Here is a 57,671-nt window from a genome sequence, read left to right on the forward strand (position 1 = left end):
TCCGTCAACGTACCCAATCTGCGTCATATCATATATGTAGCCGTTGCGGGCCTGATCCTGATTGCGGCAGTTGTGATATGGCTGATTCGTCGTCATCGCTCCAAAAAGGACTCTAAAAGAAAGCTGCTCCTCCGAAACCTGAATCCTGAACAGTTAAAAAAATCGTTGCCTAATTTCTGGTGGGGGGATCTGACATTGATCCTCTTCATCCTTGCCAAACCAGCGGTATCGGTTACGTGCCACCCAGTTATAGACTGCATTGCGTATAAAGCGGGGAACGAGGATAAAGACATAGGCCAGCGGATATGGAAAACGCAGATGTCTGGCAATCCGCAAAGCCGCGGTTGACCTTGTGTAATACATACCGTCTTCGATCAGTACGAATGTATCCAACTGATCCGTTGACAATCCTCCTGCACGCAGAAGCTTCTGTCCCTGCTCGGATTGCAGGGAAGCAAAATGAAACGTCCCCTTCGGATCACGCTTAATAATGAAGCGGGCCGCTCCTTGACAAAAATGGCATACCCCATCCACCAACACAATCGAATGATCAGACTGCTTCATACATGCATTTCACCTCCGGGAAATAAACAACAGAATACAATCAACAGTATGAGTATAAACAAAAAAACGCCGAAATCATCCGACGCTTGTTTAACAATGTATAGGCTTTTACCTGTTTTGAGAACTAGCTCAATGCTTTCTCAAACAGCTGTTTCGAATTAATTTGCTCTAAAAACTCATCATGGAACATATCCATACACTTGCAGATAAAATCCTTATGGCATACCGGGCAAGGCGTCGTTAGCAATCGACTGATATTCGTCAAGGTCCACTCCGGATTACGTTGAGAAAAAACGCGGCACTCCGTTCCATCGGCCAAACTCATTTTAAACTCATAAAGCCCTTCTTTTTCGTTGCTGCCAGCCAGCGTGAAATTAACAATATTCGGTCTGTAAGACATCATATCACCCGTATTTTTCAAATTTGTTTCGTACCTGATGACCAGAATCACCTAAGCCATCTTAATGAATTTTGGCGATGATGTCAAATAGTCTCGGATCTCCGCGAATCAAGGTCTATATGCAAAAGCCGCCGATGAATCGGCGGCAGGAACGTAGAGATTATGTGCTTCGCGATCAAATGACGTTCAGCTCGACGTCAATGTTGCCACGAGTCGCCTTGGAATACGGACAAAAATCATGCGCTTGACGTGCCAAATCTTCGGCCTGAGAACGTTCAATACCCGGTATTTTCACGTCTAGACGCACCGCCAATTGGAAGCCGCCATCGCTCGGGTCCTTACCGATGGACACGTGGCTGGTGACCTCAACATTATCCACTTTTACCTTGGCTTTGCGGGCTACATTAGCCAATGCACTCTCATAACAGGCGCCATAGCCTGCCGCAAACAATTGCTCGGGATTCGTGGCCTCTCCACCTGCACCACCCAATTCCTTCGGTGTACTGAGCTTATGCTTCAAAACTCCGTCCGATGAAGCGACAGAACCGTCTCTTCCGCCATGTACCGTTGCTGATGCTGTGTATAATGCTTCCATGATTTCATCTCTCCTTCTTTACATGGTTTACATTCGCTGGGATCATCGCCATGTTAATGATGATTTCCTTCTCGTATGTACTTTAAACAAACCACACAAAATGAATCACTGGAGAGCGCGGATTTATAATATGACCGACAACCTGTCGTGGGCTAAAATAAGATTAACTTGCTTAACCGCACAAAAGTTGCACTGGACAAAAACTATTGTGGGTGTACAATAGGGATAAAGCAATAGTTATGTCACTAATAATATATTCCAACATGGATAAAGAAGGTGAAGCGTATGAGAAATACAAAAGGGAACCTGGCGGAAATCGCTTCACTATCGGAAGTGAATCGCTCCTTGAACGTCCCGAAGGACGGCACGTGGTTTCGAAAATTCCTCGCCTTTGCCGGACCCGGCTATATGGTCGCTGTCGGCTATATGGACCCCGGCAACTGGGCTACAGACATTGCAGGCGGATCGCAATTTGGCTATACACTGCTCAGTGTCATTCTGATCTCCAATCTGATGGCCATCCTGCTACAAGCCTTATCCGGCAAACTCGGCATTGCCACAGGCAAAGATCTGGCTCAGATGTGCCGCGAAGCCTATAGTCGCCCAGTGGCGATCGGCTTGTGGCTTTTATGCGAAATCGCCATTGCAGCCATGGATCTGGCCGAGGTCATCGGTTCAGCCATTGCACTCAAGCTGCTGTTCGGTATACCACTATTGTACGGTGTCCTGATTACCGCATTTGATGTCATGCTTATTTTATTACTGCAAAATAAAGGTTTTCGTGCTTTGGAAACGCTGGTCATTGTACTGATGGTGACGATTGCCGGCTGCTTTGGCATCAATCTCATTTTGGCTAAGCCGGAATGGAGCAGCGTGATGGGTGGCTTTGTACCGGACTCACAAATTTTGACCAACCCAAGCATGTTGTATATCGCCATCGGTATTATGGGCGCTACCGTGATGCCTCACAACCTGTACCTGCATTCGTCCATCGTACAAACTCGTAAATTCGAGCAGACGTCAGCAGGCAAACGAGAGGCTATCAAATTCGCAACATGGGATTCGAGTATAGCGCTCATGTTCGCCCTGTTTATCAATGCCGCGATTCTGATCGTCGCCGCAGCCGTGTTCCATACCGCAGGAAAAACCGATGTGGCGGAAATCAGCGATGCTTTCTATCTGCTGTCGCCATTACTCGGAACCACGCTCGCCAGTATCCTGTTCGGGGTGGCGCTGCTCGCTTCCGGTCAGAATTCAACCGTAACCGGTACCTTAGCCGGGCAAATCGTCATGGAGGGCTTTCTCAGCCTTCGTCTCGCGCCTTGGCTGCGCCGTCTGGTAACCAGACTCATCGCTATCATTCCAGCGGTGATCGTCACAGCAATCGCGGGGGAAAAAGGGGCCGAAGAATTGCTCGTGCTAAGTCAGGTCATTCTGTCCATCCAGCTTCCCTTTGCCATCATCCCGTTGCTGATCTTCACCAGCGACAAAAAGCGTATGGGTGAGTTTGCGAACAAAACATGGCAAAAAGTATTAGCCTGGATCGTGACCGCTGTCATCATTATCTTGAATGTGGTGCTCATCGTACAAATGATTTCAGGTCATTGAGAGGCAAACAACACTTTAAAATCAAGAAAAAGGTATCCCCTTGGCTTATTGCAACCCGGGATACCTTTTTTTAATTACCCTAATCCATCGTCCAACTTACCGCTTGTCAGGCTGTGCCTGCGTTTGCGCTTCAAGCGCGAGGTTCAGCTTGAGCACGTTCACACGTGGTTCACCGAACACCCCGGCACTGCGGCCTTCGGTCTGCTCCTGCACCAGTGCTTTCAGTTTATCCTGCGCAATACCCGTCAAGCCGCTAATACGCGGAATTTGAACCCGTGCCGCCTGTGGCGAGATATGCGGGTCCAGGCCGGAGCCGGAGTTCGTAATCAGGTCCACCGGAACCTGACTGATCGGTACATCCGGATTATTTTTCTGCCAACCTGCTATCGAATCCTTAACCCTCTGTATCAAGGCCAGATTGGACGGTGCGTAGTTACTGGAGCCTGAACCAGCCCCATTATAATCAATGCTTGATACCCGCCCCTGAAAAAACGCCGGATTGGCAAAGGACTGCCCGATCAGCTCGGAGCCGACTACCTGACCCTCTGCATTACGAAGCATACTGCCATTCGCCTGCTGCGGAAACAATACCTGTGCCACGCCCGTGCTAACCAGCGGGTAAGCGAGGCCACACAGGAGGATCATCAGCACCGAGGTACGCAAGGCCACTCCTATAATGGTGCCTCCCCGCATCTCTTCTCTCTCCGGCTGTCCATTCGGCACAGCATCCGTCTCTGGACGCTTGTTATTACCCTGCCCGGCAGACCCGGCCTTTTCGTGTGCAGCAAATCTGCGTCCGGACATCATCCGATAAAAGCCACTCATGTTGCTCACCCTTTCTGCTTCCATTCAGTATCCGAAATGCACACCTTCACAGGTTGCGTTAAATCCACAAATGCACCAGCAAATCAATGGCTTTAATGCCGACAAACGGCACCACCATACCACCCAAACCGTAAATCAGCAAATTCCGTCCCAGCAGACGATCCGAACTCATGGGCTTATACTTCACGCCCTTCATGGCCAGCGGGATCAGAAGCGGAATAATAACAGCATTGAAGATCAGCGCCGACAAAATAGCAGACAGCGGAGAGCCAAGCCCCATCACGTTTAATGCGCTCATTTGCGGAATCGCCAGCATGAACATCGCCGGAATAATGGCAAAATATTTGGCAACATCGTTCGCGATGCTGAATGTTGTCAAAGCACCGCGTGTCATAAGCAACTGCTTGCCAATAGCGACCACCTCAATAATTTTGGACGGATCGGAATCCAGGTCTACCATATTGGCGGCTTCCTTGGCTGCGACCGTACCACTGTTCATGGCCAGCCCGACGTCAGCCTGCGCCAGCGCAGGAGCATCATTCGTACCGTCTCCGGTCATGGCAACAAGCTTGCCCAGCTCCTGCTCACGGCGGATGACTGCGATTTTGTCCTCCGGCTTGCTTTCAGCCACAAAATCATCCACACCCGCTTCCCGTGCAATTGTCGCGGCTGTCAGCGGATTATCCCCGGTACACATGATCGTGCGGATGCCCATTTCCCGGAGCTGATCAAACCGCTCCTTCATGCCCGGCTTCACCGTGTCCTTCAAATAAATAATGCCATATATCCGATCATCCAGCGCGACAGCCAGCGGCGTACCTCCTTCAGAGGCCACCTGATTCGCTTTTTCCTCCAGATCGGCTGGAACGCTGCCGTTTTGCGATAGTACCCACTGCCGGACAGAGTCCACCGCGCCCTTACGTACCTTTTGTCCATCAGCCAGATCCAGACCGCTCATCCGGGTTTCCGCCTTGAACTCGATAAAGGTCCCGCCTGCTGCCAAGGATTCATCCAGCGTGTGCTCCTGCTTACGCATCAACTCCAGAACTGAGCGCCCCTCAGGCGTCTCATCCTTCATCGAACTCATCGCAGCCCACTTCACTAACTCTGTCTCCTCTACGCCGCCTACAGGCACGAATTGGCTCGCCATCCGGTTACCGAAGGTGATTGTCCCTGTTTTGTCCAAAATCATCGTGTTGATGTCCCCGCATGCTTCTACTGCCTTGCCTGACATGGCCAGCACGTTAAACTGGGTGACCCGGTCCATACCGGCAATCCCGATGGCTGACAACAGTCCTCCAATCGTTGTAGGAATCAGGCAGACCAGCAACGAGATCAGCACGGGAACAGGCAGGTCAATGTTAAAATGACGGGCAATCGGTGCCAGCGTCACCACCACGATCAGAAAAATAATCGTCAAGCTGATCAACAGGGTATTCAGCGCAATTTCGTTCGGCGTCTTTTGCCGCTGTGCGCCTTCCACGAGCGAAATCATTTTATCAATGAACGTCTCACCCGGCTCTGTCGTAATCCGCACCTTAATTCGGTCACTGACCACGCGCGTCCCGCCGGTTACCGAGCAAAAATCACCACCTGATTCCTTGATCACTGGAGCCGATTCTCCCGTAATCGCCGATTCATCCACTGAGGCAAGACCTTCAATCACCTCACCATCACTCGGAATCATCTCGCCCTGGGACACCATCACAATGTCACCTTTGCGCAGCTCGGTCGAGCTGACCACCTGAATCTCATCCCCGACAAGCTTGTTGGCTTGTGTGTCCTGCTTGGATTTTTTCAAAGAGGCAGCCTGCGCCTTACCCCGCCCCTCTGCGAGCGCTTCGGCAAAGTTAGCAAAAAGCAACGTGAACAACAGGATGATAAAAACAGCCAGATTAAAGCCCATTTCGTTGCCAGTTCCAAAATAACCGGGAAACAGCAGCATGAGCAGCACGACCAATGTGCCGATCTCCACGACGAACATGACAGGATTTTTCATCATGATCATCGGATTTAATTTCATAAAGCTATCCTTGATCGCATGCTTCAAGATGCTTTTGTCCAGCATGCGTTTGCGTTGTTCCTTCATGATCAAGCACCCCGTTCATCCATTCTCATTTTCTTCTTCCTGTTCATCTTCTTCACATGGTCAGAAATTCAGCCACAGGCCCCAATACGATTACGGGCAAAAAGGTCAACGCGCCGATCAACAGCACAACCCCGATTAAAATCGCCCCAAACAGCTTGTTGTCCGTGCGAAGTGTGCCCGTCGTCACGGGAGTCGGTGCTTTGGCATTCAATGAAGCCGCTACAGCTAACAGTGCAACTATAGATACATATCGTCCGAAGAACATAACAATCCCTGTTGTCGTGTTCCAAAATACGTTGTTATCCGTAAGACCTTCAAATCCCGAACCGTTATTAGCCGCAGATGAAGCATATTCATATAGCACCTGAGTCAATCCGTGATATCCGGGGTTTGTAACCGCATCGTACCCCCAATGACTCATAAAAGCGAGCGCAGTCGGCACCAAAATGAGAAACGGATGTACCAAAATGGCAATCGCGATCAGCTTCATTTCCTTACCTTCAATTTTCCTGCCCATAAATTCCGGGGTCCTGCCGACCATCAATCCACATATAAACACACCCAGAATCGCGTACATCAGCATATTCATCAGCCCGACGCCCTTACCGCCGAAAATGACGTTCAGCATCATTTCACCCAAAGCAGCCATACCGCCCAGCGGGGTCAGCGTATCGTGCATATTATTCACCGAGCCAGTGGTTGCCGCCGTCGTTACAGCCGTGAACAACACCGATTGTCCAATGCCGAAGCGAACCTCTTTCCCTTCCATGCTTCCCTGAGAAGCATCCACACCCAGTGCATGAATCAACGGATTGCCCGTTTTCTCTGACACATACGTAATGGATAGGAAGACGAGGAACAATACCATCATGGAGCTAAAAATAATCCAGCCCTGCTTGCGATTACGGGCGAACAGTCCAAAGGTATACGGCAGCGAAGCCGGCATCACCCACATCGCCAAAATTTCCAGCACATTCGTCCAGGGATTTGGATTTTCAAAAGGATGCGCCGAGTTGGCCCCATAGAAACCGCCCCCGTTCGTGCCCAAATGCTTGATCGATTCCATCGAAGCAACGGGTCCCAAAGCAATCTGCTGCTGTGTTCCGCTCAGCGTTGTAATATCCGCCGTAGACTGAAGCGTCTGCGGTACCTTCAGTCCGACCAGCACCAGCGTAAGTACAAAGGCCAATGGAAGAAAAATCCGTATAATCGCTTTGATAAAATCCTGAAAAAAGTTGCCCATCCCTTCACCGCGCCGCGTCAATCCTCTCATAAAAGCCGCAGCAACCGAAAAACCGGAAGCAGCCGAAGTGAACATCATCATCGTAACGAACGCCATCTGCGTCAAATACGTAAGTCCGCTTTCTCCGCTATAATGCTGGAGATTCGTATTGGTCATAAAGCTGATCACTGTATTAAAAGCAAGTGACGCTTCCATATTGCCATTTCCAGCCGGATTAACGGGAAGCAGTCCCTGCAAGCGCAGCAGCACATAGCTGATCGCCACAAGCACGACATTCGTAGCAATGAAGCTCATAACGTACGTGGTCCAACGCATGCTCTCCAGCTTTTTCAATCCTATAACCTTATAAATCAGCTTCTCCGTTCCGCCAAACACCCGATCTGTCCGATTCGGTTCATTTGAGAATACATGATATATATAGGTGCCCACTGGTTTCACCAAAAGCAGCAATATCACAATCACAATTCCAATTTGCAGCAGCTCCATCATCTATTCCCTCCTTCAAAATGCTCCTGCGTTTGGAACAACAGACGGGTTCATAGCACCAGGCGAGTGCACACGTTTGCGAAAACCCGCTGCCTCTGATGTCTCATCCACGATCTGCTGTCCCCCGCCCGCTTGATCCTGTTCACCTGATTAGAACTTTTCAGGATTCAGGAGTGCGTAGATTAAATACACAAACACAATCGCCGTAAGCGTAAGCACAACCATCATCCTTTTCGCCCTCCTTTGGAGGTCTGCGCATCACACCAGCGTACAAACAGCAGTATCACTCCATAACTCACAGCCATCACGAGCAGCATGTATATATCCATCATGTTCATACCCTCCCGTATCGGTCCTCAGATCGTCATTCTTACATCCTCGTAAAATCACCATACAATGAATTCGAAAATATTAATTTATATTATCCATACCGTAAGCGACTATCCGTTCAACAGGAAACCCACCTCTCCATTCAAAGTGTAGATCACATGGTCTGCTCCCAAACCTCGATAAATCCCTTGAGGATTACAGCCTTGTGTAATGACATAGACCGAATCTGATGTCAGCGGCCGGCATATTTGCAGAAAACGGCACGTCAGATTCAAGCTGTTCTCAAACAAATACACGCAGCCAATTTCTTTTTTGGGAAAATTCCATTTTCCTGCTTGCATCGTATTGATGCGCACAATATGCTCCACACCCATTTTTTTGAGCTGTCGTTCCTCCTGAGCGCTATTCGTCAGAACCGCAAACGCCAGTTTTTTGTACATAAGCAATTTCACAAAATTTCTGCCCGATTCATTCGGTGCAGTGACAATGATTAGCCGACCTTCCATCAGTAGCTCCTCTCCCGGTATAAAAAGACAACAAAAAGAAGCCGAAGGAAAAAGGCTTCCTCCGGCTTCTTACGTAACCATGATAAAATAAACCATGGTTGCACACGGCGGTTTGTTGCCTCTCCCTGTACGCTTACGAGGTTAGCTGTCGGATTCGGACGTGAGAGTCGCCCTATTTCTGGCACTTGGCCGGAAAATTCACCCCATGAGACACACGGCCCTCTAAAAGCCGCATAGATCTCGTTTGGTTCCCCCGCTTTTGCAACTGCAAAATTCAGCGCTATAGACAATTCGTTGCTGCTTCATTCACTTAATTTGAAATTACGTCTTGAATCATACACCCGCGCAAGGAACACTGTAAAGCTCACCTGCAGGGTTATAAATCGGTCTTTGGAGCAAAGAAGATGAATAACAGCGCTTACAACTGTAATATACTTCTCCCAGCTCCTTCAAGCTCGGTTTTTCATCCCTTTTCGAAAATGACGGGCATGTCAATATTGGCGTATGGAGAGCTTTTTTGTCCCTTTTTTGTAAAAGAGAAAGAAAAACTGCTGTATGCACCTGATAAACGCCGATTGAGCCTGTTTTTACGATGAGAAACACCGCAATTCGCCCCATTTGCAGTGCCATTTGCCGTTTTGAACAAAATACGATTTTACAGTTTCAGACAGTGCAATACATCTATTATAGACTTGCAACCCCTCGTTAAATTGCTTACAATTTAATTGTAAAATAGTAAATTAGGAGAGATACCATGACCGTTTATGAATATGATGCACAAACCCTGCAAGGGAAAGTGATTCCGTTGTCCACATACGAAGGAAAAGTTCTGCTTATCGTGAATACAGCCAGCAAATGCGGGCTAACCCCTCAATACAAGGCGCTACAAGAGCTATATGACCAGTACCATGAGCAGGGGCTTGAAATCCTGGGGTTCCCCAGCAACCAGTTTGCCAAGCAAGAGCCGGGTTCCAGCGAGGACATTTCGGAGTTTTGCCAGATTAACTATGGAGTTACGTTCCCGATGTTTGCCAAAACAGATGTCAATGGCGATCAGGCACACCCTTTATTCCGCTACCTCACCCGGACAGCTCCGGGCGTACTAGGCTCCAAAGCGATCAAATGGAATTTTACTAAATTTTTAATTACACGCGAAGGTAACGTATTTAAGCGCTACGCCCCACAGACAACTCCGGATAAACTGGCGGGGGATATCGAGAAGCTCTTGTAGCAAAGCTTACAAGCCACTTCATCACTGTTCACAAGCAGCCGAACCAGGCGGCTGCTCCTGTGGCTAGGAAAAAAGGGATATAACAAAAAAGCATCCCTTCACGTCAAAAACGTGTCAGGATGCTTTTTTAACTGTGTCTTGCATGTAATGCGGTCGAGAGGACTCGAACCTCCACGGGCGTACGCCCACTACCCCCTCAAGATAGCGTGTCTGCCATTCCACCACGACCGCAAATTCTAATGTTTTGAGGCAACAGATTTATTATACTCCCTTGTATTCTATTTGTAAACATAAATACAATAATTATTTTTAAAGTCATATAATATAACATATAAAAGCTATAAAATATTTAATTTGACATACAAGCATCTTGAGTGTAAATATATATTACATAATATCACTAAAATTTTTCTTAATCTGATTTTTAAAGTCACTTAATATAACATAAAAAACTATACTCTAAGGAGGCGAACCGCTTTGCAAAAAGGCAATCGTTTGCTGAACTACGCATTGCTGTTGGACCCTTCCCTGCCTGTCGGTGGCTTCACTCGTTCCTACGGGCTAAAGGAGCTGTTTCGAAATGGTCGTTTAACCTGTCTGCAAGACCTGGAACACTATGCACGCACCGATCTGCATCCTCAATTCACATCCCTCGATGGCATGGCTATCAAAAGCCTTTATATCGCTGTTCAGCAAAATGATGGTTGGCGTATCGCTCTTATTGATAAAATGCTGCACACCCAGCGTTCTTCCCTACAGCACATGAAAGAGTCACGCCTATCCGGCCAACGCCTGCTCAAGCTCGCTAAGGCTTTGTACCCTTGGCTTGAATTCGACCAGCTCGAAGCTATACTTAACCAATACAATGCGATTGGCACACTCGCAACCGTTCATACCTGGATTAACGTTTCTCTTGGAAATGATGTAGAGCAAACCATTCACGGCTACCTTGCCGCGGCAGTGTCCTTCTGTGTCGAAGATGCTTCCAAACTACTCCATCCTCCTTATGAGGAAAAAAATCCTGTTATTCAACGAATGACCAACGAGCTTCTAGACGCATGGAAACAATTCAACACCCCTGAGACTGAGCCAACCGCATTTCAGCGTCGCCTTCTGCAAAGACACTGGTCCAACTCCTACATTACGCAGCCACCCTATATGAGCAGCAACCACTAGCGCGGGTAAGATTCGACTAATTCCTTCGTCTGTCCCCATTATACGCCTCCAGCATCCCCCTGATGCCTGTTTTCACCCTTCCAGCACAACACCAAAAGCACTTCCACCACTTTTTTCAGTGGCAGAGTGCTTTTTTTATCCAGATTACAACTGACATTTCTCACATTTACAGGCTCCGGATGGATTATTCAAACCATTTATCACTTAAATAAGTAATAAATTTATCTCAATTACGTATTTTAGATTGTAAAAACACGTATAAACGTGTATCATAGTTTTAGATGGTTAATTCTAACATGTTTACTGATGATTATTATAACACACCAATTATTCCGCAAGAATCCGTAAGGGGCGATTTCACTTGAACAACAAAATGCCTGTCACCTCCTTAGGGTGGGCCATCAAACAAAGGCTTGTCGAACTTCGACTGGATCAGAAAACATTTTGTGAAACGCATAACATCCCGCCTTCACGCTTGTCCAATCTGATTCACGGCACCCGCAAAGCACAAAGGTACAGAAAACAAGTTGCTGCAATCCTCAACATCGACGATAACGATTATAAGGAGGCATCACCACTCTGAAACCAACGATGTGAGCGTCCCCCAAGCATGCGGCATGCTATAACATCGGCAACCCAAATAAACTCGTCAATCGAACCCGTCGGTCCGTTTTACGGGTTTTCAACCTGAGTGATCTTTAGCGAGAAGATCATTCAGGCTGTGTTTTGTCATTCTCACCTTTTTGCTTACGATATTTCGCAAATTCCACATATTCTAATATGAAATCCTGTTCTTCTGTATCCAGATCCTCTGCCTGGCAATTCAATGGCCCCATCACTCCAAAAAAATAAGCAGCCTTCTGCTCCTGAAGTACGCCTTCACCCGGCTTGACGCCTTTCATTAACCAATCCAGCGATACATTAAAAAAGTCCGAAATCTGGATTAAATGCATCGTTCCCGGTGTTGTTTTGCCTCTTCTCCAGTCTCCAAGATTCCCCGAGCTGATTTTGAGCTTTTCACAAAACGCCTTCTTTGTCATTCCCCGATCCTTAATCAAGGATTCAATCCGCTGATAAATCGTTTGGTCTCCCAAAATTATCCCCTCCGACACCCTAACTTTTCTTGAACTATTCCCAAAATTTCAACCTTCATTGCAACCATACTTATTCGGTAATCATCACTTTAATATTCTGCACCCGTTTATTCTGCCGTTGAATCTTCCTGTTTTTTCTCTTTACGGAAGCGAGTAAATTCAATATACTCAAGTATAAATTCCTTTTCTGTTTCGCTAAGCTGTTCCCCCTGGCAATTCAGTTGCCTATCTGCATCAAAAAAATAAGGGTCTGTCGATTCCTTCAGCACCTCACTCTGAACATTCCGCCCCAACATGATCCAGTCCAGACTGGCATCAAAAAACGAAGCGATTTCAATGAGCTTATTCGTGCCCGGTGTCGTCTTGCCTCTCTTCCAATCACCAAAATTTCCTGTACTGATACCCAACTGCTCGCAGAATGCCTTTTTTGTCATTCCCCGCTCCTTGATAAGCTCCTCAATTCGTTGGTAAATAGATTGCATAGAAGTTCCTTCCTCCCTAGCAGGCTCTCAAATAACGATATCATGTTTCCTGTTTTCATTTCAAAGATCACGTATGTTAAAATTGCCGAATTATGTATGTTGGTTTTCATTATACCACAATATGCAACAAAAACCGCCTGTTTTCCGAAGAAAACGGCGGCCTTCCGTCAGTTCGCCTACATCAATTACGGAGCAACGTTGTCGATTTTAAGGAAAATCTGCTTTAATTCGTTCAAAGTTTCACTCAGGTGCAATAAATCCTCTTCCGACAGAAGCACCAGTCTTTCTTGAATTTTACCGGAAAAGGTATTGAATACCTGCTCACAAAAAGCATCGCCCTCTTGTGTAATCGCCACATTCACGACTCTGCGATCCGAGTCACACGACTGGCGATCGGCCAACCCATGCTCCACCAGCTTGTCCAAAAGAGGTGTCATGTTCGGACGCGAGACATTAAGCTGTTTGGATAGATCAGATACCGTAGACAAGCGCACCTCCCGCAGAAGCATTAATACCTGAAAGTTATTAGGCGACAAATGTAAAGGAATATCAAGCGTGCCGAAGGTAAAAAATTTCTTCTTCACAATCGGAAACAAACCCAAAATATTTTCTGATATATCTCCCAACAGTTGAGTGTCCATATTTTTCACCGTCACTTCATCAGTTTATACTTATCATTCTATAACATTATGGCGTTATATTATACTATGGAATCATTATTTTATAATTATGACTACTTTATTGTATCATTACACAAACAAAAAAAGCCTCTACCGTGAGAGACCTTTCCGTTCATTCCATTGATGCGGTCGAGAGGACTCGAACCTCCACGAGCGTACGCTCACTACCCCCTCAAGATAGCGTGTCTGCCATTCCACCACGACCGCATAATAAAATATAAATGGTGAGCCATGAAGGACTCGAACCTTCGACACCCTGATTAAAAGTCAGGTGCTCTACCAACTGAGCTAATGGCTCATGCTGTTCATCCAAGATGTCCGCCATCAGACTTCAGGAATTTCCCTTAAGCATGTAACATGTAGTCCATAAAGACAACAATGACCCGTAGGGGAATCGAACCCCTGTTACCTCCGTGAAAGGGAGGTGTCTTAACCGCTTGACCAACGGGCCGTATTTTTATACACCAACTTGGCGACAAGAAAGAGTATATCAAATAGAAGAATGAATGACAATACTTATTTTGAAAAATTTAAAATAAGTTGTTTACCGAGAATTAAAACGCATTTTCACTTACGAAAATTTGCTTTATTCACGTTATTAGAAGCATAAAAAGAGATTATATTGCAAAATAACTTAACTTTACTTATAATCACTTACAGAATACCGAAATCATTTTGAACAGAGGAGCTTTTTATGTATCAAGAAGAGCGGATGCTAAAAATTGTTGATTACCTACAGCTTCACAAGCGTATTTCGGTGGATGATATTTGCGAATTTTTTAATGTATCACGAGATACGGCCCGCAGGGATCTGGTAAAGCTAGAGGAACACCAGAAAATTATTCGAACCCGTGGCGGTGCCCTTCTACCCACACTGGATCACGAATTAACCAGAAACTATAAAGAGAGACTACTCACTGTATCCGAGGAAAAGCAAGTCATTGGACAAATAGCTGCCAGTATGGTTCGAGACGGAGATCGCATCATTCTCGATTCCTCCACCACTGTACAGGCATGTGCAGAAAGGCTCCATGTAAAGGAGTGCTCGGTCATTACCAATTCGATTAATCAGGCTGATGTTCTTTCCGAAAAGGACGGCGTTTCGATTCATCTACTCGGCGGACGCTTGCAAAAGGAGCACCGTTTTGTCTACGGGTCTTCCGCCATCGCTACCCTGTCCCGCTATTTTGTAGACAAAGCTTTTGTTGGGATCGGGGGCATTTCTGTCCATGGATTGAGCATTAATCATGAAGAGGATGGTATGCTCAAGCACCAAATGATGAAACAGGCCGATCAGGTGATCATTCTTGCGGATCACTCCAAATTTGGTAAAAACCTTCCTTACCGCTTTGCCGATTTATACGAGGTGGATATCGTTATCACCGACTGTTTGCCGGACCCGGCCATGCTGGATGTTTTTCGCCGTCATGATGTTGAAATTATTGTTCCGTAATGTGGAAGAAGTATGAGACATATAGAAGAAGACAGGAGATGGAGAAATGAAACTGTTTGCGATTGATTTGGATGGAACACTGCTAAACGAGGAAGCAAAAATAAGCAAGGTGAACGCAGACGCGATCCGTAAGGCACAGCAGCAAGGCGTTCAGGTGACCATTGCCACGGGCAGAGCCGCTTATGATGCCTGGATCAAGCTGGAGGAAGCAGAACTCGTGACTCCCGTCATCGGAGCAAATGGTGCGACCGTACACGATGCACATCGTCGCCAGCTAACCTCTACACCGATGGACCGGAGTGAGACGTTTGAAGTGCTGAGCTGGTTACGCGAAAACGATTTTTATTATGAGGTCATGACAGACCGTGCTATTTATTCTCCACAAAACGGACATCAGCTACTGGCTGTTGAAATGGATCGCCTGTTAAGCGCCAATCCGGATATTTCGCTGGATGCTTTGTTACATGCAGCCGAGAAACAATATGAACAGACCGGGCATACCCGTATCCCCTCGTATGAAGACATTCCGCTGGATGTAGAGATTTATAACGTGCTGTGCTTCTCCTTTGATCAAGCCAAATTGAACCGGGGGCGCGAGCGTTATCGGGAATTCCCCGGCCTGAATATGGTCATTTCCTCGGACCGTAACTTTGAAGTGGAGCATAGGGATGCCTCCAAAGGAAACGCACTGCGTTATCTTGCAGATCATCTGGGTATTTCCATGGAGGAAGTCGCAGCGGTAGGAGACAGCTATAACGATATTTCGATGCTGACGATGGCAGGTAAAGGCATCGCTATGGGCAATGCAAAAGACGACATCAAGGCCGTCTGCTCTGAAGTTACCCTGACCAATGTAAAGAATGGCGTAGCTCATACTCTTCTAAATATACTGGATAGACTCCCGAAGCCGACCTTGTAAACTGAAAATCCACAGGCTTTCATAGACAAAAAAAGGACGCTCGCAAGCATCATTTCGATGCATACGAGCGTCCTTTTTCTGATCTGAAAAATCAACGGAGAGAGAGGGATTCGAACCCTCGCACCGCTTTCGCAGTCTAACCCCTTAGCAGAGGGTCCCCTTATAGCCACTTGGGTACCTCTCCATGGCTCCCCGAACAGGACTCGAACCTGTGACAACTCGATTAACAGTCGAGTGCTCTACCAACTGAGCTATCAGGGAACATTGCTGTAAATTATCATACAGTACGTTTAATTTACCATGATTCATGGGGCGCCGTCAAGTGCCAGCAGATGAAGTTTGCCTCCGCATTTACCGCAGCGGTAACGCTGGGGGTTCATTTTACGTTTCCGCAAGTATTCCTGACTACAAGAGGCACACACCAGCTTGTAGCGATAGGGCTGCGGCTTTCGTTCCGCTCTCCCCAGCAGAGTTTGGCAATGCCTGCTCCCTCCTACACGGGCCAGCCATGCTTTAAAATCCGCATCTCGGTGCTGGTAACCCATCCCGCGCAAATGCAAATGATAATGGCACAACTCATGCTTAATAATTTTTTCCACCTCAGACCGTCCGTAGGCTGCAAGTTGATGCGGATTAATTTCAATATGATGGCTTTTCATAAAATATCGACCGCCTGTGGAAGACAGACGCGAATTAAAGCTGGCACGATGGCGAAACGGTACGCCAAAACTCTCCATTGAAATATGCTCCACCCATTCCTGAAGCTCTTCATCACTCATGGAATGGTTCATCGAATTGCTAAGGGACTTGGACTCCATCCTTACACGTTCTCCTCCTTTGCTCCATACTTCCAAGCATATTACAAAACAACGTCCAAAGTCTAACCCTCAATTGATAAGCCATCCAATTGATAAGCACACTTTAGGCACCCACCCCATATGCTAAACATACAGAAGTAACGCAGAGGAGGAGATTGGCTTGCCTCAATGGCTCAGCAACCAGCTTATGCGGGCCTTTTACAAAAAGGACCGGCGCCAGATCAAACTGTTGAATGATTGTTGGTTTTTTTATCATAAAGCACCAGGCGTAGAGTTTGATGCCAACAATGGGTAGAAGTTCAGGGCAGTAAAAAATGAAAGCCGGAGTCTCCGAAGTGGTTCGGAGATTCCGGCTTTTGTTATACCCTAATAAAGCGGTTATACGGATTTGTAGAGTATTATGCCTGCGATTGCGCTTCTGCCGGAGCTTTCATCGTCAGACCGACCCTGCCTTTTTTTAAGTCTACATTCAGCACCCACACGGTTACGTTATCACCAACGGATACGACATCCATCGGATGCTTGACGAAGCCGTTGCGCAGCTGCGAAATATGAACCAATCCATCACTCTTGATGCCGATATCGACGAACGCACCGAAATCAATTACATTGCGGACGGTTCCCTGAAGCTCCATGCCCGGTGCCAGATCCTCGATCTTGAGCACATCCTTGCGGAATACAGGCAACGGCAGCTCGTCACGCGGGTCACGGCCCGGACGCTGGAGGCTGTCCAGAATATCCTTCATTGTCGGCACGCCGACTTCCAGCTTCGCGGCCAGTTCGTCAATGTTGGACACGTTCAGCGCTTCCGTCGCAGCCTTGGTGCCCAGATCGTGGGCGCTGATGCCCAGTTCAGCCAACAGGCGGTCTACGACAGCATACGATTCAGGGTGAATCGGCGTGCGATCCAGCGGATTTTCTCCACCCGGTATACGGATAAAACCAACCGATTGCTCGTAGGTTTTCGCGCCAAGACGCGGTACCTTTTGCAACTGACGACGGTTGTTGAATTTGCCGTTTTCCTCACGGTATTTCACGATATTTTTGGCAATTGTCGCGTTAATGCCCGCTACATAGGACAGCAATGCCGAGGAAGCGGTATTTACATCCACACCGACATGGTTAACTGCCGATTCTACAACATCCTTCAAGCTTTCATCCAGATGCTTCTGTGACACATCATGCTGATACTGGCCTACACCAATGGCCTTCGGCTCAATCTTGACCAGCTCGGCCAGCGGGTCCTGCACACGACGTGCAATGGATGCCGCGCTGCGCTCAGCCACGTCCAGATCCGGGAACTCCTCCTGCGCCAGCTTGGAGGCGGAATAAACGCTCGCGCCTGCCTCATTGACGATCAGGTACGCCAAGCTGCTGTCGCCAATATCTGCGATGACTTCAGCCACGAATTGCTCTGTTTCACGCGAAGCCGTTCCGTTACCGATGACGATCAGCTCAATATTGTATTGGGCAATGAGCTGCTTGAATTTCTCGGCAGCTTCACGCTTTTTGTTGTTCGGCGGTGTCGGATACGTCACCGCGACTTCCAGCAGCTTGCCCGTATCATCTACTACCGCCAGTTTGCAGCCTGTCCGAAACGCCGGATCGACACCGAGCACACGGCGGCCCTTGATCGGGGCCTGTAACAGCAGGCTCCGCAAATTGCCCGCAAAGATAGAGATGGCCTGCCGCTCGCCCTTCTCTGTCATTTCAGCGCGCACCTCACGCTCAATAGAGGGTGCGATGAGCCTTTTATACGCATCCTCAATGACGTTGCGCAGCAGCTCTTCCACGGCGGATGAGCCTTTAATCACTTGACCTGCGACGTAATTGTGAATCGAATCAGGCGCTACCTCCAGTCCGACCTTGAGAATGCCCTCACGCTCTCCGCGATTAATCGCCAAAATACGATGAGGCGGCATTTTCTTAGCCAGCTCACGATAGCTGTAGTAGTTCTCGTAGACAGACTCTTGCTCTGCGTCCTTCGCTTCGGAGGTTAGCATGCCATGATCCAGTGTATATCGACGCACCCATTGGCGAATACCCGCGTCGTCCGCTATATTTTCCGCTAAAATGTCCAAAGCTCCTTGAATAGCCGCCTCGGCACTGTCCACTCCCAATTCCGCATTCACATAGGACTCAGCTTCCTTCAGAGCATCGCCCTGCTTCGGCTGGCTCCAGATCCAGATGGACAGCGGCTCCAGCCCCCGTTCCTTCGCCACACTCGCGCGGGTTTTGCGCTTTTGCCGATATGGACGGTACAGATCCTCCACTTCCTGAAGCTTAACCGCAGAAGTGATGGCAGCCTGAAGGTCTTCTGTCAGCTTGCCCTGCTCATCAATAATGCGAATGACCTCTACCTTACGGTCCTCCAAATTACGTAAATACAGCACACGATCCTCAATTTCACGCAGCTGATTTTCATCCAGTTCCCCTGTCATTTCCTTACGGTATCGCGCGATAAAAGGAATCGTATTCCCTTCATCCAGCAAACTGATCGTCGTCCGGATTTGCTTGAGTGCCAGCGACAGCTCTCTCGCCACTTGTTTGACAATCCGCTCCTGGCGATCTGCTTCGTTCGGCTCCTGCCGGATTTCCGTTTTCGTTTCCTCGTTAGACAAAGCTATCCCTTCTTCCTTACAACTCTTGTCTTTCATCATGTCTTTCATTATCACAAAAAAAGAATCAAAGCGCCAGCACGTAACGATGAAGCCAGGCCCAGCCTACATTTTTCATCGGACACGCAAAAGGACAGCGCCCACGCGCTGCCCTTTTCCCGTTTCACTCGTCGTTACAAAATGCTAAAAATCAATCAAACCGAGACTGATTTGTAGCGAATCGCTCACTTTGCGCATGGTTTCTTCATCCAAATGGGTGATTTTGTCGGTAAGCCTTTGCTTGTCGATCGTCCGAATTTGCTCCAGAAGAACGACAGAATCGCGATCAAAGCCATGCGTCGCCGCGTCGATTTCCACGTGTGTGGGCAGCTTCGCCTTCTGAATCTGGGCGGTGATGGCTGCCACGATCACGGTGGGACTGAACCGGTTGCCGATATCATTTTGAATGATCAGCACAGGTCTGACGCCACCTTGCTCGGAACCGACTACGGGTGAAAGGTCTGCAAAAAAAACGTCGCCGCGCTTTACGATCAATATGGATTACACCCCGCTAACTGTACGGCCCAAGGTGCTGTTTGCATCTTCCTCCGCATGAAAGGCTTCGGAGGCCATGGTCAAGTTAATTTTAGCCATCTCCATATAACCACGCTGCATAGCTTCACGAATGTAACGTTTTTTTCGTTCGCCTACATACAGCTTCATGGCCTGCCTGATAAATTCACTGCGGTTGGAATTTTCCATAGCTACGATCCCGTCCACTTCCTGCAAGAGATGATCCGGCAAACTGATCATTATTCTTTTGGTGTTCTGCAAATTGGCCAACTTCTCTTCCACCCCCAAAACCTTGTCGCCATTGTACCATTATAACGTTATTCCCGGTAATTTATTCAAACGGAATACAAGAGAATATATATGATATTCATATATCATCTATGCTGCATTCCATTATAAACTACACAGTTCGTTTTCGTACAGGCGTTTGATCCCCGAAATACAAGTGTCAGCGGAGCCTGATGCGTCGATTTGACAGTTACAGCGCTCTTTTCTTTCCTTTGTACATATTTCGGGACGTTCTGCGAAAACTCCTGCTTTTAACCGGTAATTTGCGTCATGAAATTAATCCCAGCGGGTTGGAAGAAGCGAATTCACTCGAACGACAGGAATATCTCCCCGTGTATATACACGCGGTACCCTGTGTGCGATCATGCAGATCACCTCATAGTGGATCGTACCAAGCTTGGATGCCAGCTCATCCGCCGCGATAGTTTCGCCGGACTGCTGGCCGATGAGAACAACCTCTTCGCCGGTTTGGATTTCTTCCGCATCTTCTGCGAAAGATTGTAAGGATACCATACACTGGTCCATGCAAATCGTACCGAGTACCGGGACGCGGCGACCGCGTACCAACACTTCGATCTTCCCACTCAGCATGCGGGAGTATCCATCCGCATAGCCGATTGGCAGTGTACCGATCCGTTCTTCACTTGAGGTCACATACCGGGTGCCATAGCTAACTCCCCAGCCGGGAGGAAGCGTCTTGGTATAAACCACCGCCGTCTTCAATGACAATACAGGCAGCAGTTCAATGGCTTGCCGGTTAACCTCATCAGACGGATACAGACCGTATATACTGATGCCAATCCGCACCATATTGGGGGAAAGGGAAGGGGTATCAATGGTGGCGGCGCTGTTGCCCGTATGTATAATGGGAATGGTGATACCTTGTTCCCTTAGCGCTTCCGCCACGCCCCGAAACCGATCATATTGTAGCAGTGTATAGCTTTTGTCTTCTTCATCCGCGCGGGCAAAATGGGTGTACATGCCTTCCAGCAGTACTTGCTCTAATTCGTGAGTCTGCCGGACAAAAGTCACAGCCTCTTCTCCAGGCAGCAAACCCAGTCTTCCCATGCCGCTGTCTATTTTGATGTGCACCTTCAGCTTGCGTTCGTTTCCTTGTCGGTCCAGTCTGCGGATACCCTCCAGCACTTCCTCACTGAACACAGTCAATGAGATATCATGCTCCCAAGCCATTTGTACAGCTTCCGGTGAGGTATAGCCGAGTACAAGAATCGGTAGCTGAACCCCCGCATGACGAAGCTCCAACGCTTCATCCAGAAAAGCGACGCTCAAATAATCCGCACCAAGGCGTTCCAATTCCTTTGAAATTTCCACGGCACCGTGTCCATAGGCATTGGCCTTGACACAAGCCAGCAACAGCTTATCCGCTGGCAATGCCCTGCGAAAAGCCTCATAGTTGGCGCCAAGGTGATCCAGGTTGATTTCGGCCCGGGTCGATCTGTATTGTGCTTGCAAAATCCAGTCACCTTCTTCAATTGTTAGCCTGTAACATACCTTTTACCATTCGGAATGTGGCAAAGTCCTTACTTCCAAAGGTTAATGGTAATGTTCTGAAACGTGGCTGTCAATGGCAGATGGCGTTTGCCAGCATCCTCCACAAAGAACATGACTCCCAAGCGAGCGGTGCACACCTCTAGACCTCGAATGAACAAAAGACGGATACGGGCGGAAGCAGAGTAAAATACACTCTAAACCGTCTGCATCCGTCTATAAAGTTTTATTTACCCGATTGATCCTGTATAGAAGCGGCAATTTGTATCATTTCGCTCACGGGCAGGTCAGCACTGGTAATACGGAACTCTATGCCGTCATTCATCCAGGTCATCGTCTGCTGCTCGCTACCCGTCAGAACGGCAAAGCTTCCTCCAATATCGACCAGTTCACCCGCAGCCAGCGATACGGCCCGATCTTTCGGACGCGCCTCCACTATCGTATAGTTATACGTCCCACTATACCGTAGCATCACCGCATGTGTACCATTGTCCTCCAGCTCCGGCGTATCCTTAATCTGTACCCCGGCTGGCGTATAGGACGGTTCAATCAAGCCGAACTCACCCATCACAGCTTCAGCAGCATCCGTGCCTGCCGATGTCTCTGTTGCTGCATCAGATGCACCCGGAGTCTGCTGTTGCGCCTCTGTATTGCTCGCTGTATCCGGCTTGGCCTCCGTATCCGTGCTACCCGTCGCGTCCGCGCTATCCGGTTTTGACGTATCGCCTGTGGCAGCTCCATCCATCGACGCTTCTCCTGACGGCTGCTGTGCCTTCTCTCCTGCTGTTCCCTGCACTTGTCCTTGCTCGCCCGAGATTACGCCAGTCGTGCCATCAATCGTACCTGTAGGATCTAGTTGCCCGCTGGAATCCACTGCTCCGGCTGAAGGCGTTCCTTCATTTCCCTTACCTGTTTTTCCAGAAGCCATATTGCGCTCCATATCAAAAGAGTCCTTGTCGAACTTCGTATCAAACGCAAATTGATCGAATTTCAGATCCACAACTACCTTCGCATTCGCATCAGATACCTGTACCTGAGTGGGTGCATAGTTATTTTTGGACAGCCATATTTTTTGCCTTACCAGCGCGTGGCTGTTGTAGTTTGCCGCTACATCGAACACATAGGATTTATCGTCCGAAGCCAGCTGACGTGAAGCATCGCCGATAATGCTGCGAACCAGAGTTTCATACAAATATACCTGGCCCTGATTGTTCGGCCAATCGCTTTTAAAGCGGAAGCTCTTATTCAGACTGGGCGTCAATACGAATACACCCTCATCATTGCGTAACACGATCTGAGTAACATCCTTTTTCTCATTCGTCATGGCAATTCGGTAATAGGAAGGCTTGCGGTAGGAAATGTCCACCTTGTACTCCTGCGGCGTGTCGCCGGTATGCAGCGTCATCAAAGCTGTACCGTGGTAGCTGTTCAGGTCGCTCACCACGTCACTCAAATCTTTAACCACATCATCCGCGCTCTTCTTGCCGCACCCGGCCAGCAGCAGCGTTACACACATGACCATGGCAAGCATCCATGAAATCCGGCGCATATCATCAACCCCTTCAGCACATGTTTTAAATGAATTAGTACATGTCTATGAAGGACTTGTTCGATTTATGCAGACTGGCATGACAAGCTTGAGAGCTTGGATGGCGATTTGTATTGCTACAAAAGCTTGTGAACACTAATGATAAATTCATACCAAAAATACGTAATCGTACCCACAGACTATGCTATAGAAAAGCCTAGTAAAACATATGTAAAAAACAATCCCATTACAAAACCTCTTTCATTAATAATGTATAAAAATACATTGTATACTATGGAAAATAAAAATCGATACATTTTGCCTACTTTTTGCGCACGAAAAAAAGCCGTTCCCTACACGGTAAAAATCCGCACAGGAAGCAGCTTTGAAATTACTTTGAAGGCTGTGTTCTCTAATCACATTACACGGTAAAACGCACATCTGCCTTATGACTCGTGCCAAACTCTTGCATCTTCCCTTTGACCACAGCAGTAATCGCTGCTGTACCCGGTGTGAGAATGGTCTTCGGGTCATAGACATGGGAATCACTCGTTAATGCGTTACGAACGGCCTCAGCCCAAGCCTGAATGCATTCGGTATTGACGTTGATTTTGGCGTGGCCCAATTCAATCGCCTTGGTAATCTGATGCTCAGGGATGCCGGAACCGCCATGCAGTACAAGCGGGATGCCCGTCAATTCCGAAATATGCTTCATTTCAGCAAAGCCCAGCTTGGGCTCTCCCTGATACGGCCCGTGAACCGAGCCAAGGGCAGCCGCCAATGCGTCGATTCCGGTTTCCTGCACCATACGTGAGCATTCCTGCGCATCTGCATACCGGATTCCACCTACCAGCCCGTCTTCCATGCCTCCGACCGTACCGACCTCTGCTTCCACAGAGACTCCATAGGAACGCGCATAATCTACGACTTGCCGGGTCATCGCTATATTGACGTCAATCGGATCATGAGAACCGTCAATCATCACCGAGCTGAACCCGGCCTCAATCGCTCGCTTGCAGTTCTCTACTGTCCTGCCATGATCCAAATGAAGCGCCACCGGAACGGTAATTGACATTTCCTCCATTAAGGCACTGACCATTACCACAATTGTCCGATAGCCTCCCAAATATTCTACCAGCCTGTCGGAAGCAGCCACAATGACGGGGGCATGTTCTTCCTCGGCTGCCTGTAAAATCGCTTTAGCCCATTGTAAACCGTTTAAATTGTACTGTCCCACCGCATATTTCTCGTCTTTGGCTTTGAGCAGCATCTCTTTCATAGACACGAATGGCAACGGCATAGTGGCCCTCCTTTCCGAGTATCTCTATTTCCAGATCATCTGACCGATTATCTGACTTCCTGCCGAATCTCATAAACGCCGGACACCGCCTGAATGGTTGTCTCTTTGGCCGTCCGGATGGCTTCCTCTGCATCCAGCTCATAATATTCAGGCCGGAATAGCTCCACCGATACAACGTCCGAGAAGCCAATTCCTTTTAAAGTGGACAAAATGCTTTCCAAATCAATGGCGCCAAGTCCCGGCCATACCCGGTCCTCATCGGTCAGAAAACCAATTGGGAAATCCTCGGTGTCGTCAATGTGTAAAATAAATATTTTCGAGCCGTCCGCCTTTTGCAAATCCTCCAAACGTGAACCCATCGCATGGAAATGGAAACAATCCAGCACCAGCCCGACATTAGCCCGATCCACCGCCTCGACAATATCGTAAGCCTGACCAAATGTATTGACTGTACATTGCGGATGCCCCACAAACTCGACCGCTATACGGATGCCGTAAGGCTCAGCTAAATCCGACAGCTCTTTCAAAACAGACACAGCGCTTTGACGAATATCCTCTTTGCGTATTTTTTCTTCTGTCACCAGCGGAACGGCAACGATGTATTGAATCCCCAGTTTTTGGCCTGTAACGAGCATTTCTTTAAATTCACGAATAATTTCCTGATATGCGGCTTCGTCACGATTGTTGAAAAAGACTAACGCGTTGAACGCCAACGGCTTAATATGATGAGTGTTGAAATACGCTACCAAATCGTCAATCGTATGATCCTGCAAGTATTCCGGCAATTTATCCATTGTGCGAATTTCAATGTAGTCGTAGCCGTGCTGCTCACAAAGCTGCAAATCCTTCACTAGATTGGAATTTCGCAGGGTCGTCGCCTGATTAAAACATAGCTTCATCGTCTGCACCTCTCTCCTGTTATGAGGAAACACCGTAGTCGCAGCTCGAACGGGTCTGCCCAAGGCGTTTCGTAAAATATCTTCAAGTTCCGGTTATTGCCTTGATCATTTCGTCGGTGACGCAAGTCCCAAACCATCTTTGATTTTGTTCAGCATAAAGGTGCTGGATTCATCTGCCTTTTCCATCCAGGCAAATACGGAGTTGGTGGCAATTCCGTCGAATTTCATCTCTTTTAACTTACGGAAGATAGTGTCAAAATCCACTTCTCCCTCGCCAATGTTCAAATGCTGATGTACCGTCGCTTCGACGCCGGGAGGGTTGACGATATAACGCAGGCCGTCAGCGGCTTTGTGGTTAAATGTATCTGCAAACAGTACATGCGTCAGGCGGTCGCCTGCATAGTCGAACATGGGCGCAATATCGCCAATCCCATCATCATAGAAAAAGGTATGCGCCGTGGAATACACCAGGTTAATCCAAGGTTTGTCGAGCGCCCGAATCATATCCACTGCGCCCTGATTGGTTTCGATAAAATCATACGGATGCGCTTGCAGATTCAATTTCACGCCTTCCCTCTCAAAACCGGAAGCAGCTCATCCATGGATTTGATAAACTTTTCCTCGCAAATATCCGCGTTAAACTTGGAACCGTTAAATTCACTGTTCATCAGGTCCACATCCAGCTCCACCGCGATTTCAATGGCACGCTTCCAGTTCCGCACGGCGGCCTCGCGGCGATCTTCGTCCGGTCCGGCCCAATAATATAGCGGTAGCAACGATGAAATTTTCACTCCCGCGTCATTTAGCCACTTTTTCAGGTTTTTAATCTGAGCCTTATCGACCTTAGGATATTTGTAAAATGGACAGAAGTCCTCACGAGGTGACAATTCAATGTAGTCATAGCCCAATTGCGCCGTTTTATCTACCATTTCTTTCAACGGGATATTTTTGTACAGGGTTGGGTCCAACGCTAATTTCATGTTTCATTCCTCCATTTTTTGTGATGATTTTTTAGCCTTACATCAAAAGCTGTGCTAGACCAGCATATGAGCATCTAAGGCGCTACGGGGTCGGATGAAGTCACACACAAATTTTTGTTATAAGTCTTTTGTTGTGATTATTGATGAACGACATTTTGGTAGAAGGCTGGCTTATCTCCGATTGTAACCGCTTCCTTAACTCCGCTTGCTTGTGCCTTCACACACGCATCGGCTGTCACTGCGGCAATGTAGCCGTCCCATGAGGTTGGGCCTTTCGGTTCGCCTGTTGCCTTGATCGAATCAATGAAATCCTGCAACTCCCGGTCATAGGCATCTATAAAGCGTTGCTTCCAATCCATCAGCAAATCCACGCCCAGTTGAGCTTCCTTGCGGTACACAATGCCCGGCACCTCTGGCAGCTTCGCTACACCCTCTTCACCAATAATCTCGCATTGGATGTCATAGCCGTATTTGCAATTCACGAACACCTCGGCTTGAATAGCGATCCCGCCTTTGGTTTCCAGCATAATAATTTGAGGGTCCTTCAAATGGCTTGATGCATGGCGCGTTTTCTTAGGATATACGACCTGTACGGAGGTATAATCATCATCGACGAGCCAGTGCAGCACATCTATTTCGTGAATCAGCGTATCGGTAATCGCCATGTCAGTCGTGTAGTTGTCGTCTACTTCCGGATTTCGGTGTGCTGCGCGGATTATGAGCGGTTCCCCGATAAAACGATTGTCAATCGCTTGCTTCAATTGCTCGTAGCCCCGGTCATATCGGCGCATAAAGCCCACTTGAACCAGTCGCTTGCCATGCTTGATCTCTGCTTCCACGATGCTTTTGCAGCCTTCGGCTGTCGTAGCCAGGGGCTTTTCACAAAAAACGTATTTTCCTGCCGCAATCCCCGCCAGCACGCTCGCTTCATGTGCAGGTCCCCAGCTCGTAATAACGATCGCGTCGACATTGGGCGCAGCAACCAGTGATTTATCATCCGGGTACACGACGGCATCCAACTTGAATTGCTCAACCGCGCTTTTGGCCGCTTCCGGGTTCACGTCTGTGACCGCTACAATTTTACCGCCGGACAGGTTGTTGGTAATTCGTCTGATATGCTCACGTCCGATAGCTCCTGTTCCAATAACTCCAATATTTAATGTCATGATGTTGCTCCTCCTCTAATTCATCTGTACGATTATTTCATTTGTACGATCTCTTCAAGATGCTTGCCAGCAACGGGCTGTTTGCCGTGATTACGGAAATTATGCTCAACTTGCTCCAATGTAAGCCCTTTCGTTTCTGGCAGGAATTTTTTGACGAACAGGATGGCGAGAATGCCAAGTACGACGAAAATGTAAAATGTAGTGGACAATCCCAATCCGCCGAGCAATACCGGGAACAACAAACCGATAATGAAGTTCACAATCCACAGGAAGAAAACGGTTAGTCCCATACCAAAGCCACGCAAACGAAGCGGGAATATTTCCGACAGCATCAGCCAGGTGACCGGAGAAATGGCTCCCTGTTGGAAAGCAAGGAACGTGACGGTCAATGCCAATACTACATAAGGCAGAGCAGGTGATCCTGCTAATGTGCTGGAGAAAATGGAAATGAGCAGCAGCGCCGAGGTGGTCCCGATCAGCCCCGTCATGAGCATTGGACGACGGCCCACTTTACCGAGTAGCCATATCCCTACAAAGGTCGCCAGTACGGAAATCGCACCGTTAGCAATGTTGCCTATCAGAGCGGCTTGGGTTGCAAACCCCGCATTTTTTAATATTTCGGTGCCGTAATACATGATGGAGTTCACGCCTGTAATCTGCTGAACCACCGCGATACCGATACCGATAAGCAAAATACGACGTACCCAGGGAACTGCCAAATCCTTAAAGCCTGCTTTTTGAATATCAGATTCTTCTTCCAGATTAGATTTAATTTCTACCAATTCATTGGATGCCTGTTGTTCATTACGGATTTGTTTCAATACACCCAAAGCCTGACCATCTCTGCCCTTGGATACGAGCCAACGTGGACTTTCCGGTACACGCAGCATGCCGAAGAACAGGAATAAGGCGGGTAGTGCTGCAATGATGAGCATATAACGCCAAACATGTGGATGCTCGCCCATCGTTGTACCGAGAATAGCATTGAAAATAAAAGCAAGCAACTGACCACTTACGATCATTAATTCGTTTTGGGTGACGATCCGGCCGCGCCTGTCGGCGGGAGACATTTCCGCCAGATATGAAGGCACGGTTACGGATGCGCCACCAACAGCTAACCCGAGCATAAAGCGGCATATAATCATCACCGTGATGTTCGGTGCGAGCGTACAGCCAAGCGTGGAGATAAAGAACAAGATAGCGAGGAACAGTATATTTTTTCTGCGACCGTTGTAATCGGATAATCTGCCGCCGAACACTGCACCAAACGCAGCGCCGAACAGCAGCGCACTGGCAACTAAACCTTGTGTAAGCGCTGTAAGATTAAGCTGATCTTTAGCTGACATGTAAGGAAGCGCACCGTTAATAACTCCAGTGTCATATCCGAACAGCAGGCCACCCAAGGTAGAAATGATGACGATCTTGCGCAAAAATGTATTTTGAACTGCCCCGTTACTCAATTCGTTCACCTCTCCTCTGTCTTCCCTAAAGTGTGAGCAAGTAAAGCTTCATTAATATACTTGCGAGCGATCAGCGCGTACTCCAGAGGGTGCGCAACCGCCGGGTCCTGTTCCGCTTCGACAACAATCCAGCCTCTGTACTGATGCTTCAATAGCACTTCGTACACTTTGCTGAAATCAATGCATCCATCGCCAGGGACCGTAAACATGCCCATCAGGAAGGAGTCACGGAAGGATTTTTTCTCTTTTTTACAGCTATCCAGCACTTTCTTGCGTGCATCCTTGAAATGCACATGCTGAATACGATCCATATGCCGATGCAGCAGCGTCAAGTAGTCTCCGTCTGACACATAAATATGGCCTGTATCATAGAGCAAATGTACATGCATGGGATCAGTATTTGCCATGAGACGATCTACTTCTTCCAGTGTCTGCACACCCGTTCCCATATGATGATGAAATACCAGCTTTAACTGATATTGCTCTGCAATCCTGCCCAGCTCATTCAGTCCCTGGCACAAATGGCTCCATTCTTCATCTGTAAAATAAGGTTTGTCGGAAAAGACGCATCGGCCTGTGCCTTGTATGCTGTATGTTTGCTCGGAAACAACTGCCACACTGGCATGCACCTGCTGCAAATAAGCACAATGCTTGTGGAAAGCCGCCGCTGCTTCCTCGATACCGTCACGAATGATGTAGCTGCTGAACCACTGTCCGGCAATTTTCAGATTGCGTAGCTGCAATTCTTTATTCAGAATTTGGGGTTCAGGGAAAAAACCGCCCACCTCAGTTCCGTCAAATCCGGCAACGACAATGTCACTAAGTAGATGCTGAAGCGTGTTGTCTGCCCCGATTTCCGGTATATCATCATTGCGCCAGCCAATCGGGGCAATCCCCCACAAAATAGACATGAGCCAGACCTTCCTTCCTAGTATTGTTTGGCGTTTTCCAGCTTTTTCTCTTTGGCCTCATACGCCTGCTGCACGCCGTCTGAATCGGATACCTCGGCTACACCGACATGCCACCAGCTATCATAGCCGTCCGTCATTGTCTTCGGTAGCACCTTCAGTTCAATGAGTGTGGAAACCGTCTGGGTTTTCGCGTCTTCGAGCGCTGCTTTTAATTCCTCTACCGTATTGGCACGGTAAGTCTTCGCTCCATAGCCTTCGGCTACTTTGGCATAATCTATATTGAGAATCTGATTGTCATGTGTACGGAATTCACAATAGTAGCTGCCGCTGCCATGCTCCATCTGCAAATTGTTAATACAGCCATAGCCCGAATTGTCGAATAGCACAATGTTGATTTTCTGATTGTATTGAATCGAAGTAATCAGTTCGGAATGCAGCAGCAGGAAGCTACCATCACCTACGATGGAGTATACTTCCTTATCCGGTTCTGCCAATTTCAGTCCCAACGTGCCGGATACCTCATACCCCATGCAGGAGTAACCATATTCGAGATGATAGGTGTTCGGGACGGCTGGATTCCATACGCGCTGCAAATCCCCTGGCAAAGATCCGGCTGAGCTAATGATGATACTGTCTGGCGCGATCGTATCGTTGACTGCGATCAAAGCCGTCGTTTGCGGCAATTCGGTCTGGAGAGCGTCCGCATATTCATTTAGCACTTCCTGTGTAAACTGGTTTTTCACCTCTGGTGTAAAGCCTTCTCGACTAAAGGTTACTTGACTTAGACGGTCACGTTCGGCTAACCAATCCTTCTTCAACTGTGAAATGGTGTCTCCCCACGTGCTTGTGTAGCCTTCCAACCGGGAGCCAAGCTGTTCCAGCGTTGTTTTTGCATCTGCGACAACCTGAAATGCATCCAGTTTGTACGCTTGCATACGACTGACATTGATATTCAGGAACCGGGTCGTATCCCACTCAAAAGCCGTTTTCGAGGATGTGGCAAAATCGGTGTATCTCGTGCCAATCCCGATGATCAGATCCGCCTGTCGCACCGCCGCATTTGCTGCTGCCGTTCCGGTGATACCCACGCCGCCCAGGTTGTTTGCAAACGTGCTTTCCACCGTCGATTTCCCGGCCTGTGTTTCGACCAGCGGAATCTGGTATTGCTCGGACAGCGCGATCAAAGCTTCGCGTGCCTCAGAGTATTTAGCACCGCCGCCGACCAGAATCACGGGCTTGCAGCTCGCCTTTAAAATATCTGCCGCACCCTGTAATTCCCGTTCGGACGGCAGCTTGCGGTCGATATAATGAATGCGCTTACTAAAAAACGATTCTTCGTAATCGAACGCTTCGCCCTCCACATCCTGAGAAATACAGATCGTCGCTGGTCCTGCCGTGGCCGGATTCGTCATCGTTTCGAACGCCCGCATCAGGCTGGACATGAGCTGCTCGGGACGGGTGATGCGATCCCAATAGCGGGACACGGGCCGCAGCGCGTCATTGGTCGTGATGGCTGCGCTGTGCTCCTGCTCCACCTGCTGTAGCACCGGATCGGGCTGGCGCGTAGCAAAGGTGTCCCCCGGCAGCAGCAGCACAGGGATGTTATTCGCCAGCGCTGTACCTGCGGCAGCCACCAAATTAGCTGCGCCCGGTCCGACGGATGTCGTGACTGCGTATATTTTTTGCCGCAGTAGCTGTTTGCTGTATGCAATAGCTGCGTGGGCCATGCCCTGCTCATTTTTCCCCTGAATAATCTTCAAGTGACCTGATTCCTGCTCCAGCGCCTGTCCGATGCCCAGTACGTTTCCGTGTCCAAAAATGTTAAATATACCTTCTACAAATGGAAACTCTCGGCCATCGATATGCACGTATTGCTGATTCAAAAAGCGTATTAACGCTTGTGCGGTCGTCAAACGAATTGTTCGCATCGTCTGCTCTCCTCCTATCTGTACTGTTTGGCTTCATTCTCCGCGATCAGTTGCTCGATCTCTGTGGCTGTCGGCATGGCATCGGAGGAACTGTGCTTGCTCACCACAATAGAAGCCGAGGCGCTGCCGAATTTAAGAGCCGTTTCAATATCCTTGCCCCGCAAGAGTGCATACAGGAACGCGGAGGCGTAGGAATCGCCCGCACCAAAGGTTTTTAAAACCTTCGTTTTATAGGCTCGGCCGCTGAACGTTTCTCCTGTGTTGGTATAAGCGTAGGAGCCTTTGACCCCATGCTTGATCACGATTAATTCTGGCGCATGCTGGAAGAGATAGCGGATTGTCTGCTCATTGGCTTGCTCTCCCTGCTCCTGCTGATCACCGTCAACCGCTCGATTTTCCAAAGCGTCATATTCGTCACGAGTGCCTATGACTACATCTGACTGCTCGGCAACCAGTGCGTAGTACACCGCCGTTTCCTCCGGTGTGGCCCACGAATACGGACGGTAATCCAGCTCAAACACCACTTTAACGTCATTTTTCCGTGCCAGACTTACCGCTTTCAGCACCGCCTCGCGGGAGGGACTTTTGGACAAAGCTGTCCCTGACACGAGCAACAGCTTGGCTTTGCGGATATATTCCTCATCCACCTCGGACGGGGTCAGGTACAAGTCCGCCACATCCTGACGGTACATCAGAATACTGCATTCATCCGGACTTTTAATTTCGGTAAAAGCCAGCCCGGTCTTGTGCCCTTCCTGATCCACCACGATATTGGAGGTATCAATGCCTGTGTTGCGCATGTATTTTTCAATAAAACGTCCATGCTGGTCGTCAGCAATTTTGCCAATAAATCCGGCCTTCAAGCCCAACCTGGAACCCCCAATCGCGATATTCGCCGGGGAACCCCCTACATATTTGGTAAACGTCATCGTCTCTTCCATCGGGCGGTTATATTCCGTTGCGTTCAGATCAATACAAGCTCGACCGATGGCAATCAGATCATATTCTCTCTCGGTGGGACTGTTGAATTCATATTTCACGGGCTGTTTCTCTCCTCTCCGGTTAACGCTTCAATATCCATTCATGCGCAGGATCATTATGAAACTTCCAAATACGTGTCGGTCCAGCCATGACATTCAAATAATAGGACGTATAACCGTCCGGCACACCCACCGGATGATATCCCTTCGGTACAATGACCACATCGCCGTTCTCCACGGTCATCGTCTCATCCAGCGAACGGTCATCGGTATAGACACGCTGAAACACAAAGCCCTGCGGCGGGTTGATTTCATGATAATAGGTTTCTTCCAGCAATGATTCATCTGGCAGACGATCCCGGTCATGCTTATGCGGAGGATAGCTGGACCAGTTTCCGCTATCCGTGAACACTTCAACCACTAACAGACTGTTCGCACCCGGATCGGAATCCGGTAAAATGTTATGCACCGTGCGTTGATTATGATACTGCCCCCGATGCTCCACCTGATTATCTTCTGCAGCCCGAATGAGCCGGGTCGGTAGCTGCTTGGTCGAAGGAGAGTAGCATAACGCAATCCGGGCTGGCGTGACCGCCTCCACCTGAAAAGCACTATCATTGGATACATACACACTATCGGTCGGTATTTTCTCAAACACGCTCGTTCGCGTGCCTATATTCTCATAAGATTCTCCCTGCGCGGTAACATGAATGCGGCCTGTGACCGCCACAATACAGCATTCCGTTTTGCCCAGTTCCTCGGCGTACACTTCACCCGGAGCCAAATCCACGATTTTAAAACCGATATAGGATAATGGCGAATTACTCGCTGTTACATCATGGACGAGGGTCCCCGTTTTCGTAGTTGGTGTAGTTGTTGGAGCTTCGTTATTCGTGCCTGGTTTTCGCAGCAATTTACTCATATCTCTACTCCCCCCTCACTCAAAAACAGGCTTGGGATACCGCGCTGTCACAACCTTTTTGCGGGTATAAAATTCTACCCCATCCTTACCGTTGGCAGGTAGTGTTCCGAAGAATGAGGATTTCCATCCCGAGAAAGGGAAGAAAGCCATCGGTGCGGGTACACCCAGATTTACGCCCAGCATGCCTGCGTCGATATTTTCACGGAAATAACGAATCGCTGACGCATTCGTAGTGAAAATACATGCTCCATTTGCAAATTCAGATTGGTTGGCAATGTCTACCGCTTCCTGGAGATGCTTCACACGGATAATGGACAGCACAGGAGCAAAAATTTCTTCCTTCCAGATCGTCATGTCCGTAGTTACGCCATCAAAAATCGTTGGCCCGATAAAAAAGCCTTCGTCCGACACACGTTCACGCCCATCACACAATAAAGTGGCTCCTTCTTCAATGCCTTTTTCAATGTAGCGAATGGTTCGTTGCTGATTTTCTTCCCGAATGACCGGACCGAGGAACACCCCATCATCCAGCCCATTGCCGATTTTCAGGCTGCCTGCTTTTTCTGTCAGCTTGGCTAGAAGTGCGTCCGCAATTCCTTCCTCCACAGTAACCACGGCGCATGCCATACAGCGCTCACCTGCTGAACCAAAAGCCGAAGCTATAATGTTCGTCACCGTATCGTCCAGATCCGCATCATTCAGCACAATGGTATGGTTTTTCGCTCCCGTAAGAGCCTGAACACGTTTGAGATTTTCACTACCACGCTTGTAGATGTATTCCCCTACCGGCTTGGAGCCGACAAAGGAAATCGCCTTGATCTGCGGATGATCCAAAATACCGTTGACCACATCATGAGCGCCGTACACCACGTTAAATACACCCTTTGGCAGTCCGGCTTCCGTAAACAGCTCCACCAGCTTTTCAGTTAACAGCGGCGTTCTCTCGGAAGGCTTCAAAATAAACGTATTTCCCAGCGCAATCGCCATCGGGAACATCCAGCACGGTACCATCATTGGGAAGTTAAAAGGGGCAATGCCGCCAACCACTCCTATCGGATACCGATAGTTCGCCACTTCCACATCCGTTGCAATTGTCGCCAACGAGTCACCCATCATCAAGGTAGGCGCTCCAGCGGCAAACTCCACATTTTCGATCCCACGTCCAACCTCACCCAACGCTTCGGACAAATTTTTACCGTTCTCAATGGTGATCAGGCGGGCCAGCTCTTCTTTGTGCTTTATGAGCAACTGTTGGTAATTGAACAAAATGCGGGCACGGCGTGGAACAGGAACCTTCTTCCACTGTTCAAAGGTACGGGCCGCAACCTCAGCCGCGTAATCTGTATCCTCCTGCGTCGAAATCGGCACCAGTGCTACAACCTCTTTCGTAGCTGGATTGTATACTTCCTCATAACGTGTTGTTTTGCTCTCTACCCATTCTCCGTTAATGTAGTTTTTCAGTTTCCGTGCTTCAGACATACATTGTTCCTCCTTGCGGCTATTTGGTTGATGCTGAAGTAAGCTCTTGGTTATATTGGGACAAAATTCATTCACAAGGGTGCTAAACCATGGTGTTCATCCCTCTTTTCATCGTTTATTTGTTATCTTTTTGTTATGTTTTGATCATAATCTGATAACATCATAATATTTGAAGCGCTTTCAGTCAATACGTAATTTGAATTTTTTATAAATTTATCTATCCAAATTACGGATATATATCGAAATAAACATAAAAGACAAAAAAATGATTAAGTTTTGGTTAAATGTTGTTATAATGAATGTAAGAGAACCTTTTACCGCTGTTCAATTGCAATAATCGCTCTCATTTACCAAACTAAAAGGTGGATTTACATGTTAAAGACGAGACGTATTAAACAAATTCAGGAATATGTTTTTGAGCACCAGACGGCTTCATTAGATGAGTTAGTTAATGTATTTGATGTTTCCAAAAATACGATTCGTCGCGATGTTCAGGAACTCGTGGAACGTGGAGAGCTTAAAAAGGTATATGGAGGTGTGGCGGTTAATCATACGACACTGGAGCCTTTTAACGACCGAATCACACGGCACCAGCAGGAGAAGACACTCATCGCCAAAGCGGCGGCTAGCTATGTGGAAGACGGGGATATTATTTTCATAGATTCGGGAACCACGACGCTGGAAATGATCGAATTTCTCAAAAACAAGCAACTGACGATTATCACTAACAATTTTGATTTTATGATCGACTCTTTCCCGTTTCCGGGTTTGAATGTCATTTCGACAGGCGGTATGCTGGAGCGGAAAACCAAATCTTTTGCCAGCTTCAAAAATATTGAACTCTTAAAATCCTATAACATTAACAAAGCGTTCATGGCTTCTACCGGCATTTCCATTGCCAATGGGGTCACCAATTCCTCTCCCCTGGAGAGCGAGATCAAGCAGGTAGTGGTCGAAAAAAGCTCGGAGGTTTTCTTGCTGGTGGACCACTATAAGTTCGACAAATACGCGCTCATGACCTATTGCAGTCTGGATCAGATTCATTATCTCGTCACAGACACGATGCCAGATAACACGTATCAGGAATATGTGCGGGAGCACGATATTCAGTTGATTATTGCGGATCAGGAGTAGAAGTAAAGCGACCAGACAGGACGTTGTGACAGAACAAAACACACGGATAGAACCGGGACAGCCCGGCTTATCCGTGTGTTTGTGTTTTGTACAAAGTTAAATTGAGTGCATTCCAAAAAACTTTATATAAGCTGCACTAAAAGTAAATAGTTACATTTGGAGCCACTGCGCAATCGGATGGTGCTTCCCATCGCCACCGCCCCTGGATTTCTTGAATAAAGCTTATATTAGGGTAGAAATCCGGGGACAAAAGCGACCGCTTCGCTTGTACAGCACCATTCCGCCTACTCCGTTTTTTATGTGCATTTTTTAGTGATTTGCCAATATGAAAAAAGCTTGCCCTTTTGTATGAGGCGTATAATAATGTCCATTAGGATCAATAAGATATTTAACCTTTGCTTCTGCATCTGAAATCACAATAGTATATTCATTGTCTGCTTCAAATATAGTTGGTATGATACTTACTAATACAAGCCAAACAGGAGCATTGAAACGATCAAATTGATAATAAAATTTTGCATTTTCAAACCCCTTCCATCCGGTGGAGGCCATTCCCTGTTTCTTAGTTTATAAATTGTACTTCTGCGAAAACAATATTTCCTCTTTATTAAATAACTAATTAGACAAAAGCACATGGGGCTAGCTCAAAAGTAGTTTTAACTACTATAGAGCGGCCTCTTTTTTGCGTGAGACAAATTGTAGTACAAGGTGCGGTACGTGTCAGCTCTATTCGTGCATCTTCATTTTGTACAAAATCGAATTCCGTGACCAAGTTTGTCCATTGAGTATTGAAGGTGCATCGCTTATCATTGCTTCTGTGATAATAATTCTCATTTACACAACCCTGAATCCATCAATCATACGGAGGTTACCATGATTAATAAGAAATCCACTCGACAATATACGACTATGCTCGGCCTATTCTCTCTTATGGGAGCGTTGCTGTTGGGATGCGGCACCTCAGAGAAACCTGCTGCAAATAGTAACACAACAGCACCCACTGCAGGAACGACGGCATCTACCAAGGCTTCAGAAGCGGCTGCAACACGCTCTTACACAGACTATAGGGGACACACGGTAAACATCCCCACGGCTCCCCAACGCATTGCCTATTTCGGAGAAAACTATGGAGATCTGCTGGTTTTGGGCGTTCAGGCTGTAGGCACATCCACTTCCATGATTGAGGGCAAGGTGTATGAGAAGCAGGTTCAGAATGTGGCCGATCTGGGGTTTCCGATTAACTTGGAAAAAGCGTTGGAGCTACAGCCCGACCTGATCATTACCGCCAATACGGATGAAAAGCAATACACAGCATTAACTAAAATCGCACCTACGATTATGTTCGATACCTTTGCTCCACTGAACGAGCGTTTGCTGCATCTCGGAGACCTGGTAAACAAGAAAAAAGCTGCCGAAGACTGGCTTGCCCAGTACAAAATCAAGGAGGCCGAAATGTGGAGCAAACTTCGCGCGAACGATGTAAAGCCGGGGGAAACCGCTTCGGTCTTTACCTACTATCCCGGTGACCGTTTGTTCGTGATGGGACGGACAGGGCTGTCACAAATACTGTATGAAAAGGATGGTCTCAAGCCTACCCCTCTTATTCAGAAGGCGCTGGACGAGGACAAAGGATTCGTCCAGATATCCCAGGAAGTGATCGGACAATACGCTGGGGATCGGATTTTTATTCTGAATTCTCCGATTTCGGAAGCCCAGCAATCCACCAAACAGTTGATGAAAAGCAAGCTGTGGCTCCAGCTTCCTGCCGTCAAGCAGGGGCATGTGTACGCTCAGGATATTAGCAAAACCGACAGCGATGCTACTACCCGGGAATGGTTGCTGGACGAATTACCTAAGCTCATAAAATAAGGATATAGAAGCTTATCGACACTTGTGGATAGGCTTCTTTTTTGTTGAACCAAAAGGAGGTATACTTATGTACATATGATAACCATTCTCAATAAAAGGAGCGTTACACTGTGAACCAGCCCCAGTCGTCTGTATTTCCTCCCCCTCCCAACTCGCTGCTTTATCATTTCAAGGGGATTGAGTTGGTTCGCAGGCCTGCCGAAGTACAATCTTCCGGTCTTTCAGCATCTGCATTTGCATCTTCTTCACACCCGGTTCCATATCACTGCTTGCTTATGTTCATTGGTGGCACAGGTATGGTGAACATTGGTCCGGAGCAGTGTCTATTCCATGCGGGTCATGGGTATTGGCTAACTCCCGGTGAATCCTATCGGATCGCTCCCCTGGATGGAACTGTACCCGAATACTACAAGCTCATGTTCGAGGTCATCGTCATGTCAGCGGAATCAGGATCAGACACAGCTCTGATTGAAAATATAAATAGCAATCCTTCCATATATAAGGGTCCTCTCCTGTCGGGGTCACGTGAGCATATCGTTACCTCTTCTTCCAAGTCCATTCGGTTGACCGAAGAGCTATTCCATAGCGCCCATCAACCGGTACACCTGCATAACCCCATTACTGCGTTGCGGCAGCAAATTAGGTTGCAGGAGTTACTGCTATTGTGGCAGGAATCCCCAACCTATGTAGAGGATAAGGATAATTCTTGTCCGACATTACCAGCATCAGTTGAGGCCACCATTACCTACATGGAGAAAAACTATGAGAAACCAATGACCGTCAAGCAGCTTGCCGAACAGGCGAACGTTTCCATATGGCAATACTCGCAAATGTTTCGCAAAAGGACAGGCAAAAAGCCGCTGCATTACCTCACTGAGCTGCGCTTGAATCATGCCAAGCGGCTGCTGCTGGAATGCAAACGGCCTTTACGTGAAATTGCCCGTCAAGTTGGTTTCTCTGACGAATATTATTTTAACCGCCGCTTTCGGCAAATGACCGGGATTCCCCCGAGACAATACGCGCTTACCGTTCCCTGTTCTGTCCGCGTCAAGGATTGGACGGGTCACCAAATCCATATTCCGCGCCGCCCCAGCCGCATTATTTATCATGGAGAAACGATGGGCGATCTGTTCGCGCTAGGGGCCAAAGCCATCGGCGGAAGTCTACGATTCAGTGAATACAGCGTCTATAAGCATCGTCTGGGACATGTTGCTGATGTTGGTCTTCCACTCGATACACGCTTGACCCGTGCGCTTGATCCCGATCTGATTATCATCGCCAATTCGGATGAACAGGAATATGAGCGCATTGCCGGCATTGCGCCCACCGTCACCTTCAACTCCTTTGCCACGCTGGAGGAACGACTGCGGACGCTCGGATCATGGCTTGACAAGGAACGCGAAGCCGAACAATGGCTGTCTGCCTTCGCCACCCGTAATCTGGGCATGTGGCAGCAACTCGGCACAGAAATTACAGTCGGAGAAACGGCTTCCGTCTTCATCTTCGATCATGGTGATCGACTATTTGTGATGGGGATGTCCGGCTTCTCGGCGGCTCTTTACCACCCGCAGGGCTTTCAGCCCGCTGAGCCGATCCAAAAGGTTCTCGACGAAAGACTTGGCTTCGCGGAAATTGAGCCCAACCAGCTCCCCGACTACGCCGGGGACCGTATTTTTATGCTCATTCCCACTGCTCCAGACTCCAAACGTACGTTGGATCTCATGCTGAACAGCGCTCTCTGGCGCAGCCTACCCGCTGTGCGTCAAGGCCAGGTGTATTTTGTAGAAGCAGACCGCTGGAATTGGAACGATGCCATGACCCGCCAAAAGCTGCTCACCGCACTGCCCAAGCTGCTCGGTGCTTCCTCATAAAACACCTAACATTTTTCGCAATAATATTACATCAACCCCTGAATGCTCCCATCCGGCTCCAGCGACATATGCTCGGCTGCCGGGGATTTGGGTAGACCGGGCATGGTCATTGTGTTGCCCGTTTCCACGACCACGAAGCCTGCTCCAGCGGACAATGACACTCTGGACACGTGGATCGTAAAGCCCTCCGGTGCTCCTAGCAGAGACGGCTGATCTGAAAAAGAATACGGCGTTTTGGCCATGCATACAGGCAATTGTCCAAAACCAAGCTGCTCCATACCGGACAACGCCCGTTTAGCCGCAGGAGTATACGCAACCTCTGCCGCGCCGTAAAGCTCCTTCGCAATGACACTAATTTTCGCTTGCAGATCAAGCGCATGATCGTACAGCGGTACAAAATGGGCTTTGTCCTCTTCGAGTAGATTTAGCAGGCTTTGAGCCAACTTTTCTCCCCCTTGGCTTCCCTGTGCCCACACCTGCGATAGCTCTGCGGGTACACCCAGCTTGCGGCATTCCGCGAAAATCAGTTCCAATTCGGCTTCGCTGTCCGTTACAAAATGGTTGACCGCTACCAATACAGGCACGCCGAATTTTTGCAAATTCCGTACATGCCGATTCATATTGGCTAATCCGAGCTGTAAATGCTCCAGATTTTCCGCGTCCAGCTCATTTTTAGCTACACCACCGTTATATTTCAGCGCTTTGGCGGTTACGACCAGCACAGCCGCATCCGGCTGCAAACCGGACTGACGGCATTTGATATCAAAAAACTTTTCTGCCCCCAACTCAGCCCCGAATCCAGCCTCCGTCACGACTACCTCTCCCAGCTTTAGCGCCAGCTTCGTACCGATCAGACTGCTGCATCCGTGCGCAATATTGGCAAAAGGCCCACCATGCACAATGACGGGTGTTCCCTCCAGCGTTTGCACCAGATTCGGCTTTAATGCTTCCCGAAGCAACACAGCCATGCCTTCCACGGCTTGCAAATCTTTGGCCGTCACCGTTTCGCCTGCTTCGTTATATCCGATGACCATTCGACCCAAGCGCACTTTGAGGTCGTCGATATTTTCACTCAGACACAATACCGCCATCACTTCCGAGGCCGAGGTAATTAGAAAGCCGCTTTCTCTCACCGCTCCATTCCCTGTTCCCAATCCGGTAACGATACTTCGCAAACTCCGGTCATTCATATCTACAGCCCGTTTCCACATGATTCGTTCCGGATTCAAGCGCAAAGCATTGCCATGAAACAAATGATTATCGATCATCGCTGCCAGCAAATTATGCGCCGCCGAAATCGCGTGAATATCGCCTGTAAAATGCAAATTAATATCCTCGGCCGGAACAATCTGGGCTTGTCCTCCCCCGGTTGCTCCCCCTTTCATGCCAAAGCAGGGGCCTAGTGACGGCTCCCGCAGCGCAGCTATGGTCTTGTGCCCCAGCGCATTCAGCGACTGCGACAGCCCAATGGTCGTTAGTGTTTTTCCTTCTCCCGCCGGAGTCGGATTCATTGCCGTGACCAGCACCAGCTTTCCGTTCGAACGATCCTTCACCTGCTCCCACAGGGACGGATTCAGCTTCGCTTTATATTTTCCATACGTCTCCAGATGCTCTTCTTCGATTCCTGCTTCTTTGGCTACTTCAATTATCCGTTTCATGCTTTGTTATGGTACCCCCTGTTTTTAAGTCTGACCGATGGTGTCAAACACTGTATCGTTTTATTTTACCAAAGTGTGCCGCTTTTTGCGCTATGATTCATTTCATCGCAAGCTTTGCTTTCCTGTGAGTTGTAAAAAAAGAGCATCCCCCGCCCAGATGGACTTTGGTGGATACTCTTTTGGCACTTCTGTTTAACGACCAGCTCTCCAATTAACTCGCAGCGTTAGCAGCGTAATTTTCAGCAAGAAATCCTTTGGAAATCAGGACAGCTTGGGCTTTCTTGGTCGCAGGACCATAGCCTTGGGACAGCAGATCATTAATATGTAAGCGATTATAAATGAAGCAAAATACAAAGCTGGATAACCCGCTCGTAAGGAGAGATACCAGAAAAATAATAATAGCCCACTTCCAATCCCCTCTAAACAACGCAGGAAAAAAACCAAAAAACAGCGTGGTCCAAGAAAAACCCACTTTGCGTTCCTTAATCATCCCGCTTTTATTTCTTAGTTTAATCTTCATATTACCCCTTACCTCTCTCTATATAGTCTTTTAGAACTATATTAGATTATATAGTATAGAGGGAATAAGTGGAACTTATTTTCGAAAAAATAGTAAATTCTCTTAAACATTCTCTAGTTTATAATGCTTTTCCAAAGCTTCTTTAAAAGCATCGACCGGATACTGGTATTGAACCGTTTTTAATACAATCCGGTTATTCCACTGGTTTTTTTCCAACTCGCATCCATGCTCCATATCCAGTTCCTTCATGACAAAAATAATCTCATCCAAGGTTCCCATCACACTATGGCTGTTCGTCGTAGTAGCCAGCATCTGCTTGCCTTCCTGTGTGTACGCCTCTACAATTTGTTCATCAAAACCCTCACTGAGCATGAGCTCCTTCAAGGCTTGGACGAAAAGAGTTGGTAGATTTTTGTACTGCGCCTTTTTGATTCCGAACAGTGTGACACTCAAGCGGGATGCATCATGCATAAACACAATATTTTTTCTCCGATTAAGCAAAAACAAGTTGGCATGCCAACTATTCAAAGGCGGATAAATATCAACTTGTAGTGGTTCGATATCCCATTCCTTCAGCAGTTTTTGTGTTCCCCGTATGACAAACATCGTTGCTCTCCTTTATGACGGTTCTGTGCCGTAGCTCATGTTTTCGAATCATGTCCAATCTTTCGTATAAGGCATGTCCCGGATATCATAACACTGTATTCCAAACATCGGTTTGTAAACTCTTTCAGTATAATATAGGAAGGTGGCGAATTTCCAGTAATTTGATTACATCTTATGCTGGGGATGGATAAAAAATCTACTTCAGTGCCTTCAGGTTGAGAATATTTAGATCATTTCATGTGGTGGTTAAAGTTCTCGTCTTTTATAACCCACATAAATACTCCACCAATTTCAATACATCTCATGTTGTGGTTAAAGATCCAGAAGAAGACCAAGCCGAGGATCAAATCCCACATTTCAATACATCTCATGTTGTGGTTAAAGTCTGGATGTTCCGTATGTGTCACCTTATCGTTCCTTTATTTCAATACATCTCATGTTGTGGTTAAAGTTGAAAGCTTCAACGGTACTAGTCGTTATTACTAATTTCAATACATCTCATGTTGTGGTTAAAGCCAGTTTACTAACTTAACGGACAGTTTCATGTAGCCATTTCAATACGTCTCATGTTGTGGTTAAAGTCCCCTTTGACTTGCTGTTGGAGTTGCGGTCAATCCATTTCAATACATCTCATGTTGTGGTTAAAGGCGCCAAATTGATGCCAACACAGCGCCGCTACACGGAATTTAATACATCTCATGTTGTGGTTAAAGGCATCGTTCTAGCTACACTTTTAGCGTCACATTGTTATTTCAATACATCTCATGTTGTGGTTAAAGTGTAGCGAGACGTTCCTGTTTACGCAGCTCTTCTTTATTTCAATACATCTCATGTTGTGGTTAAAGCTGACGACCCGGGCGGTTGGTTTGTTTATACAGGCTGATTTCAATACATCTCATGTTGTGGTTAAAGTCCAAACGCCTCCTACAGCGTCACGTACCTTATGCTATTTCAATACATCTCATGTTGTGGTTAAAGGGTGCGGCCGATGGCGCTTAGTCCATTGCCGGAAGTATTTCAATACATCTCATGTTGTGGTTAAAGCTGTCATTTTGCGCGAATCGCTAGAAGCCAAACGGAATTTCAATACATCTCATGTTGTGGTTAAAGCAGGTTCCGAAAATGGGCTTTGAGGAAACAACGTCAATTTCAATACATCTTATGTTGTGGTTAAAGTTTTCCACAAAATGATTATTGTTTAGATATACACATATTTCAATACATCTCATGTTGTGGTTAAAGGCTAGTAAAATCAACGTTTTTTAAATGCTGATATACCTATTTTACTACAGCCGTAAGGGTTTCACGAAATTTCCCCAACCGAAGAGGGTTTGTTGAAAATAATGGAACAAATCCCCTCAAACCCTTGTCGCTGTAAGGTTAACATGCTGTCCTCCTTTTAGGACGGTTGGGAAAATTACAGCAATAAGGATTCGGAATCATTCATACGACACCGATAATTTCCTCATCGAAGACGTAATCTCCTGTCATCTTTGGACTACTGTCAATAGAATGGACACCCAAAGTCGAGAATTTCAAGCGGGTTTTCGGTACAACCGTTCATACTGATTTGGAGATACATAACCTAGGGAAGAGTGGATTCGTTTTCCATTATAAAAGCATGTAATATATTCGAAAATCTGCTTCTTTGCCTCATGACGGGTTTTGTAGTGGTCTAAGTAAATCAGTTCCTTCTTTAGAATGCTGTGAAAGGATTCGATACAGGCGTTGTCATAACAGTTCCCCTTGCGGCTCATGCTGCCTTTCATATGGTACTTAACCAGCTTAGCTTGATACTCATGAGATGCGTATTGGCTCCCTTGATCAGAATGATGCAGAACTCCTTTGCCCGGTCGTTGGACACGATATGCTTGGTCAAGGGACTGAATGACTAACTCTTTAGTCATCCGAGAATCCATGTGGAATCCTACGATTTTGCGGCTGTACAAGTCCATCACGCTCGCCAAATAAAGCCAGCCTTCATCGGTGGGAATATACGTAATATCCGTCATCCACACCTCGTTTGGGGCCCCCGCAACAAACTGCTGGTTTAAAAGGTTCTCATGAACAGGCAGGTGGTGTTTGGAGTTCGTAGTTGCTTTGTATTTTTTCACGGTTCTGGACTTTAAACCAAGCTCCTTCATGATTCGCACTACCGTTTTTTCTGACACGGCAACTCCTTGCTGAACCAAAGCTTTATGAATCTTCCGGCTGCCATACAAACGGCGTGAATCCAAAAAAATCCGGCGGATACGTTGTAAGAGCTTTTCCCGTTGTTTTTGGCGTTCTTTATGAATCGTTCGAGTTTGTACCCATTTGTAATAGCCGCTTCGTGAAACGCCAAACACTGCACACATCTTTGCAACACGACACTGGAAGCGGTGATCATATATAAAAGAAAAGATCAGTGTCGGTCTTTGGCAAAGTAGTGCATCGCCTTTTTAGAATATCGTTCTCCTCTTCCAGATCACGAATGCGTTTGTGGAGTTCTCTTGTGGCTTGTTCCTCTGGCTTCAGGTTCCCGCTGCCAGGGAAAGCCTGTTTCCCATCTTGGTTGTGTTCGGCTACCCAACGATACAGCGTGTTCGCGGAGATGCCCAATTCTCTCGCCACTTGAGAGACAGGTTTACCTTCTTCTTGAATCATTTGAACGGTTTGAACTTTAAAAGTCTTGTCGTAGTTTTTACTCATAGGGACGCACCTCGAATGAATTTGATTTTATTCTCGCATTCTCGATTCTCGGTGTCCACTTTTTAGTCTAGCATCATCTTAAACACAGCCACAAAGTCTGTACCCTCATCAATTACCTTTTTTAACTCTGCACGTAGTTGAATTAAATTGGCAGGTGTTTAATTTCTTGATATTCACTTCTTTACATCATCTACATACTTGGCACGATTAAACTTTTTAGTTCTAGTTAGCTCATCCCATTCCATATATTTTTCTCCCTCCGATACAAAATAAAGCGTGCCTATATGACAAATGGGTAATCTTGCTTCCTTCCCCTCTTGAATTCGATACGTATACGAAAAATGATTCATTTGAGCGCGCACCTCTGACAAGCGGATCATTCTTTCGGAATAGTCCATCCCTAACCGCTTGTCTGATAATCTAACAAACTCATCCCATACGTCTTGACCGTTAAGCGGGGGAGCGTCTTTCATTGGACAGGTATAGTTCAGGAATAGCGTTACGCTTTTATCTGGTATGAGGTCCATATGCTTTTGTACATCTGGAAATTCAAGCTTCTGTACCTTTTCAGTAAACTCGCCCCAGTACTGCTGATTCGGCTTTTGACGAGACTTATTAATTTCAGTGATGACCGACTTATAAAATTCGCTAAAATCTTTGGTTTCAAGCATTTTTTGATAAGCTTCTTCCTTGAGATCAAATGTAATGCGCAAGTCTTTTCTGTATACACCGCTCGCCTCATCGCAATCAAAGAAATAAGCCTGGCAGTAGTCACGCAGACAAGAACGATTCAGTCGTCCCAAAAATTGCTCCTCGCTATCCAGCAAAGAAATATCTTTAAAGCCCACATCCATGTCAATATCTACCCCTGCCTCAATCACCTGTGTCGCAACGACAATCACATCACTCAGATAAAAGCTCCCTTGTGCGTCCTTCCCCAATTTCTCTAACAGCTCTTGACGATATGAGGAGCTATCATCCCCGGTAAGCTCATAGACATCTAAGCCCAAATTCTGCTCCAGCAGCATGTTATAAAATTGGCGTGCGGTCTTTTTTGTAATAAACTCAATCAGTATTCTGTTCCCTTGTCCATCCCGCTTTCGCTGCTCTATTACAGATTGAACATGCTCCAAAATTTGTTCCGGCAGCATCTTGCCCCGTTTCAGCAAATTAAAATCCAGCTTCACACGATCTCTAAACAACGAATGTGTAAAATAACGCTCCCGATTCTGCACCAGTGAATAGGTTTGAATGGGCTTCTCATGATCCTGCTGTTCCATTAATAAATCCAGATTCGGCAATGTCGCGGACATGATAATGATTTTAATATTCAGAATATCTGCAAAAGAGCGTAGAAAATGAATAATCTCCTTCCATAGCTCATTCCGGTAACTCTGAATTTCGTCCAATACAATGACACTATTACACAAATGCGCGAATGCTAGATTGACCTCTCGTCCTGTCCCAAATAGATAATTAAAAAAGTTCACGTGAGAAGTCAATGTCACCGGATATTGCAGCAATTGCCGCTCCAGCAGCACTCTTTTGTAATCCGTATTGTCCGGCTCCTTGTCCTTCCATTCCGAAGAAGCTTCTGCTTGTGATTCTTCTGTGGTCACCATTGGTGTGATGGAATTAATAACCTCTACCTGATATCCGTGATTCTTCACCTTGTAGAAAATTCCATCCAGCGTCTGCCGAGTCTGCTCGATCAGGGAGTTGAACGGAAACACGTAGATCAGCTTGTTCAGTCCTAAACCACTATTCAGTAAATGCAGCGCCAGATTAATAGACATGTTTGTTTTGCCTGAACCTGTAGGAGCTTCGAGATAAAAAACAGGCTCTTGGAGCCGATCCAGTAGTCGGGTTTGTGTTTCCACAAATAACTCCGCTCGTAACTGATTCATCATAGATAAGCTAGATTTCTCAGGATTTTGACAATAAGCTTGAATCCCTTGCACAATTCCCGTCTGACGATAGGCCTCCAGCATTGGCTCTAGCGGTAGACGGTCTCCAAAATAATGCATCTCTGGCGCTTGCTGCTCCATATATTGATATGTGGCCCTAAAATCCGATGCAACCATCGTGGAATACAACAGCTTAACCAACACATAGAAAGGAAAAGGGCTGTGTATTTTATTCTGTCGTTTATTGCCTTCCAGCCGGATGTCCTCAAATACGTTATCATTCTCTATTAGATCCTGCTGATCGCGGTAATAGCGGATATAATCAGGGTTCTCTTTGATTCGGTTATATTGATTTTTTATTTTCAACTCAAATTCGTTGATCTGCCCTCCAGTATCTTGATCCATATTTCCCAGATGTGTGTGGTGGCGAGAAATCGTATACGCGAACGAATAGAGCATATGATGTAACAACCCAAGTACTTTGCGCTTGTGCTTTTTACGGTTCGGATATAGCTCTGTGGTATCATGCCATTCCTGCACATGCCGTAAATGAATATGTAAATAAAGTACCGCCGATAACATAGAATGATTACTGTCTCCCAGCTCAGCGTTCCGTTTAACTTCTGTATTGTTCATTTTCATACGCTGAAAGGCCGGGTTCACCTTACCCAGATCATGCACATAAATGGCTTGTCTAAAAAAGTACATCATCAGTTCGCGCACCGATTCATCCAACGGCTCTTCATCCACACTTAAGCGATCTAATGCCCTATATACCGCCGCTTCCACACCGTTATCTTTCATCAATACCTCTGCATGGTGCATGACCAGATCACTATGTTCCTCCAGCATCTCATCCTGTTGAAGATTGCCTTCCTTGGCCGTATGTGCCTTTAATAGTCCCTTCGCTTCCTTTGTCAGCCAATTCTGTATGGATACATGTGTGAGCATATTTTACTCCCTTCTTTTCTTACAACCAGAATAAATCCACATAAAAAAACGGGTTCCCCCATCCCTGCAATGGAGAATACCCGGTGTTGATTCCATCCTCGAAGATGACTGTCCTTAGATGAAATACAAGGTGCGTTTTTCGTCGTCATCCAGGTATATTTTTTGTAAATCCTCGACTTTTAGCTCATCTGCATCTATTTCCTGATTAGAAAATACAAGCGGCTCCAGTATATAACCGTTGTTCGCTGCATTCAGTCCTACAGGCAAATACTCCTGCAAAAAGGATTGCATCTGCTTATCTTTCACATATCCTCCCGTATCCACAGGTACATGTGCAGCCCGAAGAGAGTCGATATATTCCGGTCCACCCGCTGGCTCCAGCTCAACCAACCGAGCCTTGGATATCGTAGCCGGATGATCGTTTTTCCCGAGATAAGGAATGTATTCGGCCTTGGAATGCTGTACATAATCTGCAAGCCGATCAAATACTTCCCGATCCACGCCCCCATCATCTGCCACATAGATCGTCCAGCGTGGACGCTCCAACCACTGCTCTCGCACATTCAGTACACCACCCTCTTCCTGGCTGGCATAACCGACCGTGTTGTTGAATATCTGAATTTTTTTTGCAAAATATCCCCGGTCCCCGTGTGGCACGATGCTCACCGAAGCCTGACGAAACACCTCGTAAAATTCAGGGTACGGCATCGCAGGACTATCCTGCTTGCCTTTCCCTCCCAACGCCACATTCCGTTCATACTGCTGCGTATAGCCGCCAAGTCCAAGTACGGCACCAAGCAAGCCATATAACGCAACCTTGTGAATATGACTGTATGTAAAATACGCATATACGTTAACGTCCGGCTTTTTAAAAAAAGCCGTTTCTCCGCTCAACTCAAAGCGTAACGCCCGCATGATCGCTTCCCTCCTTCCCCGATGTAGCCATCCTCTAGCCTTGAGGCAGCTCGCTGCGCGTAAAGATGTTAAACGTACGCAGCCCCGGAAAATCCAGTTCCACACGCGATGCATACGGATTAACGTATACTTCTACCGTTTCAATCTCCTCGTTTACATCGTTCAAAAGCGGTGCAAGGGCCGACAGATCATAAACCGTCTTCTCTCCATCCTTGTCCTTATCTACCTTCACATAAGGGTCCAGATTCGGTAAATACGCCGGGCTACCCGCCTTAAATTCCACGAACAGGGCGAAAGCATTTTCCGCACCGGATTTACTGTTGGTATTTTGCAGCGTAGCCCCGGTCAAAGCTCCCGTTTTGAAAGCCTGATACGCTTCCTCTGTGTATCCTTCAAAGCCCTCGGCTGCCAGCAGTTCCAGATAGTTATCATAATGCTTCGGATTGACGGAAAAAGGATATACATAGTGGGATTCATCCACCGTTCTCTTTTTACCAATGGAGGTGGCATCGTTGTCCTCGCTCTTTTCATTCGAGTTACGGAACGGAGATAAAATATCCTGTACCTCCAGATTAGACCACTGATATTTATTAAACCCCTGACCAATCTGTACCGGACCAGCGAGACCAATATTCTGATCCTTTACCGCAAAGGTCGCGCCAAAATTCATCACATCCACACACTGGAACAGCTTGCTCAGCACTTCACGTGAGTTTTTGGATACCTCTTCACCGAAAAGATATTCATAACGCTCTGCAAGATTTCGGGGCTGGAGCTTTTCTTCTTTCCCTTTGTCCCCATCCTTCGCCTTGTCCGCCTTCTTATCCTTCGCGCTGCTGACCTTGTACGAACGGATATACAGTACCTTCTGTCCTTCCTCCGCCCATAAGCGCTTGATGCTATATTTTAACGCCTTATCGCTACCAAAAATGTCGCCTGTGCTGGTCGTCTTCGGCTGTCCGCTAAAGTCCGCATTCCAGTTCGCCATCCGGCTCACAATCCCGATCAGTCCCACCACACGATTAGTTTTTTTCGCCATGTCCGTTCTCCCCTTCGCTGTTTGATTTCTCGCCCTCGCCTTTCTTCCAGAACCAATTGTCTGAAAATAACCCGGCTAGGAACATTTCCCTTGCATCTTCATGCAGGAATTCCTTATCCGGCTGATAGGCGTTCACATTCGCTAAAGCCCAATTTAATTTGGTATAATGCAGCAGTATTTTGTGGCGGTGCAGATGATATGCCTCTTCGAGTCGTCGTTTGAGCTGTGCGCTGCGCTTGGCTATAAAAAACGGTCCGAGCAAATCCCCCTTCTTCTGTTGGGTTTCGGACTGGCTTTTCAAGTAAAAAGCAAGCTGCCCTGCCAAATAATAAAACTCATCATCCGTCTCTACATAGACCGGATCTGGATTGGCTGTCTGTTCCGTTTGCCCTGCTCCATCCACGATTTCCTTGGGTTTCCGCTTTTCCAACGCATCCAGTTTATCTTTAAGTCCATTAGACACTGCGATCAAACGATTTCCCATAGCTGTGTATTCCTCTCCTTCCAAATAAGCCATTAGCGAAAGTCTTACATTCATCGCATCGGCCAACCCACGTAGATCCAACCTCGACTTCTCTTGTCCTGCTGGCTCCACACGTAATAGCTGTTCCTCTATGAGTCGAAGCGTCACTCGTGCAAATTGAGGGCGGATCGTGGCAGTCGTTCCTTTGAAAATCCAGTCATAGAAGCCCTTTTTGCTCTGCATAAACAACGCGACCATCACGCTCGTAAAATCCTTTTCCCTCGCCTTCGGCTCATCACGAAGAAAGTCACCGTTCATCCGATTGCGAAAAAATTGTCTGCTAATTTCTTTTTGCAGTTGCTCTACATTTTCCAGATAACCGTAATCCTTAACAAACTCTTCACCAGACTTATTTTTGGTCATGAGCCCCAGTACATTCTTGAGTCGAATATTGATATGAACTTTTTTGGAAAAAGGTACATTCTCAAAGTCTTGTACCTCGTTATCCTTGCCATCTACATACACAAAAAAATAGCCTTCTGCTACGTCCACGGCCTTTTTACTAAAATCCGTATGATAGCCAAACTTGTTCGTTCGAAACTTGGGCTGAGAAAGGAGCCATTCAGACGCTTCCTTCACCAGCAACGCTTCCTCCAGAGAGAAACGGACAGGCGCACCGACACGCATCGTTTTATGCTCCAAATACGGTTTCTTGCTGTTCATGCTCATATTAAAACCGGGAAGACCTGTCAAAGCTCCGTCTACCATTTGGTTATAGTCATTACTATTAAAGATTTTTGGGATGGTATATAGCAAATATTCATAGCCGTACATTTCGTCCCATGAATAAAAGCTGGAAGATTCGTTATTCGGGTGATTAATTATGGAGTGAAGTGAAGTAGATTCTGAGGTGAAAAAGATTTTAACGTAATTCTTAAAAGGAATCGTTCGGATATGTTCGATCAAAGCGGACAGGTTGGTAGCGTACCATTGTTCAATCTGCGCAATGCGTGTCCGGCGTTCCTCACTTATGAGATATTCCAGTGCAGGAGCATAATCCGTTCCAGAGAAAAATTGCTGCGTAGGACTGGTGAAAATAGTCTCGGTGCTGCTTTCCTTGCCAGCTTTCTTGCTGCTCGTCTTCTTGGTACCTATCAGCTCATCCCACTTTTTCTGCACCTCGGATGCCTGAGTTTTGTCCAGAAAACGGGCAATATGCGTGTTCATCGCGGTGGTTCCATCTGCCTGTGCCTCGGCTAAAAACACATCCCTTTTTGCGTATAGTGTGTACGGGTTATTGGAATGAAGCTGTTTGCCGGGATCTACGGCTTTGTTCATAGAGACCAGAGAACTCACATAATCTTTTTGTTGGAACCATTCAAAAAGCTCCTTGTGTGCTGGATCGGGTTCTTCTTTGGTAATGATCATATGCTGGCTATCAAACTGGCTGACCTGTTCATCCCAGCTTTGATCCAGCCGCAAACGGATATACAGCCCTTCCTTGGGTTTGTGCCTTTGAAATGCAATGTTGGGAAAATCATTCTTCGCCAATAGATAGCTGTTCGTCAAATCCTTCAGCATACCTTGCGCCTCCTTTCTACGTTATTCCAGTCCCTTGGCGATGCAAAAGCCTGCCCCAAGGATGCTATTCTTTTCTGCCGCTCCTGAACCTAATACCACATTCGCCAGCTTCTGTGAATATTCATCTTCTCTGACAAGCAGCCGCAGTTTATTACCTAATAGCTTACGTCCTTTATAGGCCAAGGCAATTGGTTTATGGTTCAACACCTGAATCCCTTCTATGAAAGGTTGCTCCAAACGAATAGGCTGATCCGGGTATAGATGATTGTATTTTTTCTCCGCATTAGCATGGATCCGTTGCAGTAAAAGCTCCACACTCAGACCCGGCACCCACGGTTTGCCTTCAATCGTAACAATTGCAGGAGTAACGGTGGTAAGCTCGGTAATATGCGCCATCTTCCTGGACTGCACAGGGGATGCAGCGATAAACTGGAAATACTCATCCTCCTGCAAGGCTTGCAAAGCTGCGGATATTCGACGTAACGTAAGCTCTATGGAACTGCGAATCGTAATGACGTATACACGACCTTGCTTGTATACCCCCTCCTTTTCACGCGGAAAAGGCGATCCGAATGTGTAATGCTTGTAGTCCTTGTCGTAGTGCGTCTGCTTCAACGCTTCGTCCTTCAACCCCGCCCGACCCATCCACGCTCCGATACGCTCGGATATCTCCAGATGGTGAGATGATTGTTTCATTAACGTTGTTATCTGAATTTCGTAATACAATGTGTTCACCTCCTGACTTGATATAGAGTATAGACCTCACTCCATGATTTGTAAACCATCATTTTAATTCTAATTTAGGATTGGCTGCGATGGTACCTGGACCGCTACACGTGCAGATTGTTCTTCCGATTGCTGTTATCCCCGAATTTTTAGGATTGTTTAAACCCTTCAAAGGGTAAAATCCGGGGATAAAGGCAACCGCTTACGCTTCTCCAGAACAATTCTGCCCGCTCCGCTACTTAGGACTTAGTACATTTCATGTTGTGGTTAAAGAAATTAATGCAATAACCAAGAAAGAGACTTGCTTCGAATTTCAATACATCTCATGTTATGGTTATGCCGACACACAAGAAGGTCATAGCGCATGGAATACGCATTTCAATACACCTCATGTTTTGATTAAAGTAGGGAACTTGGAATGCAGATGGGCGTAACTACGGAATTTCAATACATCTCATGTTGTGGTTAAAGACCTTGAAAAGTCATCTTTCAACAATATTGAGCAAAATTTCAATACATCTCATGTTGTGGTTAAAGAGAAAAAACTTCGGGCCCCTTGACGGTCTGCCCTGGATTTCAATACATCTCATGTTGTGGTTAAAGCAGCAGGGTAGAGATGAGATTAGGAAAAGACCTTTAATTTCAATACATCTCATGTTGTGGTTAAAGTTTTAAAAGAGCTTTAATGTCTGTCGGCCTACATATATTTCAATACATCTTATGTTGTGGTTAAAGGTGATTGGGAAGACATTCGCGCGGAGTCTAAAAAATATTTCAATACATCTCATGTTGTGGTTAAAGCATGATTGAGTACAAAGGCGTTAGATTCATTAACGATTTCAATACATCTCATGTTGTGGTTAAAGGCTTAATGATATTGAGCGGGCGATCAAAAAAATTTAATTTCAATACATCTCATGTTGTGGTTAAAGAGAAAGGAGTAAAGTAAATATGTTCCTTATGGGCTTATTTCAATACATCTCATGTTGTGGTTAAAGGAAGGAGCTGCGGGCGTGTGACTACGGAGCGCCAAATTTCAATACATCTCATGTTGTGGTTAAAGCTCCAACTCCCTCCGGGTAATCTGCGGTCATTTCCAATTTCAATACATCTCATGTTGTGGTTAAAGAAGGCAATGCTCGCAGTGCTTACAGACAACACAGCCATTTCAATACATCTCATGTTGTGGTTAAAGTATTCTCATTGCGCAGCTCTGCGATTTCTTGTTGTATTTCAATACATCTCATGTTGTGGTTAAAGGGTTTCTCCTTTAGCACCGATTCCAGCGCTTTGCGGATTTCAATACATCTCATGTTGTGGTTAAAGTATGCGGTCATTAATACTCCAGGGGATGTGATTTCAATTTCAATACATCTCATGTTGTGGTTAAAGTAAAGTTATTGCGTATTTCGGTAGGGATTGAAAAAGTATTTCAATACATCTCATGTTGTGGTTAAAGTCCGAACAGCCGCATGCTGCTTCACTCCCTTGTTCTATTTCAATACATCTCATGTTGTGGTTAAAGTTAATAGCTTAGGCTATCCGGTGATATTGGTTAATGGATTTCAATACATCTCATGTTGTGGTTAAAGATATTAAAAAGGGTCGTGCTGGAAGTATGACTCCGTTATTTCAATACATCTCATGTTGTGGTTAAAGGACGAAAAGCATGTTTATCATGTTGTTGCTGTATAATTTCAATACATCTCATGTTGTGGTTAAAGGCTAGTAAAATCAAGCTTTTTAAAATCGCAATGTGCTTATTTTACTACAGCCACAAGGGTTTCGCAATTTTTTCCCAACCGTAGGTCGCTTCTTTCCAAATGTAAACAAAAACGCCTGTATCCCTTGCGGTTCTAAGAACTTCCCTGTCTCACGCCATTTAAGAGGTTGGGAAAAAACATAGACCTTTGGTCTATGTTGGGATCGCTTACCTGAGAGTATAATGTAAGATGTACCAATGAAAAAATTCCATATGATTAAATCAAACACTTGGTGTATTGAAATTTTTAATTCTAGTTTACAACTGCTGGAAAACAGACTATAACCATAACATCCGATGTTCCTTTTCTTTTTGTTTGGAAATATTCTTGCTAATGGCTGTGAGCTACTTCTTTCTGAAGAGCCAATTAGTAATTGAACCTAATACCAAACTTACCAAAAAAGAAGCAAACACCGATTTTAAAATAATAGGCAATATTTATTGATTTGAAATATCCACGATGTTTACTAAAAAGCCTACAAATATAATTATAAAAATGACAATGTAATCTACTTTTCTGAAGTTCTTTATATTAATCATCCTTTCAGAATTTGAGATTTAAAAAGTATATTAGAACCAAAATACGCGTAAATGTAAAAAACCTCCTAACCATTTTAAGTGGCTTAGGAGGTTTTTGCTTTTTCAATAATAAATAGGAATGGAGTTCATGGAAGAATGAAGCTAAACAATTCGGATCAGTGAGTCATCGAAAATAGCATTTTTAGCAGGATCTTTTTCCCGCCCTAAAATGCTATTTTGAATGGATTTGTACCTTTTTTTCTGGTGCTTAACTGCAAGACTACGGTGGGATTCGAACAGGACAACACATTTTTTAAAACTCGTATCGTCTTTTAAGCTGTGGGCATACTCCATTGCTCTTAGGACGGCATCAATTGCAAGGCCAGATTTGCCCTCCTTGAATCTATAAATGCTGAGCTGATATAGGAATTCAACGTAATAGTTCAAATTTTGGGGTTCTCTATAGAAACCACCCAGTTCTCCGACTCTTTCTGCAAAGTCCTTCAAGATAGGATTGATGTCGTAATTATGCATAATTGCCGATTCTAGAATCGTGATCATACCCGGAATTACCTCTTCAGCCGAATGTTCATGTAAAAACTGAATATATTCCGGTAGAACCTCTTCTTTGCCTTGTAGTAAGTCTAAGGTGTATGTATTCGCTTTAGCTAACGTTCGGTAGTCTTCCACCTCTTGTAATCCCTCTTCATTCAGGCCGTCTACCCAACCCAGTTCAGCGTATTTTTCAACACACTCTCTAGAGGACTCATACTTACCTTGTTTTTGAAAAGCAATACCTTTCGTTAATTGACTAAATCCTAAGTAGTATACAAGTGGTCGTTTCATATGTAAAGTTCTAGGCTGTCCACCTTTTGTACGTTCCAACTGCTGTTGTTCGTATACCCGATGAGCTTGAGTATGCAGTTGGTCTGCAATTTGAATCATTTGTTCCCATTCCTCAAGCGAAAAAGCCATTTTTAGCATTCCGACAATTGAATCAACGTCTGTTATTTCATCAAAGTCAAACTCTTTCACATGCAATTCCTCCTTGGTTACATTTTAATCCAATTTTACATGTGTTCTTCCTAAATATCAATCAAAATTTCCGAATTTTTGTCGATTATTAACGTTTTTAAGTGGATTATAAAAAATGGGGCTGGTGATTATTGGACTACTGTCAATAGAATGGACACCCCAAGTCGAGAACTTCAAGCGGGTTTTCGGTACAATCGTTCATACTGATTTGGAGATACATAACCTAGGGAAGAGTGGATTCGTTTCCCATTATAAAAGCATGTAATATATTCGAAAATCTGCTTCTTTGCCTCACGACGGGTTTTGTAGTGGTCTAAGTAAATCAGTTCCTTCTTTAGAACGCTGTGGAAGGATTCGATACAGGCGTTGTCATAACAGTTCCCCTTGCGGCTCATGCTGCCTTTCATATGGTACTTAACCAGCTTAGCTTGATACTCGTGAGATGCGTATTGGCTCCCTCGATCCGAATGATGCAGAACCCCTTTGCCCGGTCGTTGGACACGATATGCTTGGTCAAGGGCCTGAATGACTAACTCTTTAGTCATCCGAGAATCCATGTGGAATCCTACGATTTTGCGGCTGTACAAGTCCATCACGCTCGCCAAATAAAGCCAGCCTTCATCGGTGGGAATATACGTAATATCCGTCATCCACACCTCGTTTGGAGCCTCAGCAACAAACTGTTGGTTTAAAAGGTTCTCATGAACAGGCAGTTGGTGTTTGGAGTTCGTAGTTGCTTTGTATTTTTTCACGGTTCTGGACGTTAAACCAAGCTCCTTCATGATTCGCACTACTGTTTTTTGTGACACGACAACTCCTTGCTGAACCAAAGCTTTATGAATCTTCCGGCTGCCATACAAACGGCGTGAATCCAAGAAGATCCGGCGGATACGTTGTAAAAGCTTTTCCCGTTGTTTTTGTCGTTCTTTATGAATCGTTCGAGTTTGTACCCATCTGTAATAGCCGCTTCGTGAAACACCAAACACCGCACACATCTTTGCAACACGACACTGGAAGCGGTGATCATATATAAAAGAAAAGATCAGCGTCGGTCTTTGGCAAAGTAGTGCATCGCCTTTTTTAGAATATCGTTCTCCTCTTCCAGATCACGAATGCGTTTGTGGAGTTCTCTTGTGGCTTGATCCTCTGGCTTCAGGTTCCCACTGCCAGGGAAAGCCTGTTTCCCATCTTGGTTGTGTTCAGCTACCCAACGATACAGCGTGTTCGCGGAGATGCCCAATTCTCTCGCTACTTGAGAGACAGGTTTACCTTCTTCTTGAATCATTTGAACGGTTTGAACTTTAAAAGCCTTGTCGTAGTTTTTACTCATAGGGAAGCACCTCGAATGTGTTTGATTTTATTCTCGCATTCTCGATTCTCGGTGTCCACTTTTTAGTTTAGCATC

At 46.6% G+C, this 57,671-nt stretch carries 49 protein-coding genes, 6 tRNA genes, 1 pseudogene, 2 CRISPR repeat arrays and 1 riboswitch; of the genes and pseudogenes, 10 read left to right on the forward strand and 46 right to left on the reverse strand.

All coding sequences use genetic code 11. The annotated features are described in order from the left end of the window. Positions 1-153: 153 nt before the first annotated feature. The 3 genes from ASL14_RS05115 to ASL14_RS05125 all read right to left on the reverse strand — a co-directional run bounded on the left by ASL14_RS05115 (position 154) and on the right by ASL14_RS05125 (position 1,559). Positions 154-564 (reverse strand): thiol-disulfide oxidoreductase DCC family protein, encoded by a 411-nt coding sequence (locus ASL14_RS05115; protein WP_134910697.1) that lies wholly within the window; start codon positions 562-564, stop codon positions 154-156. 124 nt (positions 565-688) lie between these two features. After that, complete coding sequence (locus tag ASL14_RS05120; RefSeq protein ID WP_134910698.1) at positions 689-1,015, reverse strand: hypothetical protein; 327 nt, start codon at positions 1,013-1,015, stop codon at positions 689-691. Positions 1,016-1,139: 124 nt separating this feature from the next. After that, complete coding sequence (locus ASL14_RS05125) at positions 1,140-1,559, reverse strand: organic hydroperoxide resistance protein (protein ID WP_134910699.1); 420 nt, start codon at positions 1,557-1,559, stop codon at positions 1,140-1,142. A gap of 285 nt (positions 1,560-1,844) precedes the next feature. Here ASL14_RS05125 and ASL14_RS05130 point away from each other — a divergent pair, with 285 nt between their 5' ends. After that, positions 1,845-3,167: an Nramp family divalent metal transporter gene (locus tag ASL14_RS05130; protein ID WP_134910700.1), complete on the forward strand. Its 1,323-nt coding sequence runs from the start codon at positions 1,845-1,847 to the stop codon at positions 3,165-3,167. A gap of 96 nt (positions 3,168-3,263) precedes the next feature. Here the strand turns inward: ASL14_RS05130 and kdpC are convergent, their stop codons facing one another. The 5 genes from kdpC to ASL14_RS05155 form a co-directional block, all read right to left on the reverse strand. Beyond that, positions 3,264-3,992, reverse strand: coding sequence for a potassium-transporting ATPase subunit KdpC (gene kdpC / locus ASL14_RS05135; RefSeq protein ID WP_134910701.1), 729 nt, complete (start codon positions 3,990-3,992; stop codon positions 3,264-3,266). Between the two features lie 58 nt (positions 3,993-4,050). After that, positions 4,051-6,081, reverse strand: a complete 2,031-nt coding sequence (gene kdpB, locus ASL14_RS05140) for a potassium-transporting ATPase subunit KdpB (RefSeq protein ID WP_134910702.1) — start codon at positions 6,079-6,081, stop codon at positions 4,051-4,053. Positions 6,082-6,133: 52 nt separating this feature from the next. Beyond that, positions 6,134-7,810, reverse strand: coding sequence for a potassium-transporting ATPase subunit KdpA (kdpA, locus tag ASL14_RS05145; RefSeq protein WP_134914401.1), 1,677 nt, complete (start codon positions 7,808-7,810; stop codon positions 6,134-6,136). Positions 7,811-7,960: 150 nt separating this feature from the next. After that, positions 7,961-8,038: a K(+)-transporting ATPase subunit F gene (kdpF, locus tag ASL14_RS29480; protein ID WP_082067099.1), complete on the reverse strand. Its 78-nt coding sequence runs from the start codon at positions 8,036-8,038 to the stop codon at positions 7,961-7,963. A gap of 212 nt (positions 8,039-8,250) precedes the next feature. After that, on the reverse strand, positions 8,251-8,646 hold the full coding sequence (locus ASL14_RS05155; RefSeq protein ID WP_134910703.1) for a hypothetical protein: 396 nt from the start codon (positions 8,644-8,646) through the stop codon (positions 8,251-8,253). 114 nt (positions 8,647-8,760) lie between these two features. Beyond that, a riboswitch (cyclic di-AMP (ydaO/yuaA leader) is annotated at positions 8,761-8,936 on the reverse strand. 464 nt (positions 8,937-9,400) lie between these two features. Here ASL14_RS05155 and ASL14_RS05160 point away from each other — a divergent pair. Continuing rightward, positions 9,401-9,877, forward strand: coding sequence for a glutathione peroxidase (locus tag ASL14_RS05160; protein ID WP_134910704.1), 477 nt, complete (start codon positions 9,401-9,403; stop codon positions 9,875-9,877). Positions 9,878-10,025: 148 nt separating this feature from the next. On the opposite strand, the gene ASL14_RS05165 is transcribed toward ASL14_RS05160, so the two are convergent. Further along, a tRNA-Leu gene (locus ASL14_RS05165) sits at positions 10,026-10,108 on the reverse strand. 264 nt (positions 10,109-10,372) lie between these two features. Here ASL14_RS05165 and ASL14_RS05170 point away from each other — a divergent pair. Then, positions 10,373-11,053, forward strand: a complete 681-nt coding sequence (locus tag ASL14_RS05170; protein ID WP_335338623.1) for an urease accessory protein UreF — start codon at positions 10,373-10,375, stop codon at positions 11,051-11,053. A gap of 38 nt (positions 11,054-11,091) precedes the next feature. Here ASL14_RS05170 and ASL14_RS29050 read toward each other — a convergent pair whose 3' ends face one another. Continuing rightward, positions 11,092-11,217 carry a hypothetical protein gene (locus ASL14_RS29050; RefSeq protein ID WP_257721141.1) on the reverse strand — a complete coding sequence of 42 codons (126 nt, stop codon included), beginning with the start codon at positions 11,215-11,217 and terminating at the stop codon, positions 11,092-11,094. 197 nt (positions 11,218-11,414) lie between these two features. Here ASL14_RS29050 and ASL14_RS05175 point away from each other — a divergent pair, with 197 nt between their 5' ends. Continuing rightward, positions 11,415-11,636 (forward strand): XRE family transcriptional regulator, encoded by a 222-nt coding sequence (locus ASL14_RS05175; protein ID WP_134910706.1) that lies wholly within the window; start codon positions 11,415-11,417, stop codon positions 11,634-11,636. Between the two features lie 127 nt (positions 11,637-11,763). Here the strand turns inward: ASL14_RS05175 and ASL14_RS05180 are convergent, their stop codons facing one another. From ASL14_RS05180 to ASL14_RS05205, 6 genes are all read right to left on the reverse strand, one after another. Beyond that, positions 11,764-12,147: a helix-turn-helix domain-containing protein gene (locus tag ASL14_RS05180; RefSeq protein WP_134910707.1), complete on the reverse strand. Its 384-nt coding sequence runs from the start codon at positions 12,145-12,147 to the stop codon at positions 11,764-11,766. Positions 12,148-12,254: 107 nt separating this feature from the next. Next, positions 12,255-12,629, reverse strand: coding sequence for a helix-turn-helix domain-containing protein (locus ASL14_RS05185; protein ID WP_134910708.1), 375 nt, complete (start codon positions 12,627-12,629; stop codon positions 12,255-12,257). A gap of 185 nt (positions 12,630-12,814) precedes the next feature. Further along, positions 12,815-13,270 carry a MarR family winged helix-turn-helix transcriptional regulator gene (locus ASL14_RS05190; protein ID WP_134910709.1) on the reverse strand — a complete coding sequence of 152 codons (456 nt, stop codon included), beginning with the start codon at positions 13,268-13,270 and terminating at the stop codon, positions 12,815-12,817. A 163-nt stretch (positions 13,271-13,433) separates the two neighbouring features. After that, positions 13,434-13,516 (reverse strand) — tRNA-Leu (locus tag ASL14_RS05195). Between the two features lie 15 nt (positions 13,517-13,531). After that, a tRNA-Lys gene (locus tag ASL14_RS05200) sits at positions 13,532-13,607 on the reverse strand. Positions 13,608-13,688: 81 nt separating this feature from the next. Beyond that, positions 13,689-13,760: transfer RNA gene (locus ASL14_RS05205), tRNA-Glu, on the reverse strand. A 243-nt stretch (positions 13,761-14,003) separates the two neighbouring features. Between ASL14_RS05205 and ASL14_RS05210 the strand changes: the two genes are divergently transcribed. Beyond that, complete coding sequence (locus tag ASL14_RS05210; protein WP_134910710.1) at positions 14,004-14,762, forward strand: DeoR/GlpR family DNA-binding transcription regulator; 759 nt, start codon at positions 14,004-14,006, stop codon at positions 14,760-14,762. 46 nt (positions 14,763-14,808) lie between these two features. Beyond that, a complete protein-coding gene (locus ASL14_RS05215) occupies positions 14,809-15,681 on the forward strand; it encodes a Cof-type HAD-IIB family hydrolase (RefSeq protein WP_134910711.1) in 873 nt (290 codons plus the stop codon). Positions 15,682-15,776: 95 nt separating this feature from the next. Here the strand turns inward: ASL14_RS05215 and ASL14_RS05220 are convergent. The 3 genes from ASL14_RS05220 to ASL14_RS05230 all read right to left on the reverse strand — a co-directional run bounded on the left by ASL14_RS05220 (position 15,777) and on the right by ASL14_RS05230 (position 16,499). Then, positions 15,777-15,865 (reverse strand) — tRNA-Ser (locus tag ASL14_RS05220). Between the two features lies 1 nt (position 15,866). After that, positions 15,867-15,942: transfer RNA gene (locus ASL14_RS05225), tRNA-Asn, on the reverse strand. Positions 15,943-15,986: 44 nt separating this feature from the next. Beyond that, entirely contained in the window at positions 15,987-16,499 is a 513-nt protein-coding gene (locus ASL14_RS05230; RefSeq protein WP_134910712.1) for a SprT family protein, read from the reverse strand. A 160-nt stretch (positions 16,500-16,659) separates the two neighbouring features. Between ASL14_RS05230 and cmpA the strand changes: the two genes are divergently transcribed. Beyond that, positions 16,660-16,794 carry a cortex morphogenetic protein CmpA gene (gene cmpA / locus ASL14_RS05235; RefSeq protein WP_007429337.1) on the forward strand — a complete coding sequence of 45 codons (135 nt, stop codon included), beginning with the start codon at positions 16,660-16,662 and terminating at the stop codon, positions 16,792-16,794. Positions 16,795-16,897: 103 nt separating this feature from the next. On the opposite strand, the gene ASL14_RS05240 is transcribed toward cmpA, so the two are convergent. The 15 genes and pseudogenes from ASL14_RS05240 to iolA all read right to left on the reverse strand — a co-directional run bounded on the left by ASL14_RS05240 (position 16,898) and on the right by iolA (position 35,019). Then, complete coding sequence (locus ASL14_RS05240) at positions 16,898-19,120, reverse strand: Tex family protein (RefSeq protein ID WP_189338230.1); 2,223 nt, start codon at positions 19,118-19,120, stop codon at positions 16,898-16,900. A gap of 180 nt (positions 19,121-19,300) precedes the next feature. Further along, positions 19,301-19,651 (reverse strand): type II toxin-antitoxin system PemK/MazF family toxin, encoded by a 351-nt coding sequence (locus tag ASL14_RS05245; protein ID WP_007429335.1) that lies wholly within the window; start codon positions 19,649-19,651, stop codon positions 19,301-19,303. 6 nt (positions 19,652-19,657) lie between these two features. Continuing rightward, entirely contained in the window at positions 19,658-19,939 is a 282-nt protein-coding gene (locus ASL14_RS05250; RefSeq protein ID WP_007429334.1) for a CopG family ribbon-helix-helix protein, read from the reverse strand. A gap of 294 nt (positions 19,940-20,233) precedes the next feature. Further along, on the reverse strand, positions 20,234-21,430 hold the full coding sequence (gene alr, locus ASL14_RS05255; protein WP_134910714.1) for an alanine racemase: 1,197 nt from the start codon (positions 21,428-21,430) through the stop codon (positions 20,234-20,236). 262 nt (positions 21,431-21,692) lie between these two features. After that, a complete protein-coding gene (locus tag ASL14_RS05260; protein WP_134910715.1) occupies positions 21,693-23,015 on the reverse strand; it encodes an outer membrane lipoprotein-sorting protein in 1,323 nt (440 codons plus the stop codon). A gap of 400 nt (positions 23,016-23,415) precedes the next feature. Next, complete coding sequence (gene fba / locus ASL14_RS05265) at positions 23,416-24,288, reverse strand: class II fructose-1,6-bisphosphate aldolase (protein WP_134914403.1); 873 nt, start codon at positions 24,286-24,288, stop codon at positions 23,416-23,418. A gap of 53 nt (positions 24,289-24,341) precedes the next feature. After that, positions 24,342-25,193 (reverse strand): 2-keto-myo-inositol isomerase, encoded by an 852-nt coding sequence (gene iolI, locus ASL14_RS05270; protein WP_134910716.1) that lies wholly within the window; start codon positions 25,191-25,193, stop codon positions 24,342-24,344. Between the two features lie 105 nt (positions 25,194-25,298). Continuing rightward, positions 25,299-26,173: pseudogene (locus ASL14_RS05275) on the reverse strand (sugar phosphate isomerase/epimerase family protein). Positions 26,174-26,310: 137 nt separating this feature from the next. Continuing rightward, positions 26,311-27,339 carry a bifunctional inositol 2-dehydrogenase/D-chiro-inositol 1-dehydrogenase gene (locus tag ASL14_RS05280; protein ID WP_134910717.1) on the reverse strand — a complete coding sequence of 343 codons (1,029 nt, stop codon included), beginning with the start codon at positions 27,337-27,339 and terminating at the stop codon, positions 26,311-26,313. Between the two features lie 32 nt (positions 27,340-27,371). Beyond that, complete coding sequence (locus ASL14_RS05285; RefSeq protein ID WP_134910718.1) at positions 27,372-28,799, reverse strand: sugar porter family MFS transporter; 1,428 nt, start codon at positions 28,797-28,799, stop codon at positions 27,372-27,374. A gap of 5 nt (positions 28,800-28,804) precedes the next feature. Beyond that, positions 28,805-29,710, reverse strand: a complete 906-nt coding sequence (iolE, locus tag ASL14_RS05290) for a myo-inosose-2 dehydratase (protein WP_134910719.1) — start codon at positions 29,708-29,710, stop codon at positions 28,805-28,807. Positions 29,711-29,727: 17 nt separating this feature from the next. Next, entirely contained in the window at positions 29,728-31,638 is a 1,911-nt protein-coding gene (gene iolD, locus ASL14_RS05295; RefSeq protein ID WP_134910720.1) for a 3D-(3,5/4)-trihydroxycyclohexane-1,2-dione acylhydrolase (decyclizing), read from the reverse strand. A 14-nt stretch (positions 31,639-31,652) separates the two neighbouring features. Then, the gene (gene iolC / locus ASL14_RS05300; protein ID WP_134910721.1) at positions 31,653-32,678 is read right to left on the reverse strand and encodes a 5-dehydro-2-deoxygluconokinase; all 1,026 of its coding nucleotides are present in this window, start codon (positions 32,676-32,678) and stop codon (positions 31,653-31,655) included. Between the two features lie 22 nt (positions 32,679-32,700). Beyond that, positions 32,701-33,540 carry a 5-deoxy-glucuronate isomerase gene (iolB, locus tag ASL14_RS05305; RefSeq protein ID WP_134910722.1) on the reverse strand — a complete coding sequence of 280 codons (840 nt, stop codon included), beginning with the start codon at positions 33,538-33,540 and terminating at the stop codon, positions 32,701-32,703. Positions 33,541-33,555: 15 nt separating this feature from the next. Next, positions 33,556-35,019 carry a methylmalonate-semialdehyde dehydrogenase gene (gene iolA / locus ASL14_RS05310; RefSeq protein ID WP_134910723.1) on the reverse strand — a complete coding sequence of 488 codons (1,464 nt, stop codon included), beginning with the start codon at positions 35,017-35,019 and terminating at the stop codon, positions 33,556-33,558. Between the two features lie 372 nt (positions 35,020-35,391). On the opposite strand from iolA, the gene ASL14_RS05315 reads away from it, so the two are divergent. Then, positions 35,392-36,153 (forward strand): DeoR/GlpR family DNA-binding transcription regulator, encoded by a 762-nt coding sequence (locus ASL14_RS05315; protein WP_134910724.1) that lies wholly within the window; start codon positions 35,392-35,394, stop codon positions 36,151-36,153. Positions 36,154-36,462: 309 nt separating this feature from the next. On the opposite strand, the gene ASL14_RS05320 is transcribed toward ASL14_RS05315, so the two are convergent. Beyond that, positions 36,463-36,705 (reverse strand): hypothetical protein, encoded by a 243-nt coding sequence (locus ASL14_RS05320; protein WP_223264205.1) that lies wholly within the window; start codon positions 36,703-36,705, stop codon positions 36,463-36,465. Between the two features lie 321 nt (positions 36,706-37,026). Here ASL14_RS05320 and ASL14_RS05325 point away from each other — a divergent pair, with 321 nt between their 5' ends. Together ASL14_RS05325 and ASL14_RS05330 are read left to right on the forward strand one after the other, a co-directional pair. Beyond that, a complete protein-coding gene (locus ASL14_RS05325) occupies positions 37,027-38,022 on the forward strand; it encodes an ABC transporter substrate-binding protein (RefSeq protein WP_134910725.1) in 996 nt (331 codons plus the stop codon). 110 nt (positions 38,023-38,132) lie between these two features. Beyond that, the gene (locus ASL14_RS05330; RefSeq protein ID WP_134910726.1) at positions 38,133-39,893 is read left to right on the forward strand and encodes an AraC family transcriptional regulator; all 1,761 of its coding nucleotides are present in this window, start codon (positions 38,133-38,135) and stop codon (positions 39,891-39,893) included. 26 nt (positions 39,894-39,919) lie between these two features. Here the strand turns inward: ASL14_RS05330 and ASL14_RS05335 are convergent, their stop codons facing one another. The 11 genes from ASL14_RS05335 to ASL14_RS05390 form a co-directional block, all read right to left on the reverse strand. After that, complete coding sequence (locus ASL14_RS05335) at positions 39,920-41,551, reverse strand: formate--tetrahydrofolate ligase (RefSeq protein WP_134910727.1); 1,632 nt, start codon at positions 41,549-41,551, stop codon at positions 39,920-39,922. 211 nt (positions 41,552-41,762) lie between these two features. Continuing rightward, on the reverse strand, positions 41,763-42,071 hold the full coding sequence (locus ASL14_RS05340; protein ID WP_134910728.1) for a hypothetical protein: 309 nt from the start codon (positions 42,069-42,071) through the stop codon (positions 41,763-41,765). Positions 42,072-42,173: 102 nt separating this feature from the next. Next, positions 42,174-42,677 (reverse strand): DUF6933 domain-containing protein, encoded by a 504-nt coding sequence (locus tag ASL14_RS05345; protein WP_134910729.1) that lies wholly within the window; start codon positions 42,675-42,677, stop codon positions 42,174-42,176. Positions 42,678-42,965: 288 nt separating this feature from the next. Further along, positions 42,966-43,919: a CRISPR direct-repeat array (repeat unit 30 nt; unit sequence ATTTCAATACATCTCATGTTGTGGTTAAAG). Between the two features lie 293 nt (positions 43,920-44,212). Then, positions 44,213-45,368 (reverse strand): IS3 family transposase gene (locus ASL14_RS05350; protein WP_248844509.1). Its coding sequence is split into 2 segments (ribosomal slippage): positions 44,213-45,113 and positions 45,112-45,368, totalling 1,158 coding nucleotides; the frame shifts between segments, so codons are not numbered across the junction. A gap of 173 nt (positions 45,369-45,541) precedes the next feature. Further along, positions 45,542-48,226, reverse strand: a complete 2,685-nt coding sequence (gene cas3, locus ASL14_RS05360; RefSeq protein ID WP_134910730.1) for a CRISPR-associated helicase Cas3' — start codon at positions 48,224-48,226, stop codon at positions 45,542-45,544. Between the two features lie 114 nt (positions 48,227-48,340). After that, positions 48,341-49,141: a type I-B CRISPR-associated protein Cas5b gene (gene cas5b / locus ASL14_RS05365; RefSeq protein WP_134910731.1), complete on the reverse strand. Its 801-nt coding sequence runs from the start codon at positions 49,139-49,141 to the stop codon at positions 48,341-48,343. Between the two features lie 34 nt (positions 49,142-49,175). Then, positions 49,176-50,180 (reverse strand): type I CRISPR-associated protein Cas7, encoded by a 1,005-nt coding sequence (locus ASL14_RS05370; RefSeq protein ID WP_134910732.1) that lies wholly within the window; start codon positions 50,178-50,180, stop codon positions 49,176-49,178. Further along, the gene (locus ASL14_RS05375; protein ID WP_134910733.1) at positions 50,164-52,224 is read right to left on the reverse strand and encodes a hypothetical protein; all 2,061 of its coding nucleotides are present in this window, start codon (positions 52,222-52,224) and stop codon (positions 50,164-50,166) included. Before ASL14_RS05375 ends, ASL14_RS05370 begins: the two co-directional genes overlap by 17 nt. Before the next feature lie 21 nt (positions 52,225-52,245). Then, complete coding sequence (locus tag ASL14_RS05380) at positions 52,246-52,950, reverse strand: CRISPR-associated endoribonuclease Cas6 (RefSeq protein WP_134910734.1); 705 nt, start codon at positions 52,948-52,950, stop codon at positions 52,246-52,248. 243 nt (positions 52,951-53,193) lie between these two features. After that, positions 53,194-54,674: direct repeats of the CRISPR family, unit length 30 nt; unit sequence ATTTCAATACATCTCATGTTGTGGTTAAAG. A gap of 719 nt (positions 54,675-55,393) precedes the next feature. Then, the gene (locus ASL14_RS05385; RefSeq protein ID WP_134910735.1) at positions 55,394-56,266 is read right to left on the reverse strand and encodes a DNA-binding protein; all 873 of its coding nucleotides are present in this window, start codon (positions 56,264-56,266) and stop codon (positions 55,394-55,396) included. A 173-nt stretch (positions 56,267-56,439) separates the two neighbouring features. Next, a protein-coding gene (locus ASL14_RS05390) for an IS3 family transposase (RefSeq protein WP_248844508.1) occupies positions 56,440-57,596 on the reverse strand; the annotation gives its coding sequence in 2 pieces (ribosomal slippage) (positions 56,440-57,341 and positions 57,341-57,596; 1,158 coding nt in all). Between the last annotated feature and the right edge of the window lie 75 nt (positions 57,597-57,671).

It is taken from the genome of Paenibacillus sp. IHB B 3084 (assembly GCF_001447315.1).
GTDB lineage: Bacteria > Bacillota > Bacilli > Paenibacillales > Paenibacillaceae > Paenibacillus.

Bases quoted from the DNA above. Each gene is read 5' to 3' on its own strand.
- ASL14_RS05280 (WP_134910717.1), bottom strand. From the start codon at position 27,339: ATGACATTAAATATTGGAGTTATTGGAACAGGAGCTATCGGACGTGAG.
- ASL14_RS05215 (WP_134910711.1), top strand. From the start codon at position 14,809: ATGAAACTGTTTGCGATTGATTTGGATGGAACACTGCTAAACGAGGAA.
- ASL14_RS05125 (WP_134910699.1), bottom strand. From the start codon at position 1,559: ATGGAAGCATTATACACAGCATCAGCAACGGTACATGGCGGAAGAGAC.
- ASL14_RS05130 (WP_134910700.1), top strand. From the start codon at position 1,845: ATGAGAAATACAAAAGGGAACCTGGCGGAAATCGCTTCACTATCGGAA.
- ASL14_RS05155 (WP_134910703.1), bottom strand. From the start codon at position 8,646: ATGGAAGGTCGGCTAATCATTGTCACTGCACCGAATGAATCGGGCAGA.
- ASL14_RS05375 (WP_134910733.1), bottom strand. From the start codon at position 52,224: ATGCTGAAGGATTTGACGAACAGCTATCTATTGGCGAAGAATGATTTT.
- iolB (WP_134910722.1), bottom strand. From the start codon at position 33,540: ATGAGTAAATTGCTGCGAAAACCAGGCACGAATAACGAAGCTCCAACA.
- ASL14_RS05370 (WP_134910732.1), bottom strand. From the start codon at position 50,180: ATGGCGAAAAAAACTAATCGTGTGGTGGGACTGATCGGGATTGTGAGC.
- ASL14_RS05345 (WP_134910729.1), bottom strand. From the start codon at position 42,677: ATGTTTGTCATACGGGGAACACAAAAACTGCTGAAGGAATGGGATATC.
- ASL14_RS05340 (WP_134910728.1), bottom strand. From the start codon at position 42,071: ATGAAGATTAAACTAAGAAATAAAAGCGGGATGATTAAGGAACGCAAA.
- iolA (WP_134910723.1), bottom strand. From the start codon at position 35,019: ATGTCTGAAGCACGGAAACTGAAAAACTACATTAACGGAGAATGGGTA.
- ASL14_RS05190 (WP_134910709.1), bottom strand. From the start codon at position 13,270: ATGGACACTCAACTGTTGGGAGATATATCAGAAAATATTTTGGGTTTG.
- ASL14_RS05160 (WP_134910704.1), top strand. From the start codon at position 9,401: ATGACCGTTTATGAATATGATGCACAAACCCTGCAAGGGAAAGTGATT.
- ASL14_RS05325 (WP_134910725.1), top strand. From the start codon at position 37,027: ATGATTAATAAGAAATCCACTCGACAATATACGACTATGCTCGGCCTA.
- ASL14_RS05260 (WP_134910715.1), bottom strand. From the start codon at position 23,015: ATGCGCCGGATTTCATGGATGCTTGCCATGGTCATGTGTGTAACGCTG.
- ASL14_RS05320 (WP_223264205.1), bottom strand. From the start codon at position 36,705: ATGGCCTCCACCGGATGGAAGGGGTTTGAAAATGCAAAATTTTATTAT.
- cas5b (WP_134910731.1), bottom strand. From the start codon at position 49,141: ATGCGGGCGTTACGCTTTGAGTTGAGCGGAGAAACGGCTTTTTTTAAA.
- kdpC (WP_134910701.1), bottom strand. From the start codon at position 3,992: ATGAGTGGCTTTTATCGGATGATGTCCGGACGCAGATTTGCTGCACAC.
- kdpF (WP_082067099.1), bottom strand. From the start codon at position 8,038: ATGATGGTTGTGCTTACGCTTACGGCGATTGTGTTTGTGTATTTAATC.
- iolD (WP_134910720.1), bottom strand. From the start codon at position 31,638: ATGCGAACAATTCGTTTGACGACCGCACAAGCGTTAATACGCTTTTTG.
- ASL14_RS05315 (WP_134910724.1), top strand. From the start codon at position 35,392: ATGTTAAAGACGAGACGTATTAAACAAATTCAGGAATATGTTTTTGAG.
- cas3 (WP_134910730.1), bottom strand. From the start codon at position 48,226: ATGCTCACACATGTATCCATACAGAATTGGCTGACAAAGGAAGCGAAG.
- ASL14_RS05115 (WP_134910697.1), bottom strand. From the start codon at position 564: ATGAAGCAGTCTGATCATTCGATTGTGTTGGTGGATGGGGTATGCCAT.
- iolI (WP_134910716.1), bottom strand. From the start codon at position 25,193: ATGAAGCTATGTTTTAATCAGGCGACGACCCTGCGAAATTCCAATCTA.
- ASL14_RS05230 (WP_134910712.1), bottom strand. From the start codon at position 16,499: ATGGAGTCCAAGTCCCTTAGCAATTCGATGAACCATTCCATGAGTGAT.
- kdpA (WP_134914401.1), bottom strand. From the start codon at position 7,810: ATGGAGCTGCTGCAAATTGGAATTGTGATTGTGATATTGCTGCTTTTG.
- ASL14_RS05335 (WP_134910727.1), bottom strand. From the start codon at position 41,551: ATGAAACGGATAATTGAAGTAGCCAAAGAAGCAGGAATCGAAGAAGAG.
- ASL14_RS05185 (WP_134910708.1), bottom strand. From the start codon at position 12,629: ATGCAATCTATTTACCAACGAATTGAGGAGCTTATCAAGGAGCGGGGA.
- iolE (WP_134910719.1), bottom strand. From the start codon at position 29,710: ATGTCTATTTTGTGGGGGATTGCCCCGATTGGCTGGCGCAATGATGAT.
- ASL14_RS05210 (WP_134910710.1), top strand. From the start codon at position 14,004: ATGTATCAAGAAGAGCGGATGCTAAAAATTGTTGATTACCTACAGCTT.
- kdpB (WP_134910702.1), bottom strand. From the start codon at position 6,081: ATGAAGGAACAACGCAAACGCATGCTGGACAAAAGCATCTTGAAGCAT.